At 70.6% G+C, this 42,336-nt stretch carries 38 protein-coding genes and 1 pseudogene (1 of these 39 only partly in view); 4 read left to right on the forward strand and 35 right to left on the reverse strand.

The features are described 5' to 3' along the window. Positions 1–684: the 5' portion of a sugar-binding transcriptional regulator gene (locus tag ACP4J3_RS30010; RefSeq protein WP_426539183.1), read on the reverse strand. Its footprint begins 360 nt before the window's first position; the window shows 684 of its 1,044 coding nt (coding positions 1–684); the start codon lies at positions 682–684; the stop codon falls past the left edge of the window. A gap of 78 nt (positions 685–762) precedes the next feature. Beyond that, positions 763–1,449, reverse strand: coding sequence for a ribulose-phosphate 3-epimerase (gene rpe, locus ACP4J3_RS30015; RefSeq protein ID WP_426539184.1), 687 nt, complete (start codon positions 1,447–1,449; stop codon positions 763–765). 119 nt (positions 1,450–1,568) lie between these two features. Between rpe and ACP4J3_RS30020 the strand changes: the two genes are divergently transcribed. Next, positions 1,569–3,707 (forward strand): MMPL family transporter, encoded by a 2,139-nt coding sequence (locus tag ACP4J3_RS30020; protein WP_426539185.1) that lies wholly within the window; start codon positions 1,569–1,571, stop codon positions 3,705–3,707. Positions 3,708–3,849: 142 nt separating this feature from the next. Here ACP4J3_RS30020 and ACP4J3_RS30025 read toward each other — a convergent pair whose 3' ends face one another. Then, positions 3,850–5,268: an RsmB/NOP family class I SAM-dependent RNA methyltransferase gene (locus tag ACP4J3_RS30025; RefSeq protein WP_426539186.1), complete on the reverse strand. Its 1,419-nt coding sequence runs from the start codon at positions 5,266–5,268 to the stop codon at positions 3,850–3,852. 130 nt (positions 5,269–5,398) lie between these two features. Further along, on the reverse strand, positions 5,399–6,331 hold the full coding sequence (gene fmt, locus ACP4J3_RS30030) for a methionyl-tRNA formyltransferase (protein ID WP_426539187.1): 933 nt from the start codon (positions 6,329–6,331) through the stop codon (positions 5,399–5,401). 257 nt (positions 6,332–6,588) lie between these two features. On the opposite strand from fmt, the gene ACP4J3_RS30035 reads away from it, so the two are divergent. After that, entirely contained in the window at positions 6,589–7,131 is a 543-nt protein-coding gene (locus ACP4J3_RS30035) for a hypothetical protein (protein WP_194048236.1), read from the forward strand. A 99-nt stretch (positions 7,132–7,230) separates the two neighbouring features. Here ACP4J3_RS30035 and ACP4J3_RS30040 read toward each other — a convergent pair whose 3' ends face one another. The 14 genes from ACP4J3_RS30040 to pyrR all read right to left on the reverse strand — a co-directional run bounded on the left by ACP4J3_RS30040 (position 7,231) and on the right by pyrR (position 24,132). Further along, positions 7,231–9,384 carry a primosomal protein N' gene (locus ACP4J3_RS30040; protein WP_426539188.1) on the reverse strand — a complete coding sequence of 718 codons (2,154 nt, stop codon included), beginning with the start codon at positions 9,382–9,384 and terminating at the stop codon, positions 7,231–7,233. Between the two features lie 424 nt (positions 9,385–9,808). Further along, positions 9,809–11,032 carry a methionine adenosyltransferase gene (gene metK, locus ACP4J3_RS30045; protein WP_426539189.1) on the reverse strand — a complete coding sequence of 408 codons (1,224 nt, stop codon included), beginning with the start codon at positions 11,030–11,032 and terminating at the stop codon, positions 9,809–9,811. Between the two features lie 230 nt (positions 11,033–11,262). Then, positions 11,263–12,474 carry a bifunctional phosphopantothenoylcysteine decarboxylase/phosphopantothenate--cysteine ligase CoaBC gene (gene coaBC, locus ACP4J3_RS30050; RefSeq protein ID WP_426539190.1) on the reverse strand — a complete coding sequence of 404 codons (1,212 nt, stop codon included), beginning with the start codon at positions 12,472–12,474 and terminating at the stop codon, positions 11,263–11,265. 117 nt (positions 12,475–12,591) lie between these two features. Beyond that, on the reverse strand, positions 12,592–12,864 hold the full coding sequence (gene rpoZ, locus ACP4J3_RS30055; protein ID WP_003988945.1) for a DNA-directed RNA polymerase subunit omega: 273 nt from the start codon (positions 12,862–12,864) through the stop codon (positions 12,592–12,594). Between the two features lie 65 nt (positions 12,865–12,929). After that, entirely contained in the window at positions 12,930–13,487 is a 558-nt protein-coding gene (gene gmk, locus ACP4J3_RS30060; protein ID WP_426539191.1) for a guanylate kinase, read from the reverse strand. A 59-nt stretch (positions 13,488–13,546) separates the two neighbouring features. Next, positions 13,547–13,870 carry an integration host factor gene (locus ACP4J3_RS30065; protein WP_003977346.1) on the reverse strand — a complete coding sequence of 108 codons (324 nt, stop codon included), beginning with the start codon at positions 13,868–13,870 and terminating at the stop codon, positions 13,547–13,549. 288 nt (positions 13,871–14,158) lie between these two features. Continuing rightward, complete coding sequence (gene pyrF / locus ACP4J3_RS30070; RefSeq protein ID WP_426539192.1) at positions 14,159–14,998, reverse strand: orotidine-5'-phosphate decarboxylase; 840 nt, start codon at positions 14,996–14,998, stop codon at positions 14,159–14,161. Beyond that, a complete protein-coding gene (locus tag ACP4J3_RS30075; protein WP_426539193.1) occupies positions 14,995–16,101 on the reverse strand; it encodes a quinone-dependent dihydroorotate dehydrogenase in 1,107 nt (368 codons plus the stop codon). Before ACP4J3_RS30075 ends, pyrF begins: the two co-directional genes overlap by 4 nt. An 82-nt stretch (positions 16,102–16,183) precedes the next feature. Next, positions 16,184–19,492 carry a carbamoyl-phosphate synthase large subunit gene (carB, locus tag ACP4J3_RS30080; RefSeq protein WP_426539194.1) on the reverse strand — a complete coding sequence of 1,103 codons (3,309 nt, stop codon included), beginning with the start codon at positions 19,490–19,492 and terminating at the stop codon, positions 16,184–16,186. Continuing rightward, complete coding sequence (carA, locus tag ACP4J3_RS30085; RefSeq protein ID WP_426539195.1) at positions 19,485–20,642, reverse strand: glutamine-hydrolyzing carbamoyl-phosphate synthase small subunit; 1,158 nt, start codon at positions 20,640–20,642, stop codon at positions 19,485–19,487. Before carA ends, carB begins: the two co-directional genes overlap by 8 nt. Continuing rightward, positions 20,639–21,208: a hypothetical protein gene (locus tag ACP4J3_RS30090; protein WP_426539196.1), complete on the reverse strand. Its 570-nt coding sequence runs from the start codon at positions 21,206–21,208 to the stop codon at positions 20,639–20,641. Before ACP4J3_RS30090 ends, carA begins: the two co-directional genes overlap by 4 nt. Then, positions 21,205–22,491, reverse strand: a complete 1,287-nt coding sequence (locus tag ACP4J3_RS30095; RefSeq protein WP_426539197.1) for a dihydroorotase — start codon at positions 22,489–22,491, stop codon at positions 21,205–21,207. The genes ACP4J3_RS30090 and ACP4J3_RS30095 overlap by 4 nt, the downstream gene beginning before the upstream one ends. Before the next feature lie 5 nt (positions 22,492–22,496). Then, on the reverse strand, positions 22,497–23,474 hold the full coding sequence (locus ACP4J3_RS30100) for an aspartate carbamoyltransferase catalytic subunit (protein WP_426539198.1): 978 nt from the start codon (positions 23,472–23,474) through the stop codon (positions 22,497–22,499). 88 nt (positions 23,475–23,562) lie between these two features. Next, a complete protein-coding gene (pyrR, locus tag ACP4J3_RS30105; RefSeq protein WP_426539199.1) occupies positions 23,563–24,132 on the reverse strand; it encodes a bifunctional pyr operon transcriptional regulator/uracil phosphoribosyltransferase PyrR in 570 nt (189 codons plus the stop codon). A 253-nt stretch (positions 24,133–24,385) separates the two neighbouring features. Between pyrR and bldD the strand changes: the two genes are divergently transcribed. Further along, positions 24,386–24,889: a transcriptional regulator BldD gene (bldD, locus tag ACP4J3_RS30110; RefSeq protein ID WP_004002691.1), complete on the forward strand. Its 504-nt coding sequence runs from the start codon at positions 24,386–24,388 to the stop codon at positions 24,887–24,889. 167 nt (positions 24,890–25,056) lie between these two features. Here the strand turns inward: bldD and nusB are convergent, their stop codons facing one another. The 14 genes from nusB to ACP4J3_RS30180 all read right to left on the reverse strand — a co-directional run bounded on the left by nusB (position 25,057) and on the right by ACP4J3_RS30180 (position 38,329). Further along, positions 25,057–25,491 carry a transcription antitermination factor NusB gene (gene nusB / locus ACP4J3_RS30115; RefSeq protein WP_426539200.1) on the reverse strand — a complete coding sequence of 145 codons (435 nt, stop codon included), beginning with the start codon at positions 25,489–25,491 and terminating at the stop codon, positions 25,057–25,059. A gap of 1 nt (position 25,492) precedes the next feature. Beyond that, entirely contained in the window at positions 25,493–26,059 is a 567-nt protein-coding gene (gene efp / locus ACP4J3_RS30120) for an elongation factor P (RefSeq protein ID WP_194048219.1), read from the reverse strand. A 51-nt stretch (positions 26,060–26,110) separates the two neighbouring features. Beyond that, complete coding sequence (locus ACP4J3_RS30125; RefSeq protein WP_426539201.1) at positions 26,111–27,217, reverse strand: aminopeptidase P family protein; 1,107 nt, start codon at positions 27,215–27,217, stop codon at positions 26,111–26,113. A gap of 149 nt (positions 27,218–27,366) precedes the next feature. Continuing rightward, positions 27,367–28,218, reverse strand: coding sequence for a Pro-rich N-terminal domain-containing protein (locus tag ACP4J3_RS30130; RefSeq protein WP_426539202.1), 852 nt, complete (start codon positions 28,216–28,218; stop codon positions 27,367–27,369). A gap of 167 nt (positions 28,219–28,385) precedes the next feature. Further along, positions 28,386–29,477: a 3-dehydroquinate synthase gene (gene aroB / locus ACP4J3_RS30135; RefSeq protein WP_426539203.1), complete on the reverse strand. Its 1,092-nt coding sequence runs from the start codon at positions 29,475–29,477 to the stop codon at positions 28,386–28,388. Further along, on the reverse strand, positions 29,474–29,992 hold the full coding sequence (locus tag ACP4J3_RS30140) for a shikimate kinase (RefSeq protein WP_426539204.1): 519 nt from the start codon (positions 29,990–29,992) through the stop codon (positions 29,474–29,476). The genes aroB and ACP4J3_RS30140 overlap by 4 nt, the downstream gene beginning before the upstream one ends. Next, positions 29,989–31,173, reverse strand: coding sequence for a chorismate synthase (gene aroC, locus ACP4J3_RS30145; RefSeq protein WP_426539205.1), 1,185 nt, complete (start codon positions 31,171–31,173; stop codon positions 29,989–29,991). The genes ACP4J3_RS30140 and aroC overlap by 4 nt, the downstream gene beginning before the upstream one ends. A 184-nt stretch (positions 31,174–31,357) precedes the next feature. Then, positions 31,358–31,678, reverse strand: a complete 321-nt coding sequence (locus ACP4J3_RS30150; RefSeq protein WP_426539206.1) for a hypothetical protein — start codon at positions 31,676–31,678, stop codon at positions 31,358–31,360. Between the two features lie 50 nt (positions 31,679–31,728). Then, entirely contained in the window at positions 31,729–32,568 is an 840-nt protein-coding gene (locus ACP4J3_RS30155; RefSeq protein WP_426539207.1) for a shikimate dehydrogenase, read from the reverse strand. Then, positions 32,549–34,225 (reverse strand): endolytic transglycosylase MltG, encoded by a 1,677-nt coding sequence (gene mltG, locus ACP4J3_RS30160; RefSeq protein WP_426539208.1) that lies wholly within the window; start codon positions 34,223–34,225, stop codon positions 32,549–32,551. The genes ACP4J3_RS30155 and mltG overlap by 20 nt, the downstream gene beginning before the upstream one ends. 124 nt (positions 34,226–34,349) lie before the next feature. Beyond that, positions 34,350–34,814, reverse strand: coding sequence for a Holliday junction resolvase RuvX (gene ruvX / locus ACP4J3_RS30165; RefSeq protein ID WP_426539218.1), 465 nt, complete (start codon positions 34,812–34,814; stop codon positions 34,350–34,352). 35 nt (positions 34,815–34,849) lie between these two features. Then, positions 34,850–37,522, reverse strand: a complete 2,673-nt coding sequence (gene alaS, locus ACP4J3_RS30170) for an alanine--tRNA ligase (protein WP_426539209.1) — start codon at positions 37,520–37,522, stop codon at positions 34,850–34,852. After that, positions 37,522–37,878 (reverse strand): hypothetical protein, encoded by a 357-nt coding sequence (locus ACP4J3_RS30175; protein WP_426539210.1) that lies wholly within the window; start codon positions 37,876–37,878, stop codon positions 37,522–37,524. The genes alaS and ACP4J3_RS30175 overlap by 1 nt, the downstream gene beginning before the upstream one ends. Before the next feature lie 16 nt (positions 37,879–37,894). After that, the gene (locus tag ACP4J3_RS30180; protein WP_426539219.1) at positions 37,895–38,329 is read right to left on the reverse strand and encodes a DUF948 domain-containing protein; all 435 of its coding nucleotides are present in this window, start codon (positions 38,327–38,329) and stop codon (positions 37,895–37,897) included. A 375-nt stretch (positions 38,330–38,704) separates the two neighbouring features. Between ACP4J3_RS30180 and ACP4J3_RS30185 the strand changes: the two are divergent. Beyond that, positions 38,705–39,002, forward strand: a pseudogene (locus ACP4J3_RS30185) (regulator); the annotation flags it as partial. Positions 39,003–39,109: 107 nt separating this feature from the next. On the opposite strand, the gene rpsD reads toward ACP4J3_RS30185, so the two are convergent. The 3 genes from rpsD to ACP4J3_RS30200 all read right to left on the reverse strand — a co-directional run bounded on the left by rpsD (position 39,110) and on the right by ACP4J3_RS30200 (position 42,080). Next, entirely contained in the window at positions 39,110–39,724 is a 615-nt protein-coding gene (gene rpsD / locus ACP4J3_RS30190; RefSeq protein WP_015661793.1) for a 30S ribosomal protein S4, read from the reverse strand. Between the two features lie 295 nt (positions 39,725–40,019). Then, positions 40,020–41,375, reverse strand: a complete 1,356-nt coding sequence (locus ACP4J3_RS30195) for a replication-associated recombination protein A (protein ID WP_426539211.1) — start codon at positions 41,373–41,375, stop codon at positions 40,020–40,022. Positions 41,376–41,423: 48 nt separating this feature from the next. Next, positions 41,424–42,080 (reverse strand): vitamin K epoxide reductase family protein, encoded by a 657-nt coding sequence (locus tag ACP4J3_RS30200; protein WP_426539212.1) that lies wholly within the window; start codon positions 42,078–42,080, stop codon positions 41,424–41,426. Between the last annotated feature and the right edge of the window lie 256 nt (positions 42,081–42,336).

The following is a 42,336-nucleotide window of genomic DNA, read 5'->3' on the forward strand; positions in this document are numbered from 1 at the left end:
GATGGAGACACAGGCGACCGTGACCTTGTCGAAGTACTCGAAGGCGCGGGCGATCCCGGTCTGGTGGCGCAGCGCCGCCGCGGTGGCCGCGTCCGGCAGCAGCATCGGCGCGTAGATGGGGTGGGCGTCACCGCCCGACACCTGCGCCGCCCGCCGCACGGCCTCCACCGATCCACGCTCGGCGGTCCCGGCGTCGTACACGCCCGTGAGCTGCACCACCGTGCACGGCGGCAGCCGGTCCAGGGCCGCGGCCATGTGGATGGTGGAGCGGCCCCAGGCCAGGCCCAGCACATCCCCTTCGTTCACCAGTTCGCCGAGCAGGTCGGCGGCCACTTCCCCCAGGTTCTCCGGATCGGGAGACTCCTCGATCTCGGCCGGCGCCTCGACGACCACGGCGTGCCTGAGGCCGTAGCGGGCGCGCAGCGCGTCGGAGCGCTCGGCGTCCAGCTCGGCCGGCACACGGATCTCGATGCGCACCAGATCCCGTTCGAGAGCGGTCTCCAGGACCCGGGCCACCTTGAAGCGGCTGACGCCGAACTCCTCGGCGATCTGGATCTTGGACTTGCCCTCGAGGTAGAAGCGGCGGGCCATGGCCGCCGCCTGCACCAGCTCAGCGGGTCCCATCCGCATGGCTGACCGGCCCGCCGACATACCCGACACGGCGATCTCCTCACTGCTGTTCACACTCTGGATTCGCCGTTCATCCTTGCAGATCCGGCGCTCTTGATCCGCCCTGATGGGCGCCGTTCACGTTCCCTTGGCTCAGTGGTCGCATGCCCAGGCGGCGGACTTTGTCACGTCCTCCGCCTGGGCGCGCAACGCACGGACCGCTTCGGCGGGGTCATGCGCCCCGTACACGGCCGAACCGGCGACGAAGACGTCCGCGCCCGCCTCCGCGCACCGCTCGATCGTCGAGGCCGCGACACCGCCGTCGACCTGGAGCCACAGGTCGAGGCCGTGCTTGCTGATCAACTCGCGGGTGCGGCGGATCTTCGGAAGCATGATGTCGAGAAACGCCTGACCACCGAAGCCCGGCTCGACCGTCATGATCAGCAGCATGTCGAGTTCGGGGAGCAGATCCTCGTACGGCTCGATGGGCGTGGCGGGCTTGAGCGCCATGGAGGCACGGGCGCCCTTGGCCCTGATCTCCCGGGCCAGCCGCACCGGGGCCGCGGCGGCCTCGACGTGGAAGGTGACGGAGGAGGCCCCCGCTTCCACGTACTGGGGCGCCCACCGATCGGGGGCCTCGATCATCAGATGGCAGTCCAGCGGGGTGTCCGTCGCGCGGGCCAGCGACTCTACGACCGGCACACCGAGCGTGAGGTTCGGGACGAAATGGTTGTCCATGACGTCGACGTGGAGCCAGTCGGCTCCTTCGACCGCCTTCGCCTCGTCCGCGAGGCGGGCGAAGTCGGCGGACAGGATGCTGGGGTTGATCTGCACGGCCATGACCCAAGCCTGCCATGCCCCGCAGGGGTGAGCAGCATCGGTCCCGGGTGGAAACGGTCGTATGTTCGCCGCGGACCGTCCGTGCCATGCTTGGCGGCCAACCGGCTTCGGGGGTGGCCATGACCGGGACACGAGGCATCGCGCACCTGGTGTGCGGACGGCGCTCCAAGTGGGTCGTGCTGGCCTTGTGGCTGCTGGTGCTGCTGGTGACCGCACCGCTCGCCCAGAAACTGACCGACGCGCAGGACAACGACGCGGCCTCCTGGCTGCCGGGGTCCGCGGAGTCCACCCAAGTCCTGGAGATCTCCGAGAACTTCCGGCCGGAGCAGATCCCGGCGATCGTCATCTACGCCCGCGACGGCGGCCTCACCGCGCAGGACCGGGCGGCGATCACCGAGGACGTGGCCGCGCTCGAGCAGCTCACCGACCACGGCATCCGCGGCGCCGAGACCCGGGGCCCGGTCTTCGACCGGGAGGCCGACCCGCGCGCGGCCCAGGTCCAGGTCCCGATCACGATGGACGAGCAGGGCTGGGAGCGCATCGCCCCGGCCGTGGACTCCATCCGCGACATCGTCGGCGAGGGCGGCGCCGGACTGGCCGTGCACATCACGGGCCCCGGCGGCACGTCGGCGGACTTCGCCGAGGCGTTCGAGGGCATCGACTCCACCCTGCTGCTCGCCGCGATGTCGGTCGTCATCGTCATGCTGCTGATCACCTACCGCAGCCCGACCCTGCTCCTGATCCCCCTGATCTCCGTGATCGTCGCCCTGTTCACGGCTCAGGCCTTCATCTATCTGCTGGCGGAACACGCGGGCCTGACGGTCAACGGCCAAAGCGCGGGCATCCTCACGGTCCTGGTCTTCGGCGCGGGGACGGACTACGCGCTGCTGCTGGTGGCCCGCTACCGGGAGGAGCTGCGCCGGCACGAGGACCGCCACGAGGCGATGGCCCTGGCCCTGCACCGCGCGGGCCCGGCGGTGCTCGCCTCCGGCGCGACCGTCGTCCTGAGCATGCTGGTGCTGCTGGCGGCGGAGATGAACTCGACGAGCGGCCTGGGCCCGGTGGCGGCGATCGGGGTGGCGCTGGGCCTGCTGGCCATGGTGACCCTGTTCCCCGCGCTCCTCGTCATCGTCGGCCGCTGGTTCTTCTGGCCGGTGATCCCGCACGTCGGTACGGACCACCCGGAGGAGCGCGGGATCTGGGCCCGCATGGGCGGCGGCATAGCCCACCGCCCCCGTATGACGTGGGCGATCACCGCCGTGGTCCTCGCGATCTGTTCCCTGGGCCTGATCCAGTTGCGCGCGGAGGGCCTGAGCAACGCCGACGCGTTCACCGACAAGCCGGACTCGATCACCGGCCAGGAGGTCTCCGCGCGCTACTTCCCGGCCGGCAGCGGCGATCCCCTGGTCATCGTCAGCAACCAGGCGCAGGCACAGCAGGTGGGCCGCGCGGTCGCCGAGACGCGAGGCGTCGTCCCCGAGTCCCTGGGCCTGCCCCCGGGCGCCAAACCCCTCCACGAGGGCAAGGTGCTCCTCGAGGCGACGATGACCGACCCGGCCGACAGCGAGGCCGCGAAGCAGACCGTCGAACGCGTACGGGACGCCGTGCACGCGATCCCGGACGCCGACGCCCAGGTGGGCGGCGGTACGGCGGCCCTGCTGGACATGGACCGGGCGACGACCCACGACAACATCCTGATCATCCCGCTGGTGCTGGCGGTGGTGATGCTGATCCTCGCCGTGCTCCTGCGCGCCCTGATCGCCCCGCTGCTGCTGATCGGAACGGTGATCCTGTCCTTCGCGGCGGCGTTGGGCATCAGCGCCCTGGCCTTCCGCCACCTGTTCGACTACGCGGGCGAGACGACCGACTTCCCGCTGTTCGTCTTCGTCTTCCTGGTGGCCCTGGGCATCGACTACAACATCTTCCTGACCACCCGCATCCGCGAGGAGGCCACCCACCTGGGCACCCGCCGCGGCGTCCGCACCGGCCTGGCCGCCACCGGCGCGGTCATCACCTCCGCCGGCCTGGTCCTGGCCGGCACCTTCGCCGCCCTCGGCACCCTCCCCATGGTCGCCTTCGCCGAAATCGGCTTCGCGGTGGCGCTGGGGGTGCTGCTGGACACGTTCATCGTGCGATCGGTGCTGGTGACAGCGCTGTTCCTGGATGTGGGCCCGAAGGTCTGGTGGCCGCACAGGTTGGCACGGGAGGAAATCGGCCCCTCCGCCGTTCGAGAGAAATCAGCCCCCTCCGGCGTTTGAGAGAAAACAGCCCCTCCGGCGTTTGAGGAGCGGGGTCCAGGGGGCAGAGCCCCCTGGCGGGGTCGAAGGGGCGGAGCCCCTTCAGGACGGGACGGGTAGGGGCGGCGGGGGCGAAATCACCAGCCCCGCACCCCCACGAACCTCACCCCACCCGCCGCATCAACGCCAAATACATCGCATCCGTCCCATGCACATGAGGCCACAACTGCACATCCGGCCCCTCCCCCAACTCCGGCACCCCCGGCAGCAAAGAACGCGCATCGATCAGCTCGACCCCGCCCCGCTCCTTCACCACGTCGTCCACAACGGCCCGCGTCTCGGCGAGATGCGGCGAGCACGTGGCATACCCGACCACACCCCCCACCCGCACGGAATCGAGAGCCGACCGCAGCAACGCCCGCTGCAGCGGCGCGAACCCCTCCAGATCCTCCGGCCGTCGCCGCCACCGCGCCTCGGGCCGCCGCCGCAGCGCCCCGAGCCCGGTGCACGGCACATCCATCAGCACCCGGTCGAAACTCCCACCCCGCCACGGCGGCCGCGTCCCATCGGCGGCGATGACCTGGTACGGCCCCGGATTGCCCGCCAGCGCCCTGGCCACCAGCCCCGCCCGATGCGGCTGCTTCTCGGACGCCAGCAACGCGGCCCCCCGCTCCGCGGCGATCGCACCGAGCAGCGCGGCCTTCCCACCAGGCCCGGCACACCCGTCGAGCCACCTCTCGTCGGGCCCGTCGAGCGGAGCGTTGGCCAGTGCGAGGGCGACGAGCTGACTCCCCTCGTCCTGCACCCCCGCACGCCCTTCCCGCACGGCCTGCACGGCCCCGGGCTCCCCGCCCTCGGCCAACCGCACGGCGTACGGCGACCAACGCCCCGCCACCGCGGCGTCCTCGCCGAGCAGTTCCTCGGTCGTGGCCCGCCCCGGCCGCGCGACCAGGGTCACCTCGGGCCGCTCGTTGTCGGCCGCCAGCAACCGCTCGATGCCGGCCCGTCCGCCACCGAGCGAGTCCCACAGCGCGGAGACGACCCACCGCGGATGCGAGTGCACCACGGCGAGATGGTCCTCGGGATCCTCGTCGTACGGCGGCGCGACCCGCTCGATCCACCCGTCGAGATCATCCTGCGCGACCTTCCGCAGCACGGCGTTGACGAACTTCGCCCGCCCGTCACCGAGCACGACCCGAGCCAGCTCGACGGACGCCGACACCGCGGCATGCGTCGGAATCCGCGTCCCCAGGAGCTGATGCACACCCAGGCCGAGCACATCCAGCACCGGCGGGTCGACCTCCCGCAACGGCCGGTCCACACACGCGGCGATGATCGCGTCGTACGTCCCCTGCCACCGCAGCGTCCCGTACACCAGCTCGGTCGCCAGCGCGGCGTCCCGCCCGTCGAAGTCGCCCTTCTCCCGCGCCTTGTGCAGCAACGGCGGCAGCACGAGGTTGGCGTACGCGTCCCGCTCGTCCACGGCGCGCAGCGCGTCGAAGGCGAGGATGCGGACGGGGTCCTTCTTGGGCCGTCGGTAGGGCTTGCCGGTTCTGCGGGGCCGACGGGAGGTGTCGCTCACGAAAAGGTGCTCCGGATTACGGGATGAGGTGTACGACCAGTGACTGGATGAGATGTACGACCAGTTACTGGATGACTGGATGAGATGTACGACGAGCCTACGTCGCACGGCCGCCCCGGCGTACGGCCGGTTACGCCCCGAGGCTCTCCCCGTCACCGATCCGCACGCCCCGCGCCCAGTCCGCGGCCCGCATCGGCTTCTTCCCCTGGGCCTGCACCCACAGCAGCTCCACGGCGTACGACCCGGTCCCGACGTACACGTTGTTCTTCCCGACGGAGAGCTCGCCGGGCGCGAGGTCGTCCCGCCCGGGCACCGGCTGCACCTGGATGAGCTTGAGCCGCTCACCGCGGAAGACGGTCCAGGCACCCGGCGCGGGGGTGCATCCGCGTACGACCCGGTCGACGCGCAGGGACGGGGCGTGCCAGTCGATGTGGGCATCCTCGACGTTGACCTTGGGCGCGACGGTGATCCCCTCGGAGGGCTGGGGTACGGCCTTCACCGTGCCGTCCTCGATCCCGTCCATGGTCGCGGCGAGCAGCCCGGCGCCGGCGAAGGCGAGCCGGGTCAGCAGGTCGCCGCTGGTGTCGGTGGGCCGGATCTCCTCGGTGACGGTGCCGTAGACAGGCCCGGAGTCGAGCCCCTCCTCGATGAGGAAGGTGGAGGCCCCGGTGATCTCGTCACCGGCCATGATGGAGTGCTGCACGGGCGCGGCACCGCGCCAGGCCGGCAGCAGCGAGAAGTGCAGGTTGACCCAGCCGTGGGCCGGAATGTCGAGGGCGACGCGCGGCAGCAGGGCGCCGTAGGCGACGACGGGGCAGCAGTCGGGCGCGATCTGCCTGAGCCGCTCCAGGAACTCGGGGTCCCGCGGCTTGGCGGGCTTGAGCACCTCGATCCCGGCCTCCTCGGCCCGCTCGGCCACCGGACTCGCCACCAGCCGGCGCCCGCGCCCGGCCGGAGCGTCGGGCCGCGTGACGACGGCGGCCACATCGTGCCGCCCGGAGGCGATCAGGGCGTCCAGAGCGGGAACGGCGACCTCGGGGGTACCGGCGAAGACGAGCTTCATGGGTGGGTTCGGGCCTCTCGGGCGGGGTGGGCTGGGGCAGCGCACAAGTCTATGTGCGCCGTGCGCGGGGGCTCACCCCGGCGGCAGCTCGACCAAGGCGCGCACCCCTCTCAGGGAGCGTAGGCATATGCCCACACGCCCCCATTGCGTGACCCGCGGAGCGCTCCCGCGTTGGTCAAGAAAGAGTTGACCACAACGGGCCGCATCCGCCGTACTCGCGGCCCCTTTCCTTCAACGCCGGTTCGAGAGGCTTGTTCATGGCCGACCACGCAACCCACGACGCCCAGGCTCGGGCCAGCCTGCACTTGCTGGTGCGGGACATCGAGCGGGTCCGCCGGCAGGTGGACGCACTGCGCACACTCACCGCGCAACTGGGCAACGTCTACCGCCCGCGCCGCTCCGGCCCCTCCACGGGCTTCGTCGTCTACGGACGCGCCCCCGCCCCGACGGTCCGCCTCGCCCAGGAGCTGCGGGACAGTGTCGAAACCCTGGTCACGGCAGCCGTGGACTTCGACCGCTCACTCGGCTTCTCCTGGGACGCGGTGGGTTCCGCCCTCGGCGTCACCAAGCAGGCGGTACACCGTCGCTACGGCGCACGCCGCGCCGCCACCCAGGCCGCGGCCGAGGCGGAGCGCACGGCCGAGCCGTCGGGCACCCGGACGGTCAACGTCTCCACCGCCATCCCCACGGTTCCGACGGTCCCCGCGGCCCGCTCCATGCCGACGCAGCCGACGGCAGGCAGCCCCGGCCTCCGCGACGAGGCCAGGCCCACGGCGTTCCCCGGCCCTCGCAACGGCTGATGCCCCCGTACTCTGCCCTCCCGAAGCGCACGCGGGAGGGCAGAGCCCTGTCCGGCCCTTGTCATCACGCCCGACGTCCCAGGCGCCGCTTCCGGGCCCTCACCCGATGTCGGGCGGATCGATCCGGACCCGCACCGCGACCTCCCCACCCCCACGTGCCATCCGAGCCGCCTGCGCGGTCTTCAGCGCGGCGGCCAACGCGGCCCCGCTCCCCGGCGGAACCCGGATCAACGCCCGGTCCCACCGCTCCCCGGGCGGCGGCGCCCCCACCCGCCGAGGCCGCCCCACAGCGGTGACGGGCAGCGGCACCGGCCCCAACACCTCGGCCTCCGGGGGCAGTTCGGCCGTGCGGAGAAACTCTTCGACCGCCTCGCCCGGCCCGGCCACGGAAGCCATCCGGGACACCGGCGGAAACCCCAGCTCGGCCCGCTCGGAGAGTTCGCGCACCGCATGCCCGACGGGGTCCCACCGCACCAGCGCCTGCACGGGCCGCAGCGTGGGCTCGGCGAGGACGACGACCGTCCCCCCGGCCTCCTGCGGCCGTACCAGTGAGGCGGCCCCGATCCACCGCCGCAGCGCGTCCTCGCCCGCCCGCAGATCGGGCCGCCCGAGCATCGCCCAGCCGTCCAGCAGCAACGCGGCCGCATACCCGCCCTCGGCGACGGGCTCGGCCCCCGGCGTGCTCACCACCAGCGACGGCGTGCCCGGCACGGTGTCCAGCACATGCTCACGCCCGGAGGTCCGCACCGGGACGGCGGGAAACGCCCGCCCCAGCTCCTCCGCGGTCCGCCGCGCCCCCACCACCTGGGCCCGCAGCCGGAACCCCCCGCACTCCGGACAGTGCCAGGAACCCTCTTCGCGCCCGCACCACCCGCACCGCAGCTCGGCCCCCGAGCCCTGCGCCTCCAGCGGCCCGGAGCAGTGCCGGCACCGAGCGGGGACACGGCAGTTGGCGCAGGCCATCCTCGGCACATACCCCCGCCGCGGCACCTGCACCAGCACCGGCCCATGCCGCAGCCCCTCCCGCACCGCCTGCCAGGCAAGGGTGGGCAACCGAGCGGCCCGAGCGGCCTCGTCCCGTGCGAGATCCCCGTCCCCCACGGTCCGTACGAGCGGAGCCGCGCCCCGCACCTGCTCGCGCGCGGCGACCAGGGGCCGGGCCCAGCCGCTCTCCACGAGCTGGGCGGCCTCGACGGTGCAGCTCCAACTCCCCAGCAAAAAGGCGCACTTGTCCTGCGCGGCCCGCAGCAGCAGCACCTCACGCGCATGGGGCTGCGGGGCATGCTGCTCGCTGTGGCTGTCGTCGCCGTCGTCCCAGAGGGCGACCAGCCCGAGATCGCGCACCGGAGCGAACATCGCGGCCCGGGTCCCCACGACCGCCCGCACGCTCCCCCGCCGCACCGCGAGCCACTCCCGATACCGCTTCTCGGGCCCGGCATCGGCGGTCAGCACCGCATGCCGTCCCTTGCCCATCAGCGAGGTCAGCGCGTCGTCGACCCGCGCGACCGCCCGCCCGTCCGGCAGCACGACCAGCGCCCCACGCCCCGAGGCCAGCGTGGCGACGACGGCCCGGGCGATCTCCGCACTCCACTCGGGCCCGGGCAACGCGTTCCACACGGCCCGCGGCGCACCCCCGGAGGCGAGCGCCTCCAGAAATCCGGCCCCCCGCTCATACCGCCCCCACGACCCCGCCTCGGGCCGACCAGGCGCGGAAAGCGGCTCCGGAGAGAGCCGCTGCTCGGCCCGGGCACTGCGCGGCGGCACGGCGAGCTGCAACACATCGGCGAGCCCCCCGGCGTACCGATCAGCAACGGCCCGTGCGAGCCCCAACAGTTCCTCGCTCAACACCCGCTCGGGCGAAACGACCTGCGCAAGCGCCGCCAGCGGCCCGGAGTAGTCCGACTCGGCGACCCGCTCGACCAGGAACCCGTCGATGAGCCCCCCGCCCTCACGCCGCCCCTCACGCACCCGGTGCCGCCCGGCCCCGAACCGCACCCGCACCCGCACCCCGGGCTGCGCGTCCGCGTCCAGCTCCGCCGGCACGGCATAGTCGAAGTACCGGTCGAGATGCAGCACCCCCTTGTCGACCAGCACCCGCGCCACGGGCAGTTCCTTGGCCAGGTCGGCACCCCGCCAGGTCCGCGGCTTGGCCCTGGGCACACTGGCCTTGCGCACGCTCTCCCGAATGAGCGCAAGCTGCTCGGGCGGCGCCCCCTCGGCCCCACCACCCGACTGCCCGTTCTCGCTGCTCACGCTTGCATTCTTACCAAACGCCACTGACAACCGACGGCGCCCGAGTTCCCCAACGGCGACGGACCGCACCCTGCCTTGGACCACTCGGCCACGCCACCGGGACCACCCCCGGCCGACGGCGGGATTCGAACCCGCGGGGGCCACAGCCCCGAAGTACCCGTCCCCTTCGCACCGGACGCACCGGCGTCGATCCTCCCGAGATCAAGCCGACGGCGGCACACACGCTCAGATTCACCGCGTACCCGTGGGCACACTCCACCGAAGTAACCGCAGCCATCGCACCGGAAGATCACCAGCATACGAATCCACAAGCCCGACGCTCCAGCCATTTCCGTGCCCCAGCCGCACGACACCTGACAAACACCGAGGCCCGGCCCCCCAAGGGGAACCGGGCCTCGTGCGACCTCGTGAAGCCGGGCAGGCCCTACAGTCCCGCCGCCTTCCGCAGCGCCTCCACCCGGTCCGTCCGCTCCCAGGTGAACTCCGGCAGTTCGCGGCCGAAGTGGCCGTAGGCGGCCGTCTGGGCGTAGATCGGGCGGAGCAGGTCCAGGTCGCGGATGATGGCCGCCGGGCGGAGGTCGAAGACCTCGTCGATGGCCTTCTCGATCTTCTCGGTGTCGATCTTGGCGGTGCCGAAGGTCTCGACGAACAGGCCGACCGGCTCGGCCTTGCCGATCGCGTACGCCACCTGCGCCTCGCAGCGCGAGGCCAGGCCGGCCGCGACGACGTTCTTGGCGACCCAGCGCATCGCGTACGCCGCCGAGCGGTCCACCTTGGACGGGTCCTTGCCGGAGAAGGCGCCGCCGCCGTGGCGGGCCATGCCGCCGTATGTGTCGATGATGATCTTCCGGCCGGTCAGGCCCGCGTCACCCATGGGACCGCCGATCTCGAAGCGGCCGGTGGGGTTGACCAGGAGGCGGTAGTTCTCGGTGTCGAGCTTGATGCCGTCGTCGAGGAGGGCCTTGAGCTCCGGCTCGACCACGAACTCCCGGATGTCGGGGGCGAGGAGCGAGTCCAGGTCGATGTCGGACGCGTGCTGCGAGGAGACGACCACGGTGTCCAGACGGACCGCCTTGTCGCCGTCGTACTCGATGGTGACCTGCGTCTTGCCGTCCGGGCGCAGGTAGGGGATGGTGCCGTTCTTGCGGACCTCGGACAGGCGCTTGGACAGGCGGTGCGCCAGGAAGATCGGCAGCGGCATCAGGGTGGGCGTCTCGTCCGTCGCGTAGCCGAACATCAGGCCCTGGTCGCCGGCGCCCTGCCGGTCCAGCTCGTCGATTTCTCCGCCTGCGGCGGCACCCTCGACCCGGGACTCGTACGCCGTGTCCACGCCCTGCGCGATGTCCGGCGACTGCGCGCCGATCGACACCGACACACCGCAGGAGGCGCCGTCGAAGCCCTTCTTGGAGGAGTCGTAGCCGATCTCGAGGATCTTGTTGCGGACCAGCGTCGCGATGTCCGCGTACGTCTTGGTCGTAACCTCTCCGGCCACGTGTACCAGGCCGGTCGTGATCAGGGTCTCGACGGCGACCCGGGACGTCGGGTCCTCGCGCAGAAGCGCGTCGAGAATGGTGTCGCTGATCTGGTCAGCGATCTTGTCGGGGTGACCCTCGGTCACGGACTCCGAGGTGAACAGGCGACGGGACACAACGCTCCCTGTGGTTGCAGCGGCTGCTGGCTGATCATTGGCGGACGGGACGGGGGCTGCGCCCGGCGTCGTCCGAGGACAGTTTATCTGTCGCGCTCGTTCACGGACCCCCTGTCTCGCCTCTCGGGAGGGCTGTGACCTGCGGCACGGGCATTCTGCCCAATGTCACCTGCCCTTGACCAGGGACGCCACACCGGAATCGAGGAAGCCTCTGGTGAGGCCCGAGCGCATCAAACATTTCCCCCCAGTTGTCGCGCCACCAGGTCCCACACAGTTTCGGCCAGGGCCTCCTTGGGCCCGTGCGGTACCGGGGTCTCGCTGCCGTCGGCGCCCAGGACGACCGCCTCGTTCTCCTCGGAGCCGAAGGTCTTGCGCTCCCCCACCTCGTTCACCACGAGCAGGTCGCACCCCTTGCGCGCCAGCTTCTTGCGGCCGTTGGCCAGCACATCGTCGGTCTCGGCGGCGAAGCCGACGATCACCTGGCCGGGGCGGGCGCGGTCGGTCGAGATCTCCGCGAGGATGTCCGGATTCCGCACCAGGACGATGGGCTCGGGTTCCTGGTCGTCCTTCTTCTTGATCTTTCCGGCCGCGTACGTCGCCGGCCGGAAGTCGGCCACCGCGGCCGCCATCACCACCGCGTCGGCGTCCGACGCCGCCTTGAGGACCGCCTCCCGCAACTGCACGGCGGTGCCGACCGGCACGACGTCCACGCCCGCCGGGTCGGGCAGCGAGGCGTTGGCGGCGATCAGCGTGACCCGGGCGCCCCGGGCGGCGGCGGTGCGGGCGAGGGCGTAGCCCTGCTTGCCGGAGGAGCGGTTGCCGAGGAAGCGGACGGGGTCGAGGGGCTCGCGCGTGCCGCCGGCGCTCACCACGACGTGCCGGCCCTTGAGGTCCGGCTCGGCGATGCCCCGGGCCAGGACTCGACGGCAGACCTCGAAGATCTCGGCCGGTTCGGGCAGCCGACCCTTGCCCGTGTCGACGCCCGTCAGGCGGCCGACGGCGGGTTCGATGACGACCGCGCCGCGGCGGCGCAATGTCGCCACGTTCTCCTGCGTGGCCGGGTGCTCCCACATCTCGGTGTGCATGGCCGGGGCGAAGACCACCGGGCAGCGGGCGGTGAGCAGGGTGTTGGTCAGCAGGTCGTCGGCGAGGCCGTGCGCGGCCTTGGCCAGGGTGTCGGCGGTGGCCGGGGCGACGATCACCAGGTCGGCGTGCTGGCCGATGCGGACGTGCGGGACCTCGTGGACGTCGTCCCAGACCTCGGTCGAGACGGGGTTGCCGGACAGGGCGGACCAGGTGGCGGCGCCGACGAAGTGCAGTGCGGAGGCGGTGGGCACAACCCGGACGTCATGGCCGGACTCCGTGAGTCTGCGCAGCAGCTCGCACGCCTTGTACGCGGCGATGCCGCCGCTGACCCCCAGAACGACCTTCGGCTTGTCCACCGGAACTCCCACTCGTTGAACCGACGTCTCAATGACACACCACAGGCCCGACAGTCGGGCTGCCGGGCCTGTGGAAAAGCCAGCTCAAAGCTGAAAATACTACTTGCAAAGTACTACTTACTGCGCCGGGCCCTCGACGGCCTCGGACGTCAGCAGACCCGCGTTGATCTCGCGCAGGGCGATCGAGAGCGGCTTCTCGTGGACGTGGGTGTCGACGAGCGGACCGACGTACTCGAGGAGGCCCTCGCCGAGCTGCGAGTAGTACGCGTTGATCTGGCGGGCCCGCTTGGCCGCGTAGATCACGAGGCTGTACTTCGAGTCGGTGGCCTCGAGAAGCTCGTCGATCGGCGGGTTGATGATGCCCTCGGGCGCGGAGATGGAAGAGGACACGCTCTACCTTCCGATGGATGGGAAAGATTCAGTGTGAATGATCAAGCCTGAAGGGTCGGGCACGATCACACAACGTCCATCAAGGCTAGCAGCTCGCGCGCCACGTCCTCGACGGAGGTGTTGACCAAGGTCACGTCGAACTCCGGCTCGGCCGCCAGCTCGACCTTCGCCGCGTCCAGCCGGCGCTCGATCACCTCGGGCGGCTCGGTGCCCCGCCCGGTGAGTCTGCGCACGAGCTCCTCCCAGGAGGGAGGAGCCAGGAACACCAAATGGGCCTCGGCCATGGACTCGCGGACCTGCCGCGCGCCCTGGAGGTCGATCTCCAGCAGGACGGGCTCGCCCGCCTCCAGCCGCTCCAGAACGGCCGCACGCGGCGTGCCGTAGCGGTTGCCGGCGAACTCGGCCCACTCCAGCAGCTCGCCGTTGGCGATCAGCTTGTCCATCTCGTCGTCGGTGACGAAGAAGTAGTGGACTCCGTGCCGCTCGCCGGGGCGGGGCTTACGGGTCGTCGCCGACACCGAGAGCCAGACCTCGGGGTGTTCCTTGCGCATATGGGCGACGACCGTGCTCTTGCCGACCCCGGAGGGGCCGGAGAGCACGGTCAGCCGCGGACGTTCACTCATGCAGCGATTATTCCAGCAATCCCGGAGTGCCCGGGACTCCCTGTCCCAAGTGCCGGGACTCAGGAGCCGGTGCTGCCGAACTCACGCTCCAGGGAGGCGATCTGGTTGGAGCCGAGGCCACGCACGCGGCGGCTCTCGGAGATGCCGAGTCGCTCCATGATCTGCTTGGCGCGGACCTTGCCCACGCCCGGCAGGGACTCGAGCAGTGCGGAGACCTTCATCTTGCCGATGACGTCGTTCTCCTGGCCCTGCTTGATGACCTCGTGAAGGGAGGCGCCGGAGTGCTTGAGTCGATTCTTGACCTCGGCCCGCTCCCGGCGAGCCGCGGCGGCCTTTTCGAGCGCGGCTGCGCGCTGTTCAGGGGTAAGGGGCGGAAGAGCCACGCCTACGTCACCTCGGATGTCGAACTGTCGGATACGGACCGGTGAGGAACCTAGTCGCCCCACACCTGGGGAGCCACGAGCAACACGCTTGCCCGTTGACTCTCGTCGGAGACTAGCGGGCAAGTCCGCCAGAGTCAGCGAGAACAGCGGAAAAGTCCTGGTCAGCCTCCGTCAGGCCAGACATTTAGGACATAATGCCCTGGATTTGAGGATGTATTCAGACTCAAGCCGACCGCGGGCCACTCATCGGAGGACTCCCGCGACCGGCTCGAACGCGCCTGACGGCGGTCAGACACCCGACACGGCGCTGACGATCTCGTCGGCGAAGCGTGACGCGGCCTCACGCAGCGCGACGACGTCCGGTCCGCGCCGCAGCACACCCCGGCTGACGTTCGGGACCACATTGCGCACCGCGGCGCCGAAGACCCGCGGAAGATCCGCCGGCGTGGCGCCCTGGGCCCCGATGCCGGGGGCGAGGAGCGGACCGTTGATGGACAGGTCGTACGTCGACAGGTCGCCCAGCGTCGCACCCACGACCGCCCCGAAGGAGCCCATCGGCCGCTCCCCCTCGTTCTCGGCCGCCAGGTGCGCCAGCATCGTCGCGCCGACGGTGCGGCCGTCCGCGCGGACCGCGTGCTGCACCTCGCCGCCCTCGGGGTTGGAGGTCAGCGCGAGCACGAACAGGCCCGCGCCGCTCTCCCGGGCCAGCGCGACGGCCGGCGAGAGCGATCCGTAGCCGAGGTACGGCGAGACGGTCAGCGCGTCCGAGAACAGCGGGGAGTCCTTGTGCAGGAAGGACTCGGCGTACGCGGCCATGGTCGAGCCGATGTCGCCGCGCTTGGCGTCCATCACGACCAGGGCGCCGGCCGCCCGCGCCTCCTCGACCGACTTCTCCAGGACGGCGATGCCGCGCGATCCGAAGCGCTCGAAGAACGCGCTCTGCGGCTTGAGCATGGCGACCCGGTCGGCCATCGCCTCGACGACGGTACGGCTGAACCGCTCCAGGCCGGCCACGTCGTCGTCCAGGCCCCACTCGGCGAGCAGGGACGCGTGCGGGTCGATGCCGACGCACAGCGGGCCGCGCGCGTCCATGGCGTGGCGCAGGCGTGCGCCGAAGGGCTCGGTCATGCCGTCTTCCTCACGTCGGCGCCGACCGCGTCGGCGAGGGTGGCGTACGGGCTCGTGCGCAGGCGCGCGGCGAGACCCTTGTGGATGGCACGGCCCCAGAAGGGACCCTCGTAGATGAACGCGCTGTATCCCTGTACGAGCGTGGCACCGGCGAGGATGCGCTGCCAGGCGTCCTCGGCGTTCTCGATGCCGCCGACGCCCACGAGGGTGATGCGGTCGCCCACGCGCGCGTAGAGGCGCCGCAACACCTCCAGGGAGCGCGCCTTGAGGGGTGCGCCGGAGAGCCCGCCGGTCTCCTTCACGAGCGAGGGTTCGGATTTCAGACCGAGTCCCTCGCGCGCGATGGTGGTGTTGGTGGCGATGATCCCGTCCAGGCCGAGCTCGACGGCCAGGTCGGCGACGGCGTCGACGTCCTCGTCGGCGAGGTCCGGCGCGATCTTCACAAGCAGCGGGACGCGACGCGAGGTGACCGTGCGGTCGGCCGCATCGCGGACCGCGCTCAGCAGGGGGCGCAGCGCCTCGGTAGCCTGCAGATCGCGCAGCCCCGGCGTGTTCGGTGACGACACGTTCACGACCAGGTAGTCGGCGTACGGCGCGAGCCGCTCGGTCGACTTCACATAATCGCCGACGGCCTCCGTCTCCGGGACGACCTTGGTCTTGCCGATGTTGACGCCCACGACGGTCCTGAACACCGGCTCACGCGACGCCAGGCGGGCCGCCACGGCCAGCGAGCCCTCGTTGTTGAAGCCCATGCGGTTGATCAGCGCCCGGTCCTTCACGAGCCGGAACAGCCGCCGCTTGGGGTTGCCCGGCTGCGCCTCGCCGGTCACCGTGCCGATCTCGACGTGGTCGAAGCCCAGCATCGACATCCCGTCGATCGCGACCGCGTTCTTGTCGAAGCCCGCGGCGAGCCCGAAGGGGCCGTGCATGCGCAGCCCGAAGGCCTCGGTGCGCAGCTCCTTGTGGCGGGGGGCGAGCGCGGCGGCGACGAAGGTGCGCAGCACGGGGATCCTGACGGCGAGCCGGATCCAGCGGAACGCCAGGTGGTGTGCCTGCTCCGGGTCCATCCGTTTGAAAACCAGACGGAAGAAGAGTTTGTACATCTCGAGAGTCCTCAACGTCCTCATTGAAGAGAAGGTCCTCATGAAGAGGGGGACACCGTTTCCGGTGTCCCCCTCAGGGCTGCTAGTCGCGGGCCGCGGTCAGATGCTCGGCGTGTTCCTGCAGTGAACGCACGCCCACATCACCGTGGTTGAGGGCGTCGATGCCCTGGACGGCGGCGGCGAGCGCCTGGACCGTCGTCAGACAGGGCACGGAGCGCGCCACGGCCGCCGTACGGATGTCGTAGCCGTCGAGACGGCCGCCGGTGCCGTACGGGGTGTTGACGATGAGGTCGACCTCGCCGTCGTGGATGAGCTGGACGATGGTCCGCTCGCCGTTCGGGCCGGTGCCCTCGGACTGCTTGCGTACGACGGTGGCGTTGATGCCGTTGCGCTTGAGCACCTCGGCCGTGCCGGACGTGGCGAGCAGCTCGAAGCCGTGCGCGACCAGTTCGCGCGCCGGGAAGATCATCGAGCGCTTGTCGCGGTTGGCGACCGAGATGAAGGCGCGGCCCTTGGTGGGCAGCGGGCCGTAGGCGCCCGCCTGCGACTTGGCGTACGCCGTGCCGAAGACGGAGTCGATGCCCATGACCTCGCCGGTGGAGCGCATCTCCGGGCCGAGGACGGTGTCGACGCCGCGCCCGTGGATGTCGCGGAAGCGCGACCACGGCATGACGGCCTCCTTGACGGAGATCGGCGCGTCGAGCGGCAGCTCGCCGCCGTCGCCGGTCGCCGGAAGCAGGCCCTCGGCGCGCAGTTCGGCGATGGTCGCGCCCAGCGAGATCCGGGCGGCGGCCTTCGCCAGCGGCACCGCGGTCGCCTTGGAGGTGAAGGGGACCGTACGGGACGCGCGCGGGTTGGCCTCCAGGACGTAGAGGATGTCGCCGGCCATCGCGAACTGGATGTTGATCAGGCCGCGCACGCCGACTCCGCGCGCGATGGCCTCGGTCGAGGCCCGCAGGCGCTTGATGTCGAAGCCGCCGAGCGTGATCGGGGGCAGGGCGCACGCCGAGTCGCCGGAGTGGATGCCGGCCTCCTCGATGTGCTCCATGACGCCGCCGAGGTAGAGCTCGGTGCCGTCGTAGAGGGCGTCGACGTCGATCTCGATCGCGTCGTCCAGGAACCGGTCGACCAGGACCGGCCGCGAGGGGCTGATCTCGGTCGACTCGGCGATGTAGGACTCCAGCCGGGTCTCGTCGTACACGATCTCCATGCCGCGCCCGCCGAGGACGTACGACGGCCGCACCAGGACCGGGTAGCCGATCTCGTCGGCGATGGCCTTGGCCTCGGCGAAGGTGGTCGCGGTGCCGTGCTTGGGGGCCGGCAGCCCGGCCTCCTTCAGTACCTGGCCGAAGGCGCCGCGGTCCTCGGCGGCGTGGATGGCCTCCGGGGACGTACCGACGATCGGCACCCCGCTGTCCTTCAGGGCCTGCGACAGGCCCAGCGGGGTCTGGCCGCCGAGTTGCACGACGACACCCGCCACCGGGCCGGCCTGCTGCTCCGCGTGGACGATCTCCAGCACGTCCTCCAGCGTCAGCGGCTCGAAGTACAGGCGGTCGGAGGTGTCGTAGTCCGTGGAGACGGTCTCCGGGTTGCAGTTGACCATCACGGTCTCGTACCCGGCGTCGCTCAGCGCGAAGGAGGCGTGGACGCAGGAGTAGTCGAACTCGATGCCCTGGCCGATGCGGTTGGGGCCGGAGCCCAGGATGATGACGGCCGGCTTCTCGCGCGCGGCGACCTCGGTCTCCTCGTCGTAGGAGGAGTAGAAGTACGGCGTCTTCGCGGCGAACTCGGCGGCGCAGGTGTCGACCGTCTTGTAGACCGGGCGGATGCCGAGCGCGTGCCGCACCTCGCGCACGACGTCCTCGCGCAGCCCGCGGATCTCGCCGATCTGCTGGTCGGAGAAGCCGTGCCGCTTGGCCTCGGCGAGCAGCTCGGGGGTGAGCTCCGGCGCCTCGGCGAGCTCGTCGGCGATCTCCTTGATGAGGAAGAGCTGGTCGACGAACCACGGGTCGATCTTGGTGGCCTCGAAGACCTCTTCCTGCGTGGCGCCCGCGCGAATGGCCTGCATGACGGCGTTGATACGGCCGTCGGTCGGGCGGACCGCCTCTTCGAGGAGGAGAGCCTTGTCGCCCACCTCACCGACGAAGGTGAACTGGCTGCCCTTCTTCTCCAGCGACCGCAGCGCCTTCTGGAAGGCCTCGGTGAAGTTGCGGCCGATGGCCATGGCCTCGCCGACCGACTTCATGGTGGTCGTCAGCGTGGAGTCCGCCTGCGGGAACTTCTCGAAGGCGAAGCGGGGTGCCTTCACCACCACGTAGTCGAGCGTCGGCTCGAAGGAGGCCGGGGTCTCCTGTGTGATGTCGTTCGGGATCTCGTCGAGGGTGTAGCCGACGGCCAGCTTGGCGGCGATCTTGGCGATCGGGAAGCCGGTCGCCTTGGAGGCGAGGGCCGACGAGCGCGACACGCGCGGGTTCATCTCGATGACGATGACGCGGCCGTCGACCGGGTTCACCGCGAACTGGATGTTGCAGCCGCCGGTGTCGACGCCGACCTCGCGGATGACGGCGATGCCGATGTCGCGCAGGATCTGGTACTCGCGGTCGGTGAGCGTCATCGCGGGCGCGACGGTGATCGAGTCGCCGGTGTGCACGCCCATCGGGTCGAAGTTCTCGATGGAGCAGACGACCACGACGTTGTCGTGCTTGTCGCGCATCAGCTCCAGCTCGTACTCCTTCCAGCCGAGGATGGACTCTTCCAGGAGCACCTCGGTGGTCGGCGAGAGCGTGAGGCCCTGGCCGGCGATGCGGCGCAGCTCCTCCTCGTCGTGCGCGAAGCCGGAGCCGGCGCCGCCCATGGTGAAGGAGGGGCGGACGACGACCGGGTAGCCGCCGAGCGTCTCGACGCCCGCGAGGACGTCCTCCATGGAGTGGCAGATGACCGAGCGGGCGGACTCGCCGTGGCCGATCTTGGCGTTGACCGCGTCGACGACCAGCTTGAACTGGTCGCGGTCCTCGCCCTTGTGGATCGCCTCGACGTTGGCGCCGATCAGCTCGACGCCGTACTTCGCCAGCACGCCGTTCTCGTGCAGCGAGATCGCCGTGTTGAGGGCCGTCTGGCCGCCCAGGGTGGGCAGCAGCGCGTCCGGCCGCTCCTTGGCGATGATCTTCTCGACGAACTCGGGGGTGATCGGCTCGACGTAGGTGGCGTCGGCGATCTCCGGGTCGGTCATGATCGTCGCCGGGTTGGAGTTCACGAGGATGACCCTGAGGCCCTCGGACTTCAGGACGCGGCACGCCTGCGTGCCGGAGTAGTCGAACTCGGCGGCCTGGCCGATGACGATCGGGCCGGAGCCGATGACCAGGACGGACTGGATATCGGTGCGCTTAGGCACGCTGGCCCTCCATCAGGGATACGAAGCGGTCGAACAGGTAGGCGGCGTCGTGCGGGCCCGCTGCCGCTTCGGGGTGGTACTGGACGCTGAAGGCCGGGCGGTCGAGGAGTTGGAGACCCTCCACCACGTTGTCGTTGAGACAGACGTGGGAGACCTCGGCGCGGCCGTAGGGGGTGTCGGAGACCTTGTCGGTCGGGGCGTCGACGGCGAAGCCGTGGTTGTGCGCGGTGACCTCGACCTTGCCGGTCGTACGGTCCTGGACCGGCTGGTTGATGCCGCGGTGGCCGTACTTCAGCTTATAGGTGCCGAAGCCGAGGGCGCGGCCGAGGATCTGGTTGCCGAAGCAGATGCCGAACAGCGGGGTGCGCCGCTCCAGGACGGCCTGCATGACGGAGACCGGGTGGTCGGCGGTGGCCGGGTCGCCCGGGCCGTTGGAGAAGAACACTCCATCGGGGTTGACGGCGTAGACGTCCTCTGCGGTCGCCGTGGCCGGCAGCACGTGCACCTCGATGCCGCGCTCGGCCATGCGGTGCGGGGTCATGCCCTTGATGCCGAGGTCGACGGCGGCGACGGTGAACTTCTTCTCCCCGATCGCCGGGACGACGTACGCCTCCTTGGTGGCGACCTCGGCGGAGAGGTCGGCGCCCTTCATCTCGGGGGCCTGGCGGACCTCGGCGAGCATGACGCCCTCGTCGGGCAGCGCGTTGCCGGAGAAGATGCCGACACGCATGGCGCCGCGCTCGCGCAGATGGCGGGTCAGCGCGCGCGTGTCGATGCCGGAGATGCCGACGACGCCCTGGTGGCGCAGCTCGTCGTCCAGCGAGCGCCGGGAGCGCCAGTTGGACGGCACGCGCGCGGGGTCGCGCACGACGTAGCCGGCGACCCAGATCTGCTTGCTCTCCGGGTCCTCGTCGTTGACGCCGGTGTTGCCGACGTGCGGGGCGGTCATCACGACGACCTGGCGGTGGTACGACGGGTCGGTGAGGGTCTCCTGGTAGCCGGTCATGCCGGTGGAGAACACGGCCTCGCCGAAGGTCACCCCCACGGCCCCGTAGGCGCGGCCGCGGAAGATCCGGCCGTCCTCCAGGACGAGTACGGCGGGAGCCGCCTTGTGCCTCGGTGAGGCGGTCCCCTGGATGGAGGTCGTCATCGTTCGGCGCCTTCCGTGCTGTTGTTCTTGATCATGGAGTTAATGACGTCGACCCATTCGTTGTGCTCCGCCGCGTGGTCGGAGCGGAACCCGGAGTCGATCAGCCGGTCACCGTGCGCCCAGGTCACGACGAGCAGCCCGCCCTCGGTCAGGACCTTGCCGGCGATGCCCTTGTCGAGCCGGGCCTCGCGCAGTTGCGCGGCCGGGACGAAGAAGTCGCTCGCACCGGGGCGTACGACGTCCACTCCCGCGTCCGTCAAGGTGAGCTCGACCCGGCTGCGGGTGCCCAGGCCGTGCGCCACGATGCGGTCCAGCCACTGACCGGCGGTGGTGGAGCCGTGGTAGCGGCCGCTCATGCTCAGTCTCGCCGGGCCGGGGGCTTCCGGCGCGCTGGGTAGCTCGGGCAGGTCGCCCTGGAGGGTGCCGCGCCACTTCCAGCCCTCGCGCATCAGCCAGTAGACGAGCGCGACGAAGAGGAGGAGTCCGACGACCCAGCCGATGCGGGCGGCCCAGTCGGTGACCTCGGCCGATTCCTTCTCGGCGGCCAGCAGGATTACAGGTGTCACGTGAGCTTCCCGTCGACGAGCGTGGCCTTGCCCCGGAGCCACGTGTGCGTCACACGGCCCGGCAGCTCACGCCCCTCGTACGGAGTGTTGCGGCTGCGCGAGGCGAAGCCCGCGGGGTCCACGGACCCACGGTATTCCGTGTCGACGAGCGTGAGGTTGGCGGGCTCACCAGCCGAGACGGGACGGCCGTGCCCGTTCGCCCGCCCGATCCCGGCGGGCTTGAAGGACATGCGCTCGGCGACCCCGGCCCAGGTGAGGAGCCCGGTGTCCACCATGGTCTCCTGCACCACTGACAACGCGGTCTCCAGGCCGACCATCCCCATGGCGGCCGCGGCCCATTCGCAGTCCTTGTCCTCGTGCGGGTGCGGGGCGTGGTCGGTGGCGACGATGTCGATCGTGCCGTCGGCGAGCGCCTCGCGCAGCGCCAGCACGTCCCGCTCGGTGCGCAGCGGCGGGTTCACCTTGTAGACGGGGTTGTAGGTGCGCACCAGCTCGTCGGTGAGGAGCAGGTGGTGCGGGGTGACCTCGGCGGTGACGTCGATGCCGCGGGACTTGGCCCAGCGCACGATCTCGACGGACCCGGCGGTCGACAGGTGGCAGATGTGGACGCGCGAGCCGACGTGCTCGGCGAGCAGGACATCCCGGGCGATGATCGATTCTTCGGCCACCGCGGGCCAGCCCCCGAGACCCAGCTCGGCGGAGACGACGCCCTCGTTCATCTGGGCGCCCTCGGTCAGCCGCGGCTCCTGCGCGTGCTGGGCGACGACACCGCCGAAGGCCTTCACGTACTCGAGCGCGCGCCGCATGATCACGGCGTCGTCGACGCACTTGCCGTCGTCGGAGAAGACGGTGACGCCGGCGGCGGACTCGTGCATGGCGCCCAGCTCGGCGAGCTTCTTGCCCTCCAGGCCGACGGTGACGGCGCCGATGGGCTGTACGTCGCAGTAGCCGTGCTCCCGGCCGAGCCGGTAGACCTGCTCGACGACACCGGCGGTGTCGGCGACGGGGAAGGTGTTGGCCATGGCGAACACGGCCGTGTAGCCGCCGGAGGCCGCCGCGCGCGTGCCGGTCAGCACGGTCTCGGAGTCCTCGCGGCCCGGCTCACGCAGATGGGTGTGCAGGTCGACCAGGCCCGGCAGCAGCACTTTGCCCGCCGCCTCGACGACCTGGGCGTCCTCGGCGGACAGCCCGCTGCCCACGGCCTCGATGACGGAGCCGTCGATCAGCACGTCCTGCGGCTCGCCGCCGAGCACCTTCGCACCACGGATCAGGATCTTGCTCATCTGTCTTACTTCTCCTCGGTACGGATGTAGGTGACGGCGGGCTCGTTGCCGCCCAGCAGCAGGTACAGCACGGCCATCCGGATGGAGACTCCGTTTGCGACCTGCTCGATGGCGGTGCAGCGCTCCGAGTCGGCGACCTCGGCGGTGATCTCCATACCGCGGACCATCGGGCCGGGGTGCATCACGATGGCGTGCTCGGGCATCCGCGCCATGCGGTCGCCGTCGAGGCCGTAGCGCCGCGAGTACTCGCGCTCGGTCGGGAAGAACGCGGCGTTCATGCGCTCGCGCTGCACGCGCAGCATCATCACCGCGTCGGACTTGGACAGCGTGGCGTCGAGGTCGTACGACACCTCGCAGGGCCAGGTCTCGATGCCGACCGGCAGCAGGGTCGGCGGCGCGACGAGGGTGACCTCGGCGCCGAGGGTGTGCAGCAGGTCGACGTTGGAGCGGGCGACCCGGCTATGCAGGACGTCGCCGACGATCGTGATGCGCCGGCCGGCCAGGTCCTGCCCTATCCCGGCGTCCCGCCCGACCAGCCGCCGCCGCATGGTGAAGGCGTCCAGCAGGGCCTGGGTGGGGTGCTGGTGGGTGCCGTCGCCGGCGTTGATGACGGCCGCGTCGATCCAGCCGGAGTTGGCGAGGCGGTAGGGCGCGCCGGAGGCGCCGTGCCGGATGACCACGGCGTCGACGCCCATGGCCTCCAGGGTCTGGGCGGTGTCCTTCAGGGACTCGCCCTTGGAGACGCTCGACCCCTTGGCGGTGAAGTTGATGACGTCCGCGGACAGCCGCTTCTCGGCGGCCTCGAAGGAGATGCGCGTGCGCGTGGAGTCCTCGAAGAAGAGGTTCACGACGGTGCGGCCGCGCAGGGTCGGCAACTTCTTGATCGGCCGGTCGGCGACCCGGGCCATCTCCTCGGCGGTGTCGAGGATCAGGACGGCGTCGTCGCGGGTGAGGTCGGCGGCCGAGATGAGATGACGCTGCATCTGTCAGGCTCCGTAAGGCAGTTCAGGTCGGGAGAATTCGGGCAGGCGGAGGCGTTGCGTACCCACAGGGGTGTACGCCGACCGTCTGCTACGGGCTCTGCTTGGCGCCGAGCAGCACGGTGTCGCGACCGTCCTCCTCGGCGAGCTGGACCTTGACCGTCTCCCGCAGCGACGTGGGGATGTTCTTGCCGACGTAGTCGGCGCGGATGGGCAGCTCGCGGTGGCCGCGGTCGACGAGGACCGCGAGCTGGACCGCGCGCGGGCGCCCGATGTCGTTCAGGGCGTCGAGGGCGGCTCGGATGGTCCGGCCGGAGAAGAGGACGTCGTCGACGAGGACGACGAGCCGGCCGTCGATGCCGTCACCGGGGATCTCGGTGCGGGCCAGCGCACGCGGCGGGTGCATGCGCAGGTCGTCGCGGTACATGGTGATGTCGAGCGAGCCGAGCGAGATCTTGCGCTCGGTGATCTCCTCCAGCTTGGCGGCGAGCCGCTGGGCGAGGAAGACGCCTCGGGTGGGAATGCCGAGGAGCACCACGTCGTCGGCGCCCTTGGCGCGTTCGACGATCTCGTGGGCGATGCGGGTCAACACCCGCGCGATGTCAGGGCCTTCGAGCACGGGCCTGGCGTCGGACGCTTGTGTGTCCTGATGCCTGTCCATACGAAAGGGACCTCCTTCTCCGCCTCACGGGACGGACCTTAAAGGACGTCTGGTTTGCGCCACCCACCGTATCAGGCCGCCGACGCGCGCCTCATCACCCCCATGGCCCAATCGGCCACCGATAGCACGGAAGAGTCGGTGTGGACCATTCGGCTTGACGCGCCAGAGTAACGCTGCGTAACCTCACAGTGAGTTACCAACCGCGCGGCACGGAACCCAGCCAGTCGCGTCGACACAGTGTCCGGGGAGCTATATGTCCAGCGAATACGCCAAACAGCTCGGGGCCAAGCTCCGGGCCATCCGCACCCAGCAGGGCCTTTCCCTCCACGGTGTCGAGGAGAAGTCCCAGGGACGCTGGAAGGCCGTCGTGGTCGGTTCGTACGAGCGCGGCGACCGTGCCGTGACCGTGCAGCGCCTCGCCGAGTTGGCGGATTTCTACGGCGTGCCGGTACAGGAGCTGCTGCCGGGCACCACGCCGGGCGGAGCCGCCGAGCCGCCGCCGAAGCTGGTGCTGGACCTGGAGCGGCTGGCCCACGTCCCGGCCGAGAAGGCAGGGCCTCTGCAGCGCTATGCCGCGACCATCCAGTCGCAGCGCGGCGACTACAACGGCAAGGTGCTCTCGATCCGCCAGGACGACCTGCGCACACTCGCCGTCATCTACGACCAGTCCCCCTCTGTCCTGACCGAGCAGCTCATCAGCTGGGGTGTGCTGGACGCGGACGCGCGCCGCGCGGTCTCCCACGCCGAGGAGAGCTGACCGCTCCACGGCCTGAGCAGAAACGTACCGCCGGGGTGGCCGGAACCCATCGGGTTGCGGCCACCCCGGCGGCATTCTGCCGCCTGAGGAGACCCCAGAGGTACAGAAAGACGCGGGAGGGGCCGCAGCGGTTGCTGCGGCCCCTCCCGCGTCTATCGAAAAAACCCTTACGCCTCGTCCCGGCGCAGCGAGGGCTTGAGGTCCTTGAGGCGGCCGAGCAGGCCGTTGACGAACGAGGGCGACTCGTCCGTGGAGAACTCCTTGGCGAGCTGCACCATCTCGTCCAGCACGACGGCGTCCGGCGTCTCGTCGACCCAGATCAGCTCGTATGCGCCGAGGCGCAGGATGTTGCGGTCCACCACCGGCATCCGGTCGAGCGTCCAGCCGACGGAGTACTGGGCGATCAGCTCGTCGATGCGCTTGGCTTGCGCCGCGTAGCCCTCGACGAGCTGCATCGTGTACTCGCTCACCGGCGGCTGCCGGGTGTCGGTCCGGGAGAGCCGGATCCAGTCCGCGAGGACCGTCAGGACGTCGGCGCCGCGCTGGTCGCCCTCGAAGAGGATCTGGAAGGCGCGCTTGCGGGCCGTGTTGCGGGCGGCCAATTTAGCTGTTCACCCGGCCGAGGTAGTCGCTCGTGCGGGTGTCGACCTTGATCTTCTCACCGGTGGTGATGAAGAGCGGGACCTGGATCTGGTGGCCGGTCTCCAGGGTGGCGGGCTTGGTGCCGCCGGTGGAGCGGTCGCCCTGGACGCCCGGCTCGGTCTCCTGGATGGTCAGCTCGACGGCGGCCGGGAGCTCGACGAAGAGCACCTCGCCCTCGTGCTGCGCGACGGTGGCCATGAAGCCCTCGACGAGGAAGTTCGCGGCGTCGCCGACGGCCTTCCGGTCGACCATGAGCTGGTCGTAGGTCTCCATGTCCATGAAGACGAAGTACTCGCCGTCCATGTACGAGAACTGCATGTCGCGCTTGTCGACGGTGGCCGTCTCGACCTTCACGCCGGCGTTGAAGGTCTTGTCGACGACCTTCCCGGAGAGCACGTTCTTGAGCTTGGTGCGCACGAAGGCCGGGCCCTTGCCGGGCTTGACGTGCTGGAACTCGACGACGGACCAAAGCTGGCCGCCTTCGAGCTTGAGCACCATGCCGTTCTTGAGGTCGTTCGTGGAAGCCACGGTTGCGGAATCTCCTGGACTGACGTGGACGACCCCGGCGCACGCCACTGTCTACAGGGCGAGCAGCTCCTTGGTCGTGATGGTGAGTAGCTCGGGTCCGCCGTCCGCCTCGGGGCGAACGACGAGCGTGTCATCGATCCGGACACCACCCCGGCCCGGGAGGTGGACCCCCGGTTCGACGGTGACCGGCACGCAAGCGTCCAGTTTACCCATGGCCGCGGGAGCCAACTGCGGGTCCTCGTCGATTTCGAGTCCCACGCCATGCCCCATCAGCGACGGAAGGCCCTCCGTGTGCCCCGCGGAATCCAGCACCTGGCGCGCGGCACGATCGACGTCGCGATAGGCGGCGCCGGGCGCCAGACTCTCCCGTCCGGCGCGCTGGGCTGCGAAGACCAGGTCGTACAGCTCGATCTGCCAGTCGGCGGGGGACGTACCGATGACAAAGGTACGGCCGATCTCGCAGCGGTAGCCACGGTACGTGGCCCCGAGGCAGACGGAGAGGAAGTCGCCCTCCTCGACGCGGCGGTCGGTGGGCCGGTGGGCCCGCCGGCCGGCGTTCGGGCCGGTGGCGACGGCGGTGGGGAAGGCGGGGCCGTCGGCGCCGTGATCGACGAGACGCCGCTCCAGTTCCAGGGCGAGGTGGCGTTCGGTGCGGCCGACGAGGATGGATTCGAGGAGCTCGCCCAGCGCCTGGTCGGCGATCTCGGCGCCGATGCGGAGGCAGGAGATCTCCTCCTCGTCCTTGACGACGCGGAGCTGCTCGACGGCGCCGCCGAGGTCGGCGAGGCGCAGGCGCGGGACGACCGAGCGGATGGCTCGGTGGCGGGCCACCGTGAGGTGGTGCTCCTCCACGGCGAGGCACTCCCCGCCCTGTGCCGCCGCGAGATCGGCCGCCGCGACGGCGGGGTCGCCTCCGGCGCCGGGGAGGGTGTGGATCCGCAGCGCCTCGTCGGGACGGCCGTCAGTGGGTCGGTCGTCGGGCGGGCCGGTGCGCACGAGCAGGTCTTCGGTCTTGCCGAGGAGCAGCACGGCGCCCTGCGGGGCGGCGCCCGCGAGGTAGCGGACGTTTGCGGGGCGGGAGATCAGCGCGGTGGCGCTGCCGCCGGCTTGGCAGCGTTCCCGTACCCGGGTTCGGCGGGCGACGTACACCTCGGACATGACACGAGCGTAGGAGGCTCGTCTGGTTTGTGCCGGTTGGGAGGGCGTTCGGGGGACGGGGTGCCACGTGAGGTTGTGTGCCGTCTGCGGGTGCGTGGGGGCTGGTCGCGCAGTTCCCCGCGCCCCTTAGGTGGGTCCAGTCCCGTTGGCTACCACTGCGGTGGGCTTGCGATCGAGCGGGCCAGTACGTCGTCCAGGACCCGGGCCGTCTGCGGTACGTCGAGTTGGGAGTTGTCGATGATCGGCAGGCCCGAGCCGTACCAGCCCGCCATGCGGCCGTGGATGCGGGCGACCTCCTCGTCGGTGAGGCGGCGGTTGCCCGAGCGTTCGGCGTTGCGCTCCAGGACGATCTCCAGGCCCGGGAGCAGGACGACCGGCAGCAGGCCGGGGCCGACGTGGCGCTTCCAGCCGCCGAGGCCGACGACGGGACGGTCGGGGAAGACCGCGTCGTCGAGGATGCAGGAGATACCGTTGGCCAGGAAGTTGCGCGCGGCGAAGCCGCAGGTGCGGCGGGCCAGGCGGTACTGGGCCTCGGAGTGGTCGTTCCAGCCGGACTGGGGGTCGGCGAAGCCCGAGCGGACCCATTCGCGTACGTCGTCGAGGCTGATGTGGGCCGTGGGGACCCGGCGGTGGTCCGCCCAGTACTTGGCGACGCTGGTCTTGCCGGCCCCGGCCGGGCCGATGAGCAGCACCGCGATGGTCGTGGTCGTCGGGTCGGGTGTCGCGGCGGCGGGCGGGGGGCTCGGCACGCCGACGGGGGCGCCGGGCGGCAGCGGTACATGGCCCGTGGTCTCGGGCGTCGGCGGGGCGTGAACCTGCGGCGGCGTGTGCGCGACCGGTGCGGGGGGTGTGAAGCCCGGTGCCGGAGGAGGCGGAGGTACGGGAGCTGATCCCTGCTGCGGGGCGGGGCCCTGGTGCCCGCCCGGGTGGTGTCCGGCCGGTGACCAGCCGTGCCCCGACTGGTGGGGCGGCGGCAGCGGAGAACCCACTGCGTGCTGCATCCGGTGCCACTCCGTCTCGTCTTCCATGGCCATTGGCGCTGGCAGCGGGCACCAACCCGCCCCCTACCGAACGGTACCGCCCCCGGCCGCCGTTTGGTGAACGGCCGGTGGCGGTCTGAAGTGCCCGTCGCCACAGGCGAATCGGACGGAAAGGTGGTTCGCCGGACTTACTGGCCGACTTCGCCGTATGCGGCGAGCAGGACGGCCGGGTCCGGCCCCTCCAGGACGGTGGGCTTGGCCAGGCCGTCCAGGACGATGAAGCGCAGCAGGTCACCGCGGGACTTCTTGTCGACCTTCATCGTCTGGAGCAGCTTGGGCCACTGGTCGTAGCGGTAGTGCAGGGGCAGGCCCACCGCTTCGAGGATCGTGCGGTGCCGGTCCGCCGTCGCGTCGTCCAACCGCCCGGCGAGACGGCCGAGTTCGGCGGCGAAGTGCATGCCGACGGCCACCGCCGCGCCGTGCCGCCACTTGTAGCGCTCGTTCTTCTCGATCGCGTGACCCAGGGTGTGGCCGTAGTTGAGGATCTCCCTGAGGCCCGACTCCTTCAGGTCCGAGGAGACGACCTCGGCCTTGACCCGGATCGAGCGCTCGATCAGCTCGGCGGTGTGCGGGCCGGCCGGGGTCCGCGCCGCCTGCGGGTCGGCCTCGATCAGCTCCAGGATGACGGGGTCGGCGATGAAACCGGCCTTGATGATCTCCGCGAGACCGGACACATAGTCGTTGACCGGCAGCGACTCCAGCGCGGCCAGGTCGCACAGCACACCGGCTGGCGGGTGGAAGGCGCCGACGAGGTTCTTGCCCTCGGCGGTGTTGATGCCGGTCTTGCCGCCGACGGCCGCGTCCACCATGGCCAGCACGGTGGTGGGTACGGCGATCCAGCGCACCCCGCGCAGCCAGCTCGCGGCGACGAACCCGGCCAGGTCGGTGGTCGCGCCGCCGCCGACACCGACGATCACATCGGAGCGGGTGAAGCCGGACTGGCCCAGCGCCTTCCAGCAGTAGGCGGCCACCTCGGCGGTCTTGGCCTCCTCCGCGTTCGGCACCTGGATCGCGACGGCCTCGTAGCCCTGCCCCGCCAGGTCGGCCCGCAGCGCCTCGCCGGTCTCGGCCAGCGCCTCCGGGTGGATCACGGCGACCCGCTTGGCCTTGCCTCCGACCAACCCGCCCAGCTCGCCCAGGAGCTGACGGCCCACCAGGACCTCGTACGGGTCACTGCCAGCGGTGCCGCCGACCTGAATCCGCGTCACTGCTTCGGTCATGCGTCCTTCAACTCCAGTGCGTCCAGGGCGGCTTGGGTCACTTCTTCGGGGGTACGGCCGTCGGTGGCCACGACCGCCGTGGCGACCTCCTCGTACAGGTGCCGACGGGCCTCCATCAGCTCCCGCCACTGCTTGCGCGGGTTGACCGCGAGCAGCGGGCGGGCGGCGTTCAGGCCGGTGCGCCTGACCGCCTCCTCGACGTCCATCGAGAGGTAGACCACCCGCTGCCCGGCGAGCAGCGCGCGCGTGTCCGCGTCCAGGATCGCCCCGCCGCCGAGCGCCAGGACGCCGTCGTGCTCGGCGAGCGCCCGGTGCACCGCCCGCTTCTCCATCGCCCGGAAGGCGGGCTCGCCCTCGTCGACGAAGATCTCGGCGATGGTGCGGCCCTGCTCGGCCACGATGTCGTCGTCGGTGTCCCGGTAGCCGACGCCGAGCCGCTCGGCGAGGAGCCGCCCGACCGTGGACTTGCCCACACCCATGGGCCCGACCAGCACCACCGCAGGCGCTGCGCTCATCGGATGGCCAGGTTGTCGAGGTACGACCGGACATTGCGGCGGGTCTCGGTCACCGAGTCACCGCCGAACTTCTCCGCCACCGCGTCCGCGAGGACGAGCGCCACCATGGCCTCGGCGACGATGCCGGCCGCCGGGACCGCGGAGACGTCGGAGCGCTGGTGATGGGCCTGCGTGGCCTCGCCGGTCGTCACGTCCACCGTCCGCAGGGCCCGCGGCACGGTCGCGATCGGCTTCATCGCGGCACGCACCCGCAGCAGCTCACCCGTGGTCAGGCCGCCCTCGGTGCCGCCGGAGCGGCCGGAGACGCGGCGGATGCCCTCGGGCGTGCCCACGATCTCGTCGTGCGCCTTGGAACCGGGCACGCGGGCCAGCTCGAAGCCGTCGCCGATCTCGACGCCCTTGATCGCCTGGATGCCCATCAGAGCACCGGCCAGGCGGGCGTCCAGCTTGCGGTCCCAGTGCACATGCGAGCCCAGGCCGACGGGGACGCCGTAGGCCAGGACCTCGACCACACCGCCGAGGGTGTCGCCGTCTTTGTGGGCCTGGTCGATCTCCGCGACCATCGCCTTCGACGCGTCCGCGTCCAGGCAGCGCACCGGGTCGGCGTCGAGCTTCTCGACGTCGGCCGGCGTCGGGTACACGCCCTGCGGCGCCTTCACCGAGCACAGCTCGACGACATGGCTGACGATCTCGATGCCGGCCGTCTCCTTGAGGTACGACCGGGCGACAGCGCCGAGGGCGACACGGGCCGCCGTCTCACGCGCCGACGCCCGCTCCAGGATCGGCCGGGCCTCGTCGAAGCCGTACTTCTGCATGCCGGCCAGGTCGGCGTGGCCGGGGCGCGGGCGGGTCAGGGGCGCGTTGCGGGCGAGTCCGGCGAGGATTTCCGGATCGACCGGGTCGGCCGCCATGACCTGCTCCCACTTGGGCCACTCGGTGTTGCCCACCATGATCGCGACCGGGGAGCCGAGGGTGAGGCCGTGCCGGACGCCGCCGAGGAAGGTGACCTCGTCGCGCTCGAACTTCATGCGCGCACCGCGTCCATAGCCGAGCCGGCGCCGGGCCAGGTGGTCCGCCACCATCTCCGTGGTGATCGGCACGCCGGCGGGAAGGCCCTCCAGCGTCGCGACGAGTGCGGGGCCGTGGGACTCCCCCGCGGTCAGCCAGCGCAACCTGCTCAACGATGCTCCTCAGTGCTCGCGCCCTGGTACTGCCCTGCGTACGCGCGTCCTCGCGTACGTCGACGGCGCGACCAGGTGCGCGGCCCCGGCCCGCCATCTTCGATCCTCCCACGTCCGGCCCCGGTCCCCGGCCGTCGGTCCACCAGGCGGACTGAAAACGGACGGCGCCGGGCAGCGGCGGGGATCACGCGGGGCCGTTGCCCTGGGGCTGCTGCGGGGCGTACGTGCCGAGGAAGTCGGCGCCGCTCGGCTGGGCCGCCTGCTGCTGGGGAGCGTACGGGCCCAGGTAGTCGGCACCTCGCCCCTGCCCGTGCTGTGCCGCCGCCTGCCCCTGACGTGCGGCGCGGCGGCGGTCGATCTTGCGCTTCAGCTTGAAGACCCACGACCCGACGACGAGCAGAATGACAAGGACCAGCACCGGGATCTGAATCCAGTCCGGCATGAACTGCAGGATGACCTCGAATATCTCGCTCTTGCCGGACGCCAGCGGCACACCAGTGGACACGCTCGTACTCCCCCTCGATCCGCTCCGCCCCCTGCGGAACTCAGCGGATCTTAGCGGTTCGCGAGAGCCCGCTCGCCCGCTTTTCGCATGGCCTCCAGGGGCGCCGGCACCCGGCCGGTCATCTGCTCCACCTGCAGCACCGCCTGGTGCACCAGCAGGTCGAGCCCGCCGACGACGGCTCCGCCGTACATCGACCAGCGTGCCGCGAGGGCGGTGGGCCAGGGGTCGTAGAGCACGTCGAACAGGGTGGCGGGGCGCTCCGGTACGGCGGAGGCGAGGGTGTCCGTCGTACCGGCCGGGGTGGTCGCGATCACCAGCGGCGCGTCGAGCGCCCGGGCCGCGTCCGCCCAGTCCGCCGTACGGACCTCGACGTCGAGCCGCTCGCCCCACTGGCGCATCTCCGCGGCGCGTGCCTCGCTGCGTACGTACGCCACGACCTCACCGGTGCAGATGCGCGCGAGCGCGGCCAGCGCGGAGGACGCCGTGGCGCCGGCGCCGAGGATGGCGGCCGAGTCGACCTGTTCGATGCCGCGTTCGCGCAGTGCGGCGACCATGCCGGGGATGTCGGTGTTGTCGCCGGTGCGGCGGCCGTCCTCGGTCAGGACGACCGTGTTGACCGCCTCGACGGAGGCCGCCGTCTCGCTGATCTCGTCGAGCAGTGGGATGACGGCGCGCTTGAGCGGCATGGTCAGCGACAACCCGGCCCACTCCGGCCCGAGTTCCGCGATGAAGGCGGGCAGGGCGGCCTCGTCGATCTCGAACCGGTCGTACGACCAGCCCGTGAGTCCCAGTTCCGCGTAGGCGGCCCGGTGCAGCACCGGGGAGAGGGAGTGGGCGATGGGCGAACCTAGAACGGCGGCCCGGCGGGCGTCAGTTGCCCCTGCTCTCATTGAACTTGTCCTTGAGCTTCAGGAAATCGTCGTGGGTCTTGGCGAATTCTGTCTTGTTCACGCCGTCGGTCGCCACGAAGTAGTACCAACCCTCGTCCGTCGGATTCAGCGTCCCCTTCAGCGCGCGTTCGCCCGGGTTGCCGATGGGACCGGGCGGCAGACCCTTTTGCGAGTACGTGTTGTACGGGTCCTGGTTGTTCTTGATCTCCGACTCGCTGATGTCGATATTGCTCGTGCCCTTCAGGTAATTGAAGGTCGAGTCGAACTGCAGGGCACCGTAGGTCTCGGGATTCGCGGGGTCGAGGCGGTTGTAGACCACTTCCGCCATCTTGCGGTAGTCGTCGTCGGTCTTGCCCTCGGCCTGGACGAGGCTCGCGACCGTGATGACCTGCAGCGGGTTGTCCAGCTTGAGGGACTTGGCCTTGGCTTCCAGGTCCAGCGCGTCGTATTTGTTCGCGGCCTGGGTGACCATCTCCTTCAGGACGGCCTCGGGCTTCATGCCCTTGGCGGCGGGGTAGGTGCCCGGATAGAGGAAGCCCTCCAGCGGATCCTTGATGTCGCTGTTGTTGTTCGCCCAGCTCGGAAGTCCGAGGCTCTTGTATTTCTCGTCGGCGACCTTCTTGGTGGTGCCGGACGACAATTCGAGTTTTTCGTCGATCGCCTTGTAGACCTGCGCATTGCGCTCGCCGGGCCTGACCAGGACGTTGTTCTGACTTTCGGGGCTGAGCATCATCTCGATGGCGCTGGCGGCGGACATCTGCTTCTTCAGCAGATAGGCGCCCGCCTGGATCTTGTCCCCATCGGGATTGTCCTGCTGGGCGGCGACGAACGCGTCGACGCTCTTGACGACCCCGGCCGCCTTGAGCCGCCGGCCGATCTCGGTTCCGGGGGCACCCTTGGGGATCTCGACGGTCACCGTCTCGCTCGTGCCGTCCCCGGCGAAGTCCGGCGCCGCGCCGAAACGATCCTGGTAAAACTGATAGCCGAAATATCCGACTCCGCCCACGCCTCCGGCGAACACCAGCGCGACCACCAGACAGGCGCATCCGCTGCGGCGCTTCTTGGGCTTGTCGCCTCGGCCCCGGCGATCGCCGCGACCCGCGCCGCCCGCGCCGTCGTCGGAGTCGTCGTCATCGTCGCCACCGGCGAAGAACGCGTGTTCGCCCTGGTCCGGGCCCGGATCCCAGTCGGTCTGCGGCGGCTCCGGCTCGATGTGCCGTCGGCTCGGCGGCTCCGGCGGCGGGTAGGCGTCGGGCGTGCCGTAGTAGTCGGCCTGCTCACCGCCGTACGCCGCGGCCTGCTGCCCGTAGGGGTCGCCCGGGTCGGGGTACTGGGTGTGCGCATGGCTGCCGGTGCCCCAGCCGTTGTTGTCGTACGGCTGCTGACCCTGGCCGGCGTACTGCTGCTGGTCGTACGGGAGCGGGTACTGCTCGTGGTGCCCCTGATGCGGGTACTGCTGCGCCTGACCGTATGCGGCCTGCTGGCTGTTGCCCCAGTCGCCGTAGTGCTGCGGCTGCTGCGGATAGTGCTGCGGCCGGCCGCCGTAGGCAGCCTGTTGGCCCGTGTGGGCCTGCTGCCCTTCCCATCCGCCGTCCCCGTACAACGGGTCCTCCGGATGCCACGGTTCGGAGCCTTGGCCCCGGCCATACTCAGTCATCGATCCCCTAGAGCCGCGAGGCGGCGGTCACGCGGCTGCTGAAGATCCGGTTTCCGTCCCGCCTCTCTCTGTGCACCGGTTGTTCGAACACCGGCACATCGCGCGGAACGTTACCGTACCGCGATCAGATAACCACTTCGACGCTCTCTCCGGGGGCTTTACCTGACACCCGTTCGGATTCCAGCGCCTGCTGCAAGATGATCACAGCGGCTGCCTGATCGATCACCGACCGGCCCTTCTTCGACTTCACGCCCGAGGCGCGCAGCCCCTGACTGGCCGTCACGGTCGTCATCCGCTCGTCCACGAGCCTGACCGGTACGGGCGCGATCATGCGGGCCAGTTCCTGGGCGAAGCGGCGGACCTTGGCCGCGGCCGGGCCCTCGCCACCCCTGAGGGAGCGGGGCAGGCCGACGACCACCTCGATCGGCTCGTACTCCTCGACGAGTTGCCTGAGGCGGCGGTGAGCTGCGGGGATGTCCCGGCCCGGGACCGTCTCCACCGGGGTGGCGAGGATCCCGTCGGGGTCGCACGAGGCGACGCCGATACGGGCGTCGCCGACATCGATCGCGAGACGACGGCCGCGGCGCATGCCCCGGCCGTCGCCCCCTTCGTGTGTGTCGTCGCTCACTTGGCCGTTTCCGTCACGAGCCGTTCGACGGCGTCGACGGCGTCACCGATGGCGGCCGGGTTCTGGCCGCCGCCCTGGGCGACGTCCGGCTTGCCGCCACCGCCGCCGCCGAGGGTCTTGGCGGCCGTACGGACAAGGTCGCCGGCCTTGAGGCCGCGCTCGCGGGCGGCCTCGTTGGTGGCGATGACCGTCAGCGGCTTGCCGTTGTTGACGGTGAACAGGGCGACCACGGCGGCGCGTCCGCCCTGGATGCGGCCGCGCACGTCGAGGACGAGCTTGCGCAGGTCGTCCGGGGTGGTGCCGTCCGGGACCCGGCCGGTGACGACGGCGATGCCGCGCACGTCCTTGGCGGACTCGGCGAGACCGGCGGCGGCCTGGAGCACCTTCTCGGCGCGGAACTTCTCGATCTCCTTCTCGGCGTCCTTCAGCTTGCCGAGCATGGCGGAGACCTTCTCCGGGAGCTCCTCCGGGCGGCCCTTGATCAACTCCTGGAGCTGGGCGACGACCGTGTGCTCGCGGGCCAGGAAGTTGTAGGCGTCCACGCCGACCAGGGCCTCGATGCGGCGCACCCCGGACCCGATGGACGACTCGCCGAGCAGCTTGACCAGGCCGAGCTGGGCGGTGTTGTGCACATGCGTGCCGCCGCACAGCTCCTTGGAGAAGTCGCCGATGGTCACGACCCGGACCCGCTCGCCGTACTTCTCGCCGAACTCGGCGATGGCGCCCTGCTTCTTGGCCTCGTCGATGCCCATGACCTCGGCGTGCACGTCGAGGTCGCGGGCGAGCACCTCGTTGATCTTCTGCTCGACGTCGGTCATCACGGCCGTCGGGACGGCGGACGGCGAGCCGAAGTCGAAGCGGAAGCGGCCGGGCTGGTTCTCGGAACCGGCCTGGGCGGCCGTCGGGCCGAGGGCGTCGCGCAGGGCCTGGTGGGTGAGGTGGGTGGCCGAGTGGGCGCGGGCGATGGCCCGGCGGCGGAGGCTGTCGATCGAGGCGTGCGCCTTGGCACCGACCGTCACCTCGCCGACCTGGACGACGCCCTTGTGGACGTAGACGCCCGGAACCGGCTTCTGGCAGTCGCGGATCTCGATGACGGCGCCGGAGTCGACCTTGATCTTGCCGGTGTCGCCGATCTGGCCGCCGCCCTCGGCGTAGAACGGGGTGCGGTCGAGGACGATCTCGACCTCGTCGCCCTCGGTGGCGGCCGGGGAGGAGGTGCCGTCGACCAGGATGCCGACGATGGTGGACTCGCCCTCGGTGTCGCTGTAGCCGATGAAGTCGGTCTCGCCGACCTGGTCGGCGATCTCCCGGTAGGCGCCGGCGCCGGCGTGCCCGGTCTTCTTGGCCTGGGCGTCGGCCTTGGCGCGCTCCCGCTGTTCCTTCATCAGGCGGCGGAAGCCGTCCTCGTCCACGGAGAGGCCCTGCTCGGCGGCCATCTCCAGGGTGAGGTCGATCGGGAAGCCCCAGGTGTCGTGGAGCAGGAAGGCCTTGTCGCCGGGCAGCACGGTGGAGCCGGCGGCCTTGGTGTCGGTGACGGCCGTGTCGAGGATGTTGGTGCCGGCCTTCAGCGTCTTGAGGAAGGCGCTCTCCTCGGCGAGGGCGACCTTCTCGATGCGCTCGCGGTCGGTGATCAGCTCCGGGTACTGCTGGCCCATCATGCCGATCACGGTGTCGATGAGGTCCTTGACGACCGGGCCGGTGGCGCCGAGCAGGCGCATGTTGCGGATGGCGCGGCGCATGATGCGGCGCAGCACGTAGCCGCGGCCTTCGTTGCCGGGGGTCACGCCGTCGCCGATGAGCATCGTGGCCGTACGCATGTGGTCGGTGACCACGCGCAGGGAGACGTCCGAGGCGTGGGCGTCGCCGTAGGCGACACCGGTCAGCTCGGTGGCCTTCTTGATGACGGCCATGGAGGTGTCGATCTCGTACATGTTCTGCACGCCCTGCAGAATCATGGCGAGTCGTTCGAGGCCGAGGCCGGTGTCGATGTTCTTGCTCGGCAGCTCGCCGAGGATCTCGAAGTTGTCCTTGCCGGTGCCCTCGCCGCGCTCGTACTGCATGAAGACGAGGTTCCAGATCTCCACGTACCGCTCGTCGTTGACGGCGGGGCCGCCCTCGACGCCGAACTCGGGGCCGCGGTCGTAGTTGATCTCGGAGCAGGGGCCGCAGGGTCCGGGGACGCCCATGGACCAGTAGTTGTCCTTCATGCCGAGGCGCTGGATGCGCTCCTTCGGCACGCCGACGACCTCGTGCCAGATGCGCTCGGCCTCGTCGTCGTCCTTGTAGACGGTGATCCAGAGCTTCTCCGGCTCCAGGCCGTAACCACCCTTGTCCTGGGGCGTGGTGAGCAGCTCCCAGGCGTGCTTGATGGCGCCTTCCTTGAAGTAGTCGCCGAAGGAGAAGTTGCCGCACATCTGGAAGAACGTGCCGTGCCGGGTGGTCTTGCCGACCTCTTCGATGTCCGGCGTGCGCACGCACTTCTGGACGCTGGTGGCACGGGCGAAGGGCGGCTTGACCTCACCCAGGAAGTAGGGCTTGAAGGGCACCATGCCGGCCGGGACGAGGAGCAGAGTCGGGTCGTCCGCGATGAGCGACGCCGAAGGGACGACGGTGTGCCCGCGCTCCTCGAAGAAGCTCAGCCAGCGGCGGCGAATCTCGGCCGACTCCATCAGTGGTCCTCATTCCGGTTGTACGAGTACGTCGGGTACGTCGGGTTCTCGACGTACTTCGGGTTGCTGCGGTTGTTCTCGATGGCGGCGAACCGCCGGGGCGCGGGGAGTTCGGGGCTCTCCTGGATGCCGAGCGCGTCCTCCAGCTCGGCCTCCCGCTGGGCCATGTTCTCGCGGACGTCGAGCGCGAAGCCCACCGCACGGTCCTTCAGCCGCTGACCGGTCTCCAGGGCCTTGTTCGCGGCGGTCGCGGCAAGGCTCTCCGGGGTCAGCTGCCTCAGCTTGCGGTTGACCTTGGTGGTGGCCCACACACCGGCGGCGACGCCCGTGCTGAACCAGAACGTACGACGGAACATCGCTCGGTCTCAGTCCTTACTTCCGCTTGCGTCGTGCGGCGGGGACCGTGCGGCCCACGATCACGGTACGCCGGGGCGCCTTGGCGGGCGCGTCGTCCTTGCGGCCGCCGAGCGCCCGGCGCACGCCGTAGCCGAAGGCCGCGACCTTGACCAGGGGTCCGCCGAAGGTGGAGGCGACGGTCGTCGACAGCGCGGAGGCGTTCGACGTGACCTCCTGGACGTCGGAGGCGATCGAGTCGACCCGGTCGATCTGGGTCTGCGCGGAGCGCACCGCCGTGGACGCCTCTGCCAGGAGCGGGACGGCCTGGTCGGTCACGTCCGCGACGAGCTTGGTGGTCGCCTTGAGCGTCTGGGCCAGCCTCGCCAGCGCGACGGCGAGGAAGGAGACCAGGATCGCCCAGAAGACGGCCACCAGGATCCCGGCAACCTCTCCACCGGACACTGTGTGCACCCGCTCCCTGAAACGTGCCTCTGCATCGGTCTGCATCGAAAAAGTCGTGCACCGAGCCTATCGCGCCGGGGAGGGCGCTCTGCACCGGATTACCGCCCGCGCGGGGCCGGGTCGCGAGAAGCGATTGTACGGACCGAACACGCTTCAGTACGCTCCGTGTCCCGTGCGGGATCAACGGTGCCCCCACTCCCCCGACAACGGCAATCTGCCCCTGGACCTCGGCACGTTCGTGGGCCGCTCGGCCGAACTCGCCGAGCCAGCCGGGGCGCTGGGCGCCGCGCGGCTGGTGACGGTGGCCGGGCCCGGCGTTGTGGGCAAGTCACGGCTGGCGGCGCGGGCGGCCTCGCGGTGCACCGCGCGCGACGGGTGTGGCACGTGGAGTTGGAGCCGGTGCGCGAGCCGGAGGGCGATCTGCCGGACGCGGTGCGGTTGTGCGAGGACGTGCGCCGGGTGTGCCGAGGACCACGGCGAGTGCTGGGCGCGCTCCTACGCGCTGTGCGTCCTGGCGTACGCCCCCTGGGCCGACGCTGACGTGCCCGGCGCCCGCTCCCTGCTGACCGACTGCCTGACCAGCGCCCACGCCTTCCACGACCTGCTCGGCTCGGTGCTGGCCGTGGTCACGGGTGCGCAGGGCGATGCCTCGGAGGTCGTGGTGCTGCAGGGCGCGGCGGCCGGGAGGCGGCGGTGCGCCGGGGCATGCGAAAGCCCGCCGCCTCCCCCACCGGCAAGGGCAGGGAGACGACGGGCTGAAGGCGCAGGTGTCCTACGACCGCTGAAGGATCAACGGGCGTAGTACTCGACGACGAGCTGCTCGTCGCAGATCACCGGGATCTCCTTGCGGTTCGGCTCGCGGTCCAGGCGGAACGCCAGGGCCTTGAGGTTCACCTGGAGATAGCGCGGGGTCTCGCCCTCGGGGGCGAAGCCGCCCTCACGGGCGATGGAGAAGAGGGTCTTCTCGCGGCTGCGCTCGCGGACCATCACGACGTCGTCGGGACGGACGCGGAACGACGGCTTGTCGACCTTCTGGCCGTTGACCTCGATGTGGCCGTGAACGACCATCTGACGGGCCTGGTAGATGGTGCGGGCGATGCCCGAACGCAGGACCAGGGCGTCGAGACGGCGCTCGAGCTCGATGATCAGGGCCTCACCGGTCTTGCCCTGAACCTTGGAGGCACGCTCGTAGGCGCGGACGAGCTGGCGCTCGGACACGTCGTACTGCGCGCGCAGACGCTGCTTCTCCAGCAGACGGACCTTGTAGTCCGAGTTCTGCTTGCGGCCACGGCCGTGCTCACCCGGCGGGTAGGGACGGGCCTCGAAGTACTTGACGGCCTTCGGGGTCAGCGCGATGCCGAGGGCACGCGACTTCTTGACCTTGGGGCGGGACTGGTTCGCCACTTGTTTCTCATTTCCTGGTTTTCGGCTTGTCAGGGTTGAGGGAGGTCGCATCCGCAGCCGGGGAATCCCGCCTCGCCCTGGTGGACGGGGTGGGCAGCCGCTCCCCTGGTCTGGGCACATATGTGCAGCACGCGAGTGGCCCACCGACCGGTCCCGTCATGCGACGAGTGGTGGTGGGCTGCCCGCGACACCATTCGAACGGTGCGCGACGCTCCTGGAACCCGCTGGGGGTTCCGGCTGACCGTCCCGTTCTGACAGCACGGGACACAGCACTTCGAGCGATTCTACAGGCTGCTCAGGGCCGCCTACGACCGAGGTGCTTCCTCGTCCACTCCACCGCGTCCGCGTACCGCGCCTCGGCGCCGTGCCGGCCCGGCGTGTAGTACTCGCGGTCCTTGAGGGCGTCCGGCGCGTACTGCTGCTCGGCGATGCCCTCGGCCAGGTCGTGCGGATACACATACCCCTGCGCGTGCCCGAGCTTGGCGGCGCCCTTGTAGTGCCCGTCGCGCAGGTGGGGCGGGACGGGCCCCGCCAGGCCCTTGCGTACGTCGTCCATGGCGGCGCCGATCGCGGTGGTCGCGGAGTTGGACTTGGGGGCCAGCGCGAGGGCGATGGTGGCGTGGCTGAGGGTGAGGGCGGCCTCGGGGAAGCCGATCATGGCGACGGCCTGGGCGGCGGCGACGGCTATGGGCAGGGCGTTGGGGTCGGCGAGGCCGATGTCCTCGCTGGCGGAGATCATCAGGCGGCGGGCGATGAACCGGGGGTCCTCGCCGGCCTCGATCATCCGGGCCAGGTAGTGCAGGGCGGCGTCGACGTCGGAGCCGCGGATGGACTTGATGAGGGCGCTGGCCACGTCGTAGTGCTGGTCGCCGTCGCGGTCGTACTTCACGGCGGCGCGGTCGACGGTCTGCTCCAGCGTCTGGAGGCTGATCGCGGTCTCGCCCTGGTCCAGGGCGGCCCCGGCTGCGGCCTCCAGGGCGGTCAGGGCGCGGCGGGCGTCGCCGCCGGCGATCCGCAGCAGGTGCTCCTCGGTGTCCTCGGGGAGGCCGACGGAGTCCTTCAGCCCGCGTTCGTCGCTCAGCGCGCGCCTCAGCAGGCCCCTGATGTCGTCGTCGGTGAGGGGTTCGAGGGTGAGCAGGAGGGAGCGGGACAGCAGCGGGGAGATGACCGAGAAGTACGGGTTCTCGGTGGTCGCCGCGATCAGGGTCACCCAGCGGTTCTCGACGGCCGGCAGGAGGGAGTCCTGCTGGGCCTTGCTGAAGCGGTGGATCTCGTCGAGGAAGAGGACGGTCTCCTTGCCGAAGCCGCCGGTGGCGCGGCGGGCGCCGTCGATGACCGCGCGCACCTCCTTCACCCCGGCGGTGATGGCGGACAGCTCGACGAAGCGCTTGTTGGTGGCCTTGGAGACGACGTATGCCAGGGTGGTCTTGCCGGTGCCGGGCGGGCCCCACAGGATCACCGAGGACGGTCCGGCGGGTCCGCCGCCGGATTCGCCGACCAGCCTGCGCAGCGGCGATCCCGGTTTCAGCAGGTGCTGCTGGCCCACGACCTCGTCCAGGGTGCGTGGGCGCATGCGCACCGCCAGGGGACTCCCCGCGGGGTCCTTCTCCTGGCGTTCTTCTGCGGCGGCGGTGAACAGGTCGGGCTCCACGCTGGAAACCCTAAATCACCGCACTGACATCGCGGCCGGAGCGGGTGGTCAGGCCCAGAGCTGGCTGCCCCAGCGGGTGAGGATCAGCATGACGATGACGCCGCAGTGCGTCACCGGGAGTACCCAGGTGAACTCGGCGAGGAAGTTCTTCAGCGGGCGCGGGGCGGGCAGGAAGCCGTTGCGGATGTTGAACGAGGTCACGAACCAGAACATCGTGATCGTCGCGGCCCAGGCGAGCGAGCACCACAGGCACAGCGCGTTGATGCGGTAGAGCGACTGGAACATCAGCCAGGTGCAGAAGACGACACCGAAGAGCGTGCCGGCGTTGAAGGTCAGCCAGTACCAGCGCGGGAAGCGGGCGCGGGCGAGCAGGCTCATGCCGACGCAGATGACGATGCCGTAGGCGACGAGGCCGAGCATGGGGTTGGGGAAGCCGAAGACGGACGCCTGCTTGCTCTCCATGATGCTGCCGCAGGAGACGATCGGGTTGAGGCTGCAGCCGGGTGTGAAGGTCTTGCCCTCGACCTTGGCCTCGAGGATCTTGAACTTGTCGATCGTGATGACCCAGGCGGCGAGCAGCCCGGCCGCGCCGGTGATCACCAGCATCAGGGCGAAGGCACGGCTGCCGCCCACCGATCCGGGCGCGGCCTCGGCACGCTCCGGCTCGGGTTCGGTGGAGACGTCTTTGACTGTCGTCTTGCTCATCACGCCGATTCCGTCACTTGAGACTTGGAGTTTCCCCGGACACGGCACATTGTGCCGTACACGCACCCCTGCCCACCGTTCGCTGCGGATAAGGAAATACGCGCGATCCGGTGACGGCGCTCGGTTCTGGACAGTGACGGAACGCGAGCGGGGGGGGGGCCCGGGGGGGCCCCCCCCCCCCGCTTCCGCTTCGCGGTCGTGAGCTGCGCGGATTCCGGGCCCGCGCGGGCCCGATCCGGATAATGATCGTCCTGTT

Source organism: Streptomyces sp. UG1 (assembly GCF_049974585.1).
Lineage (GTDB): Bacteria > Actinomycetota > Actinomycetes > Streptomycetales > Streptomycetaceae > Streptomyces.

What these genes read in the sequence shown, in the direction of transcription:
- rpe (WP_426539184.1), bottom strand. Translation starts at nt 1,449, where the DNA reads ATGGCCGTGCAGATCAACCCCAGCATCCTGTCCGCCGACTTCGCCCGC.
- ACP4J3_RS30020 (WP_426539185.1), top strand. Translation starts at nt 1,569, where the DNA reads ATGACCGGGACACGAGGCATCGCGCACCTGGTGTGCGGACGGCGCTCC.
- fmt (WP_426539187.1), bottom strand. Translation starts at nt 6,331, where the DNA reads ATGAAGCTCGTCTTCGCCGGTACCCCCGAGGTCGCCGTTCCCGCTCTG.
- ACP4J3_RS30035 (WP_194048236.1), top strand. Translation starts at nt 6,589, where the DNA reads ATGGCCGACCACGCAACCCACGACGCCCAGGCTCGGGCCAGCCTGCAC.
- gmk (WP_426539191.1), bottom strand. Translation starts at nt 13,487, where the DNA reads ATGAGTGAACGTCCGCGGCTGACCGTGCTCTCCGGCCCCTCCGGGGTC.
- pyrF (WP_426539192.1), bottom strand. Translation starts at nt 14,998, where the DNA reads ATGACCGAGCCCTTCGGCGCACGCCTGCGCCACGCCATGGACGCGCGC.
- ACP4J3_RS30075 (WP_426539193.1), bottom strand. Translation starts at nt 16,101, where the DNA reads ATGTACAAACTCTTCTTCCGTCTGGTTTTCAAACGGATGGACCCGGAG.
- carA (WP_426539195.1), bottom strand. Translation starts at nt 20,642, where the DNA reads ATGACGACCTCCATCCAGGGGACCGCCTCACCGAGGCACAAGGCGGCT.
- ACP4J3_RS30095 (WP_426539197.1), bottom strand. Translation starts at nt 22,491, where the DNA reads ATGAGCAAGATCCTGATCCGTGGTGCGAAGGTGCTCGGCGGCGAGCCG.
- ACP4J3_RS30100 (WP_426539198.1), bottom strand. Translation starts at nt 23,474, where the DNA reads ATGCAGCGTCATCTCATCTCGGCCGCCGACCTCACCCGCGACGACGCC.
- pyrR (WP_426539199.1), bottom strand. Translation starts at nt 24,132, where the DNA reads ATGGACAGGCATCAGGACACACAAGCGTCCGACGCCAGGCCCGTGCTC.
- bldD (WP_004002691.1), top strand. Translation starts at nt 24,386, where the DNA reads ATGTCCAGCGAATACGCCAAACAGCTCGGGGCCAAGCTCCGGGCCATC.
- ACP4J3_RS30125 (WP_426539201.1), bottom strand. Translation starts at nt 27,217, where the DNA reads ATGTCCGAGGTGTACGTCGCCCGCCGAACCCGGGTACGGGAACGCTGC.
- ACP4J3_RS30130 (WP_426539202.1), bottom strand. Translation starts at nt 28,218, where the DNA reads ATGCAGCACGCAGTGGGTTCTCCGCTGCCGCCGCCCCACCAGTCGGGG.
- aroB (WP_426539203.1), bottom strand. Translation starts at nt 29,477, where the DNA reads ATGACCGAAGCAGTGACGCGGATTCAGGTCGGCGGCACCGCTGGCAGT.
- ACP4J3_RS30140 (WP_426539204.1), bottom strand. Translation starts at nt 29,992, where the DNA reads ATGAGCGCAGCGCCTGCGGTGGTGCTGGTCGGGCCCATGGGTGTGGGC.
- ACP4J3_RS30155 (WP_426539207.1), bottom strand. Translation starts at nt 32,568, where the DNA reads ATGAGAGCAGGGGCAACTGACGCCCGCCGGGCCGCCGTTCTAGGTTCG.
- mltG (WP_426539208.1), bottom strand. Translation starts at nt 34,225, where the DNA reads ATGACTGAGTATGGCCGGGGCCAAGGCTCCGAACCGTGGCATCCGGAG.
- ruvX (WP_426539218.1), bottom strand. Translation starts at nt 34,814, where the DNA reads ATGCGCCGCGGCCGTCGTCTCGCGATCGATGTCGGCGACGCCCGTATC.
- alaS (WP_426539209.1), bottom strand. Translation starts at nt 37,522, where the DNA reads ATGGAGTCGGCCGAGATTCGCCGCCGCTGGCTGAGCTTCTTCGAGGAG.
- ACP4J3_RS30175 (WP_426539210.1), bottom strand. Translation starts at nt 37,878, where the DNA reads ATGTTCCGTCGTACGTTCTGGTTCAGCACGGGCGTCGCCGCCGGTGTG.
- ACP4J3_RS30200 (WP_426539212.1), bottom strand. Translation starts at nt 42,080, where the DNA reads ATGAGCAAGACGACAGTCAAAGACGTCTCCACCGAACCCGAGCCGGAG.